Annotated in this window: 48 protein-coding genes and 5 pseudogenes (2 of these 53 running past the window's edge); 33 read left to right on the top strand and 20 right to left on the bottom strand. The window is 71.1% G+C overall.

All coding sequences use genetic code 11. The features are described from left to right. Positions 1-393, top strand: partial view of an ABATE domain-containing protein gene (locus AB0937_RS02570; RefSeq protein ID WP_366709100.1) — the 3' portion only. 201 nt of this gene lie to the left of the window's left edge; the window shows 393 of its 594 coding nt (coding positions 202-594); its start codon lies beyond the left edge, outside the window; its stop codon occupies positions 391-393. 11 nt (positions 394-404) lie between these two features. On the opposite strand, the gene AB0937_RS02565 is transcribed toward AB0937_RS02570, so the two are convergent. After that, the gene (locus tag AB0937_RS02565; RefSeq protein ID WP_366709099.1) at positions 405-713 is read right to left on the bottom strand and encodes a hypothetical protein; all 309 of its coding nucleotides are present in this window, start codon (positions 711-713) and stop codon (positions 405-407) included. 329 nt (positions 714-1,042) lie between these two features. Between AB0937_RS02565 and AB0937_RS02560 the strand changes: the two genes are divergently transcribed. Both AB0937_RS02560 and AB0937_RS02555 read left to right on the top strand, forming a co-directional pair. After that, complete coding sequence (locus tag AB0937_RS02560) at positions 1,043-1,867, top strand: helix-turn-helix transcriptional regulator (protein WP_366709331.1); 825 nt, start codon at positions 1,043-1,045, stop codon at positions 1,865-1,867. Beyond that, positions 1,854-2,054, top strand: a complete 201-nt coding sequence (locus AB0937_RS02555; protein WP_366709098.1) for a DUF397 domain-containing protein — start codon at positions 1,854-1,856, stop codon at positions 2,052-2,054. Before AB0937_RS02560 ends, AB0937_RS02555 begins: the two co-directional genes overlap by 14 nt. On the opposite strand, the gene AB0937_RS02550 is transcribed toward AB0937_RS02555, so the two are convergent. Continuing rightward, a complete protein-coding gene (locus tag AB0937_RS02550) occupies positions 2,051-2,446 on the bottom strand; it encodes a MerR family transcriptional regulator (RefSeq protein WP_366709097.1) in 396 nt (131 codons plus the stop codon). The genes AB0937_RS02555 and AB0937_RS02550 overlap by 4 nt on opposite strands. Before the next feature lie 50 nt (positions 2,447-2,496). On the opposite strand from AB0937_RS02550, the gene AB0937_RS02545 reads away from it, so the two are divergent. Continuing rightward, positions 2,497-3,381 carry an NAD(P)-binding domain-containing protein gene (locus AB0937_RS02545; protein ID WP_366709096.1) on the top strand — a complete coding sequence of 295 codons (885 nt, stop codon included), beginning with the start codon at positions 2,497-2,499 and terminating at the stop codon, positions 3,379-3,381. A 158-nt stretch (positions 3,382-3,539) separates the two neighbouring features. Beyond that, positions 3,540-3,692 (top strand): annotated as a pseudogene (locus AB0937_RS02540) (MFS transporter); the annotation flags it as partial. A gap of 4 nt (positions 3,693-3,696) precedes the next feature. On the opposite strand, the gene AB0937_RS02535 reads toward AB0937_RS02540, so the two are convergent. Next, positions 3,697-4,503, bottom strand: coding sequence for a sugar phosphate isomerase/epimerase family protein (locus AB0937_RS02535; RefSeq protein ID WP_366709095.1), 807 nt, complete (start codon positions 4,501-4,503; stop codon positions 3,697-3,699). A gap of 11 nt (positions 4,504-4,514) precedes the next feature. Then, a complete protein-coding gene (locus AB0937_RS02530) occupies positions 4,515-5,480 on the bottom strand; it encodes a bifunctional helix-turn-helix transcriptional regulator/GNAT family N-acetyltransferase (protein WP_366709094.1) in 966 nt (321 codons plus the stop codon). 247 nt (positions 5,481-5,727) lie between these two features. Between AB0937_RS02530 and AB0937_RS02525 the strand changes: the two genes are divergently transcribed. Further along, positions 5,728-6,300 (top strand): dihydrofolate reductase family protein, encoded by a 573-nt coding sequence (locus AB0937_RS02525; protein WP_366709093.1) that lies wholly within the window; start codon positions 5,728-5,730, stop codon positions 6,298-6,300. 150 nt (positions 6,301-6,450) lie between these two features. On the opposite strand, the gene AB0937_RS02520 is transcribed toward AB0937_RS02525, so the two are convergent. Continuing rightward, entirely contained in the window at positions 6,451-7,500 is a 1,050-nt protein-coding gene (locus AB0937_RS02520; protein ID WP_366709092.1) for a LacI family DNA-binding transcriptional regulator, read from the bottom strand. A gap of 332 nt (positions 7,501-7,832) precedes the next feature. Between AB0937_RS02520 and AB0937_RS02515 the strand changes: the two genes are divergently transcribed. The 7 genes and pseudogenes from AB0937_RS02515 to AB0937_RS02485 all read left to right on the top strand — a co-directional run bounded on the left by AB0937_RS02515 (position 7,833) and on the right by AB0937_RS02485 (position 15,649). Then, positions 7,833-8,984, top strand: coding sequence for a Gfo/Idh/MocA family oxidoreductase (locus tag AB0937_RS02515; protein ID WP_366709091.1), 1,152 nt, complete (start codon positions 7,833-7,835; stop codon positions 8,982-8,984). Then, positions 8,981-10,135 (top strand): dihydrodipicolinate synthase family protein, encoded by a 1,155-nt coding sequence (locus AB0937_RS02510; protein ID WP_366709090.1) that lies wholly within the window; start codon positions 8,981-8,983, stop codon positions 10,133-10,135. The genes AB0937_RS02515 and AB0937_RS02510 overlap by 4 nt, the downstream gene beginning before the upstream one ends. Positions 10,136-10,167: 32 nt before the next feature. Then, positions 10,168-10,965, top strand: coding sequence for a sugar phosphate isomerase/epimerase family protein (locus AB0937_RS02505; protein WP_366709330.1), 798 nt, complete (start codon positions 10,168-10,170; stop codon positions 10,963-10,965). Positions 10,966-11,205: 240 nt separating this feature from the next. Then, a complete protein-coding gene (locus tag AB0937_RS02500) occupies positions 11,206-12,390 on the top strand; it encodes a hypothetical protein (protein WP_366709089.1) in 1,185 nt (394 codons plus the stop codon). Positions 12,391-12,472: 82 nt separating this feature from the next. Continuing rightward, a pseudogene (locus AB0937_RS02495) lies at positions 12,473-12,706 on the top strand (LysR substrate-binding domain-containing protein); the annotation flags it as partial. Between the two features lie 331 nt (positions 12,707-13,037). Continuing rightward, positions 13,038-14,870 carry a glycoside hydrolase family 3 protein gene (locus tag AB0937_RS02490; protein WP_366709088.1) on the top strand — a complete coding sequence of 611 codons (1,833 nt, stop codon included), beginning with the start codon at positions 13,038-13,040 and terminating at the stop codon, positions 14,868-14,870. 113 nt (positions 14,871-14,983) lie between these two features. After that, a complete protein-coding gene (locus tag AB0937_RS02485) occupies positions 14,984-15,649 on the top strand; it encodes a hypothetical protein (protein ID WP_366709087.1) in 666 nt (221 codons plus the stop codon). 23 nt (positions 15,650-15,672) lie between these two features. On the opposite strand, the gene AB0937_RS02480 is transcribed toward AB0937_RS02485, so the two are convergent. From AB0937_RS02480 to AB0937_RS02460, 5 genes are all read right to left on the bottom strand, one after another. Next, the gene (locus tag AB0937_RS02480; protein WP_366709086.1) at positions 15,673-16,218 is read right to left on the bottom strand and encodes a hypothetical protein; all 546 of its coding nucleotides are present in this window, start codon (positions 16,216-16,218) and stop codon (positions 15,673-15,675) included. Positions 16,219-16,316: 98 nt separating this feature from the next. Next, positions 16,317-17,744: a S28 family serine protease gene (locus tag AB0937_RS02475; protein ID WP_366709085.1), complete on the bottom strand. Its 1,428-nt coding sequence runs from the start codon at positions 17,742-17,744 to the stop codon at positions 16,317-16,319. A 118-nt stretch (positions 17,745-17,862) separates the two neighbouring features. Then, positions 17,863-18,252: a hypothetical protein gene (locus tag AB0937_RS02470; RefSeq protein ID WP_366709084.1), complete on the bottom strand. Its 390-nt coding sequence runs from the start codon at positions 18,250-18,252 to the stop codon at positions 17,863-17,865. Positions 18,253-18,360: 108 nt separating this feature from the next. After that, entirely contained in the window at positions 18,361-22,080 is a 3,720-nt protein-coding gene (locus tag AB0937_RS02465) for an ABC transporter ATP-binding protein (protein ID WP_366709083.1), read from the bottom strand. A gap of 253 nt (positions 22,081-22,333) precedes the next feature. Continuing rightward, entirely contained in the window at positions 22,334-23,185 is an 852-nt protein-coding gene (locus AB0937_RS02460) for a serine hydrolase (protein ID WP_366709082.1), read from the bottom strand. Between the two features lie 151 nt (positions 23,186-23,336). Here AB0937_RS02460 and AB0937_RS02455 point away from each other — a divergent pair. The 3 genes and pseudogenes from AB0937_RS02455 to AB0937_RS02445 all read left to right on the top strand — a co-directional run. Next, positions 23,337-23,792: pseudogene (locus tag AB0937_RS02455) on the top strand (glycosyltransferase family 39 protein); the annotation flags it as partial. A gap of 232 nt (positions 23,793-24,024) precedes the next feature. Next, on the top strand, positions 24,025-24,612 hold the full coding sequence (locus tag AB0937_RS02450; RefSeq protein WP_366709081.1) for a hypothetical protein: 588 nt from the start codon (positions 24,025-24,027) through the stop codon (positions 24,610-24,612). 176 nt (positions 24,613-24,788) lie between these two features. After that, positions 24,789-25,391 (top strand): hypothetical protein, encoded by a 603-nt coding sequence (locus AB0937_RS02445; protein ID WP_366709080.1) that lies wholly within the window; start codon positions 24,789-24,791, stop codon positions 25,389-25,391. A gap of 19 nt (positions 25,392-25,410) precedes the next feature. Here the strand turns inward: AB0937_RS02445 and AB0937_RS02440 are convergent, their stop codons facing one another. The 3 genes from AB0937_RS02440 to AB0937_RS02430 all read right to left on the bottom strand — a co-directional run bounded on the left by AB0937_RS02440 (position 25,411) and on the right by AB0937_RS02430 (position 29,597). Next, positions 25,411-27,096, bottom strand: a complete 1,686-nt coding sequence (locus AB0937_RS02440; RefSeq protein WP_366709079.1) for a thiamine pyrophosphate-binding protein — start codon at positions 27,094-27,096, stop codon at positions 25,411-25,413. Then, positions 27,093-28,073 (bottom strand): agmatinase, encoded by a 981-nt coding sequence (speB, locus tag AB0937_RS02435; protein WP_053674033.1) that lies wholly within the window; start codon positions 28,071-28,073, stop codon positions 27,093-27,095. The genes AB0937_RS02440 and speB overlap by 4 nt, the downstream gene beginning before the upstream one ends. 66 nt (positions 28,074-28,139) lie before the next feature. Next, a complete protein-coding gene (locus AB0937_RS02430) occupies positions 28,140-29,597 on the bottom strand; it encodes a sodium:solute symporter (protein WP_366709078.1) in 1,458 nt (485 codons plus the stop codon). A 121-nt stretch (positions 29,598-29,718) separates the two neighbouring features. On the opposite strand from AB0937_RS02430, the gene AB0937_RS02425 reads away from it, so the two are divergent. Continuing rightward, a complete protein-coding gene (locus tag AB0937_RS02425) occupies positions 29,719-31,242 on the top strand; it encodes a helix-turn-helix domain-containing protein (RefSeq protein WP_366709077.1) in 1,524 nt (507 codons plus the stop codon). 150 nt (positions 31,243-31,392) lie between these two features. Next, on the top strand, positions 31,393-32,181 hold the full coding sequence (locus AB0937_RS02420; RefSeq protein ID WP_366709076.1) for a phosphatase: 789 nt from the start codon (positions 31,393-31,395) through the stop codon (positions 32,179-32,181). Positions 32,182-32,554: 373 nt separating this feature from the next. On the opposite strand, the gene AB0937_RS02415 is transcribed toward AB0937_RS02420, so the two are convergent. The 3 genes from AB0937_RS02415 to AB0937_RS02405 all read right to left on the bottom strand — a co-directional run bounded on the left by AB0937_RS02415 (position 32,555) and on the right by AB0937_RS02405 (position 35,378). Continuing rightward, positions 32,555-33,430 carry an acyl-CoA thioesterase II gene (locus tag AB0937_RS02415; protein ID WP_366709075.1) on the bottom strand — a complete coding sequence of 292 codons (876 nt, stop codon included), beginning with the start codon at positions 33,428-33,430 and terminating at the stop codon, positions 32,555-32,557. Positions 33,431-33,465: 35 nt separating this feature from the next. Then, positions 33,466-34,623, bottom strand: a complete 1,158-nt coding sequence (locus AB0937_RS02410; protein ID WP_366709074.1) for an acyl-CoA dehydrogenase family protein — start codon at positions 34,621-34,623, stop codon at positions 33,466-33,468. A gap of 161 nt (positions 34,624-34,784) precedes the next feature. After that, a complete protein-coding gene (locus AB0937_RS02405) occupies positions 34,785-35,378 on the bottom strand; it encodes a TetR/AcrR family transcriptional regulator (RefSeq protein ID WP_366709073.1) in 594 nt (197 codons plus the stop codon). Between the two features lie 87 nt (positions 35,379-35,465). Here AB0937_RS02405 and AB0937_RS02400 point away from each other — a divergent pair, with 87 nt between their 5' ends. From AB0937_RS02400 to AB0937_RS02345, 12 genes are all read left to right on the top strand, one after another. Continuing rightward, entirely contained in the window at positions 35,466-37,082 is a 1,617-nt protein-coding gene (locus AB0937_RS02400; RefSeq protein ID WP_366709072.1) for a carboxyl transferase domain-containing protein, read from the top strand. Positions 37,083-37,096: 14 nt separating this feature from the next. Beyond that, positions 37,097-39,013 carry an acetyl/propionyl/methylcrotonyl-CoA carboxylase subunit alpha gene (locus AB0937_RS02395; protein WP_366709071.1) on the top strand — a complete coding sequence of 639 codons (1,917 nt, stop codon included), beginning with the start codon at positions 37,097-37,099 and terminating at the stop codon, positions 39,011-39,013. Beyond that, positions 39,010-39,960 (top strand): hydroxymethylglutaryl-CoA lyase, encoded by a 951-nt coding sequence (locus tag AB0937_RS02390; RefSeq protein ID WP_366709070.1) that lies wholly within the window; start codon positions 39,010-39,012, stop codon positions 39,958-39,960. Before AB0937_RS02395 ends, AB0937_RS02390 begins: the two co-directional genes overlap by 4 nt. Before the next feature lie 5 nt (positions 39,961-39,965). Continuing rightward, positions 39,966-41,126, top strand: a complete 1,161-nt coding sequence (locus AB0937_RS02385; RefSeq protein WP_366709069.1) for an acyl-CoA dehydrogenase family protein — start codon at positions 39,966-39,968, stop codon at positions 41,124-41,126. A gap of 163 nt (positions 41,127-41,289) precedes the next feature. Further along, on the top strand, positions 41,290-41,877 hold the full coding sequence (locus tag AB0937_RS02380) for an immunity 21 family protein (protein ID WP_366709068.1): 588 nt from the start codon (positions 41,290-41,292) through the stop codon (positions 41,875-41,877). A gap of 171 nt (positions 41,878-42,048) precedes the next feature. Further along, positions 42,049-42,882 (top strand): hypothetical protein, encoded by an 834-nt coding sequence (locus AB0937_RS02375; protein WP_366709067.1) that lies wholly within the window; start codon positions 42,049-42,051, stop codon positions 42,880-42,882. 673 nt (positions 42,883-43,555) lie between these two features. Continuing rightward, positions 43,556-44,599, top strand: coding sequence for an ABC transporter substrate-binding protein (locus tag AB0937_RS02370; RefSeq protein WP_366709066.1), 1,044 nt, complete (start codon positions 43,556-43,558; stop codon positions 44,597-44,599). 145 nt (positions 44,600-44,744) lie between these two features. Beyond that, positions 44,745-45,599, top strand: coding sequence for a siderophore-interacting protein (locus AB0937_RS02365; RefSeq protein ID WP_366709065.1), 855 nt, complete (start codon positions 44,745-44,747; stop codon positions 45,597-45,599). Positions 45,600-45,954: 355 nt separating this feature from the next. After that, positions 45,955-47,397 carry a lysine decarboxylase DesA gene (gene desA, locus AB0937_RS02360; protein WP_366709064.1) on the top strand — a complete coding sequence of 481 codons (1,443 nt, stop codon included), beginning with the start codon at positions 45,955-45,957 and terminating at the stop codon, positions 47,395-47,397. Beyond that, positions 47,381-48,658: a lysine N(6)-hydroxylase/L-ornithine N(5)-oxygenase family protein gene (locus AB0937_RS02355; RefSeq protein ID WP_366709063.1), complete on the top strand. Its 1,278-nt coding sequence runs from the start codon at positions 47,381-47,383 to the stop codon at positions 48,656-48,658. Before desA ends, AB0937_RS02355 begins: the two co-directional genes overlap by 17 nt. Then, positions 48,655-49,206 (top strand): GNAT family N-acetyltransferase, encoded by a 552-nt coding sequence (locus AB0937_RS02350; RefSeq protein ID WP_366709062.1) that lies wholly within the window; start codon positions 48,655-48,657, stop codon positions 49,204-49,206. Before AB0937_RS02355 ends, AB0937_RS02350 begins: the two co-directional genes overlap by 4 nt. Next, positions 49,203-50,972, top strand: coding sequence for an IucA/IucC family siderophore biosynthesis protein (locus AB0937_RS02345; RefSeq protein WP_366709061.1), 1,770 nt, complete (start codon positions 49,203-49,205; stop codon positions 50,970-50,972). Before AB0937_RS02350 ends, AB0937_RS02345 begins: the two co-directional genes overlap by 4 nt. Before the next feature lie 152 nt (positions 50,973-51,124). Here AB0937_RS02345 and AB0937_RS02340 read toward each other — a convergent pair whose 3' ends face one another. Continuing rightward, positions 51,125-52,717: a beta-N-acetylhexosaminidase gene (locus AB0937_RS02340; protein ID WP_366709060.1), complete on the bottom strand. Its 1,593-nt coding sequence runs from the start codon at positions 52,715-52,717 to the stop codon at positions 51,125-51,127. A gap of 94 nt (positions 52,718-52,811) precedes the next feature. Here AB0937_RS02340 and AB0937_RS02335 point away from each other — a divergent pair, with 94 nt between their 5' ends. Continuing rightward, positions 52,812-53,690: a DUF4429 domain-containing protein gene (locus AB0937_RS02335; RefSeq protein WP_366709059.1), complete on the top strand. Its 879-nt coding sequence runs from the start codon at positions 52,812-52,814 to the stop codon at positions 53,688-53,690. A gap of 12 nt (positions 53,691-53,702) precedes the next feature. On the opposite strand, the pseudogene AB0937_RS02330 reads toward AB0937_RS02335, so the two are convergent. After that, positions 53,703-54,309: pseudogene (locus tag AB0937_RS02330) on the bottom strand (hypothetical protein); the annotation flags it as partial. 171 nt (positions 54,310-54,480) lie between these two features. On the opposite strand from AB0937_RS02330, the gene AB0937_RS02325 reads away from it, so the two are divergent. Next, the gene (locus AB0937_RS02325; RefSeq protein ID WP_030838058.1) at positions 54,481-54,738 is read left to right on the top strand and encodes a hypothetical protein; all 258 of its coding nucleotides are present in this window, start codon (positions 54,481-54,483) and stop codon (positions 54,736-54,738) included. A gap of 12 nt (positions 54,739-54,750) precedes the next feature. Continuing rightward, entirely contained in the window at positions 54,751-56,568 is a 1,818-nt protein-coding gene (glmS, locus tag AB0937_RS02320; RefSeq protein ID WP_366709058.1) for a glutamine--fructose-6-phosphate transaminase (isomerizing), read from the top strand. A gap of 211 nt (positions 56,569-56,779) precedes the next feature. On the opposite strand, the pseudogene AB0937_RS02315 reads toward glmS, so the two are convergent. Together AB0937_RS02315 and AB0937_RS02310 are read right to left on the bottom strand one after the other, a co-directional pair. After that, positions 56,780-57,013: pseudogene (locus tag AB0937_RS02315) on the bottom strand (hypothetical protein); the annotation flags it as partial. 124 nt (positions 57,014-57,137) lie between these two features. After that, a protein-coding gene (locus AB0937_RS02310; RefSeq protein WP_010047889.1) for a universal stress protein crosses the window boundary here: on the bottom strand, positions 57,138-57,553 show its 3' portion. It continues 112 nt past the right edge of the window; the window shows 416 of its 528 coding nt (coding positions 113-528); the start codon falls outside the window, past its right edge — the gene reads right to left on this strand; it ends in the stop codon at positions 57,138-57,140.

Raw genomic sequence — 57,553 nt, 5'->3', positions numbered from 1 at the left:
GCGGCCCAACTGCGGTCACTGCGTGAGCAGATCAGGTCCCTGTTCGCCGCCCGTGTCGACGGCGTGCCCGCCCTGCCCGCAGCCGTGAGCGCCGTCAACGACGCGATGACCAGGGTCCCGACGGCACCGCTGCTGCGGTGGGACGACAAGACGGGCCCCTACCGCACCGCCCCCCACCCCACGACCGCGATCGTCGACCTCGCCCTGGCGACCCTCGCCGCCGACGCGGCCGACCTGCTCACCTCACCGGAGGCCGAGCGCCTGACCGCCTGCGGGTCCCCGCCCTGCAATCGCTTCCTGCTCCGCCACGGCCGCCGCCACTGGTGCTCCACCCGCTGCGGCGACCGCGCCCGCGCGGCCCGGGCGTACGCCCGCCGCACCGATGCGCGCTGACTCCGCCTCGGTCATGGCGGAGGCCTGCGGGTGAGCCGTGCCCCTCTGCTCTCCGCGACCCTTTTGACGTCCCGCAGGGACTCGCTGAGCCGCCGGGCCAGGTAGTGCAGTTCCGCGCTGGTCACCCGGGGTTCCGCGAGGAGTTCGGCGGCATGCCCGAGCAGACGGCCCGCCATGTCGATCTGCACGTCCTCGATCGCGTCGGCGAGCCGTGAGACGTAGCCGGTTCCGTCGCCCACGAGGTAGCACGGCCTGCCGTCGATACCGGTCCACGGCAACAGCCGCCCGGACACCGCGTGGTCGCGCGCCCCGCCGGTCATGCGCTCGCCTCCGTCATCAGGTAGGGCCGCACCAGCCGGTTGTCCTCTCCCCGGAGCGGACGCTCGCCGGGGCGACAGCAGGCCGCCTGGCATGTGTACGGGCTCGGGGATGGTGCCGCCGACCGACGTCGCCTCCCCCGGGGAGGGAAGAGGAAGCGGAGGAACGGCTCCAGGAGCCGGGTCATGAGGTCTACCACGTCTGTCTGCCTGCCTTCTCACCTGCGGTGACTGCGTTCTGTGGTGAATCACTCACAGGGTGGGGTCGACGCTCGCTACGCTGCCAGGGGGTGGAGCTTGACATCGCGCTTGTCAAGAAGGGGAGTTGGCTGATGGACGAGCGTCGCATGCTTCGAACGCCGCGTCAGAAGTACGGGGAGGAGATGCGGCTGAGGCGGACCGCCGCTCGCCTCACCCAGGAGGAACTGGGCGAACAGGTGGTGTGCTCGCCCACGCTGATCAGTCATTTCGAGGCGGGCAGACGCCTCCCCAAGCCGGATGACGCGCAGCGGATCGACCGGGCACTGGGGACGGACGGGTTCTTCGCGCGGTGGCTGGAGGACCTGGAGAACAAGTACGACCCCCGTTTCGCTGCCACCGCCGAACTGGAGCAACAGGCAACGCTGATCCAGCAGTTCGCGCTCGCATTGGTCCCCGGCCTGCTTCAGACACCCGACTACGCCCGGGCCGTGTTCGCGGCTTACCGCCCCACCACTACAGACCAGGAACTTGACAGGCAAGTTGTCATTCGAACAGAGCGTGCCCGCATCCTTGACGGGCCGTCGGCTCCGGTCATCTGGACGCTTCTCGACGAGGCCGTGCTGCGACGCGCTGTGGGTGGCTCGCAGGTCATGGCGGAACAACTGCGCAAGATCGCGGACTTGGCCGGGTCGCGACGTATCCGGCTGCACGTCCTTCCGTACCGCGTCGGTGCGCATCCGCTCATGGAGAGCCTGCTCACCCTGATGAGCTTCGAGGATTCCGCCCCGGTGGCATATGTCGACGCGTTCGAGACAGGACGCCTGATGGACGATCCGGCGCTGGTGAGGGCATGCCAGACCGCCTACGCTCTGGCCCTGAGCGACGCGTTGTCGCAGCAGGAGTCACTGGCCCTCGTCAGATCGGCAGCAGAGGATCACGCGCATGATCAGCAGTGAGTACACCGGGTGGTTCAAGTCCAGCTACAGCGGCGGTAGTCAAGCTGAGTGCCTCGAAGTCGCCCCCGGCCACCCCGACGTCCCCGTGCGGGACAGCAAGGCCACGCACGGCCCCGCACTGGTCTTCTCGCGGAGCGGCTGGGCGGCGTTCGTCACCGCCGTCAAGGACGGGCAAATCCGTGGCTAGGCAGGCTGCGTGAGACCCAGGGGCGGATAGCTCTCGCCGCCCGCGCGTTCGGCCGCCTCGATGTAGTCGGCCAGGGCCTCGCGGGACTGGGCGAGTCGTTCCATCTGGTCGTCCAGGCGGCGCAGGCGGGACCGCATGGCGGCCAGGAGTTCGGGGCAGCCGAGCAGTTCCGGGGCCTCCCCGGTCGCACAGGGCAGCAGGTACGCGATGTCCTCCGAGGACAGACCGGCGCCGAGCAGGTGGCGGATCTGCTTCACCCGCAGCAGGGCGCTCTCGTCGTACTCGCGGTAGCCGTTCGCCCCGCGGGCCGGCTCCAGCAGGCCCTGGGACTCGTAGTAGCGCAGCTGATGGGCGTTGACGCCCGTCCGCCGGCTCAGTTCCCCGATCCGCATCGACAACCTCGCTTGACCTTCACACCGGTATCAACGTTGACGATGCTGCCATGGACGAAATCACCCCAACACCCGTGACAGTCATCGGACTCGGCCTGATGGGCCAGGCACTCGCCGGGGCGTTCCTGAAGGCCGGGCACCCCACGACCGTGTGGAACCGTACGCCCGGCAAGGCCGACCGGCTGGTGGCCGAGGGCGCGCGATCAGCGCAGACCGTCGGCGAGGCGGTCGCGGCTGGTTCCCTGACGGTCGTCTGTGTCACCGACTACCGAGCCGTGCGCGAGGCAATCGGCGCGAGCGATGTCGAGCTGGACGGCACGACGCTGATCAACCTGACCTCGGGCGACTCGGGCCAGGCGCGGGAAACCGCCCGGTGGGCGGAAGCGCGAGGTGCCCGCTATCTGGACGGCGCCGTCATGGCCATCCCGTCGACCATCGGTACCTCTGACGCGGTGATCCTGCAGAGCGGGGCGCGCTCGGACTTCGACGCACACGAGTCGGCACTCGGCGCACTCGGCACCGTGACCTACCTCGGTGCGGACCACGGTCTGGCGTCGCTGTACGACGCGGCCGGCCTGGCCATGATGTGGAGCGTGCTGAACGCCTGGCTTCAGGGCACGGCCCTGCTCAGGACGGCGGGGGTCGACGCCGGGACGTATGCGCCGTTCGCGCGGCACATCGCCGCCGGTGTCGCCGAATGGCTACCGGGGTACGCCGAGCAGATCGACAGGGGTTCGTTCCCGGCCGAGGTGTCGGCGCTGGAGACCGACGCGCGGGCGATGGCGCATCTGATCGAGGAGAGCGAGGCGGTGGGGGTCAACGCCGAGCTGCCGAGGCTGATCAAGGCGATGGCCGATCGTGCGATCGCCGCCGGGCACGGCAAGGAGCAGTACCCGGTGCTGATCGAGGAGTTCGGCAAGCCCGGCGCCCGCTGACCGATCCCGGGCGTCGGTTCCTCACCGGCCGGAATGCGACATCACCCTTGACCGGCACGGGTGCCGTCGCAGACCTGCCAGCCGCCCACGGCGACGCCTGCTGGAGTGAGGGGGACGCGCTGTCACCCACAGGACGGATCGCCATGCCGGCACCCACCACCGCCTCTTTCCAGGCGACCATCTCGACCGGCGCACTCCTCGGGGGCGTCGTGCTGGACCGCACCTCGCCGTCCGCGGTCATGCTGCTCTGCGGGTGCACCGCGCTGCTCGTGGTCCTGGCCCTCGGGGCCACCCGCTCCCCAGAGGGCTGACGCCTCACGCCGAGTCGTTCAGCAGCCTGCTCAGGTGCTCGCTCCCCGGCCCCAGCAGGTCGGGCAGCGGCGCCGCGTCCTCGTACCAGCGCTTCTCGTACTCCCAGCACAGCCAGCCGTCCCAGCCGTGGCGGGAGAGGACCTCGACGCACTCGGCCAGGGGCAGCACGCCCGCGCCGAGCGGCAGGGGGGTGGTGTCCTCGGCGGAGGCGATGTCCTTGACCTGGACGTAGCCGAGGTGGGGGGAGAGCGCCGCGTAGGTCTCGGAGGGCTGTTCGCCGCCGAGCCAGGTGTGCATCACGTCCCACAGGGCGCCGACCTGGCGGTGGCCGACGAGGCCGAGGACGCGCATCGCGTCGGCGGCGGTGCGGTGCGAGTCGTGGGTTTCGAGGAGGATGCGCACGCCCAGGTCGCCCGCGTGCTCGGCGGCCGTGCCCAGGCGGCGGGCGGCCGTCGCGTCCGCCTCCTCGGGGCTCTGGACGTCGAGGTCGCCGCCGGGGAAGACCCGGACGTACGGGGCTCCCAGGTCGTGGGCCAGGTCGACGAGGGCGCGGATCTCGGCCAGGACGGGCTCGTCGTCGTCGCCCGGCGCGGCGACCCGTGCGTAGCCCGCCAGGCACAGGAGCTCTACGCCCGCTCCCTTGAACTCGGCCGCGACGTCCGCCCGTTCGGCGGGGCCGAGGCCGGTGTGGACCGGTTCCTCAGGGTGGGTGCGCAGCTCCACGCCGTGATAGCCGTGGGCGGTCGCGAGCCGCAGGACGTCGGGCAGGGGCAGGCCGGGGACACCGAGGGTGGAGAACGCCAGCTTCATGTGGACGGACCCTACCCGGCACCCCCGCCTGCGACTCCCCTCCGTCCCCCTTGTGTTGCGTCAAGATCCAGCCGCCAGTCCTGGCCGGTCAGGTCCTGGCCGAAGGAGTGGTGCGGTTTCTCCGCGACCAGCACGAAACCGTGGCGCCGGTAGATGCGGCGGGCCGCGGCGAGGATGTCGTTGGTCCACAGGACGACCTCGCGGTAGCCGGCCTGGCGCGCGAAATCGACGACCGCCCCCACCAGGCGGTCGCCGATGCCGAGGCCGCGCGCGTCCGGCTCGACGAGCAGGAGCCGCAGCCGGGCGGCGCCGGGCGCGTCGTCCCGTACGCACATCACGCACCCGACCGGCCGGCCGTCCAGCTCGGCGATCCAGGTCCGCTCCCGGCGCGGGTCGTGGTCCTCGCCGTAGTCGGCGACGATCCTCGCGACCAGCGCCTCGTAGTCGGCGTCGAAGCCGTACTCGGCCGCGTACAGCGCGGCGTTGCGCTGCACGATCCAGCCGAGGTCGCCGGGGGCGGGTTCACGCAACACGACGTCCTCGGGGCGCGGGGCCCGGCCGTCGCCCAGGATCGTCCGGACGGTCCCCAGGGCCTGCGCCAGCCGCGGCCGGTCCTCGGCCGGGACGGTGTCCAGCATCGCGCCGACCGACTGCCGCGCCCGCTCGTCGAGCAGCGCGGCGGTTTCTCTGCCGGACTGGGTGAGCGTGATGCGGCGGCGGCGCGGGTCCGTCTCGGACGGTCCGCGCTCGACGAGGCCGTCCTCCTCGAACTTGTTCAGGATGCGGGTCAGGTACCCGGCGTCCAGGTGCAGCTGGGCCCGCAGGTCGGCGGCGTCCGTACGGGGCGCGTGGGCCAGCTCGTAGAGCACGCGGGACTCGGTGAGGGTGTAGGGGGCGTAGAGCCGGCGGCCGTAGTCGAGGGCGCCGATGACGTTGGTGTAGAAGCGGTTGAAGGAGCGGATGTCCTGGACGGTCATGGCGTCGGCCCCCGATGTTTGACTCAGTCAGAGATACCCTGGGTCGAGCTTAGACGTCCGGGCCCCCTGGAGCCAGGCGCGGGACGCACCGGACGGCCGGAGCGGCGGACGGGACGGTGAAGGCCGATGAGTTTTCCCGCGTTCTCCAGTCAGAAGGGGTGTTCGTGCGTCGCGGCAGCGTGTGTTGTGGAAGCGTGCAGCGACGGATTCCGCCGAGAAACCGACGAGAGATACCGAGGAACCTCCCATGCGTACTCTGATCAGCACCGCTTTCATCTCGCTCGACGGCGTCGTGGAGGCCCCGGGCGGTGAGCCCGGTTACCGGAACTCCGGCTGGACCTTCAAGCACACCGAGTTCCTTCCCGAGGCGTTCGAGATCAAGGGGCGGGAGCAGAAGGAGGCCACGGCGATGATGATGGGCCGCACCAGCTATGAGGCGTTCAGTCAGGTGTGGCCGGACATGGAGGATTTCGCCGACTACAAGGTGATGCCGAAGTACGTCGTCTCCACCAGCCTCGCCGAGGAGAACCTGGTGTCGAACTGGGGGGAGACGACGATCCTGCGCTCGCTCGACGAGGTCGCCGCCCTGAAGGAGACCGAGGGCGGCCCGATCATCGTCCACGGCAGCGCGTCCCTCAATCAGGCCCTCTCGGACGCCGGGCTGATCGACCGCTACCACCTGCTCGTCTTTCCGCTCCTGCTCGGGGCGGGCAAGCGGCTGTTCAGCGCCACGGACAAGGACGCCCAGAAGCTGCGGCTCGTCGAGCACGAGGCCTACGCCAACGGGCTCCAGAAGAACGTCTTCGACGTCGTCCGCTGACGAGGGCCGCCCGACGGCGCCGAACCGGATGAGGCCGGAGCCGCCCCCGGGCCGACGCGGGCCCGCCGCGGCAACCTCCCTGAAGCCCCGGCACCAGCACCCCGGCCCCCTTCGGGCGGCAGGGCCGGGGGCCCGCGCGGCCGGCGCGCCTCAAGAGGAGCGCGGCGCCCCCGAAGACCCCCGCACCATCAACTCCCCCCGCACCGAGGCGATCCCCCCGGGCGGTGCCTCCTCACGCCCCATGGCGATCCGCCCGGCGCGGGCCCCGGCCTCCGCCAGCGGCAGCCGTACCGTCGTCAGCGAGGGCACCGCGTCGATGCTGAACGGCAGATCGTCGAAGCCCGCGACCGACACGTCCTCCGGGATCCGCAGGCCCGAGTCCCGCAGCGCGGCACACGCGCCCAGCGCGACGGAGTCGTTCGCCGCGACGACCGCCGTCAGCGACGGGTCGCGCCGCATCAGCTCCAGCGTCGCCTCGTAGCCGGACCGCCGGTCGTAGCGCCCGTGCACCGTCCACCGCGGGTCCTCCTCGATGCCGTGCGCGGCCAGCGCGGCCCGGTGTCCCTCCAGCCGGTGCCGGGTGGTGGTCCGCTCCTCGGGGCCCGCGATGTACCCGAGCCGCCGGTGCCCGAGCCCGATGAGGTGCTCGGTCAGCTCCTGTCCGCCGCCGCGGTTGTCGAAGGTCAGCGCGATCGCCCCGGTGTCCGGCGCCGGCGGGCGTCCGCACAGCACCACCCGGGTCCCGGCCTCCGCCAGCTTCCGCACCTTCGCGTCCATGGCCGCCTGGTGCGCCGCGTCCTCGATCGCCCCGCCGGTCAGCACCACGGCCGCGGCCCGCTGCCGCTGCAGCAGCGTGAGGTACGTCAGCTCCCGCTCCGGCGAGCCCCCCGTGTTGCAGACCACCGCCAGCCGCTCCCCGCCCGCACGGCCGCCGGGTCCGCCGATCTCGGCCTGGATCGCGCTCGCCATGATCCCGAAGAACGGGTCGGCGATGTCGTTCACCAGGATCCCGACCAGGTCGGAGGTGGCGGCGGCCAGGGCGCTCGCGGGCCCGTTGAGCACGTAGTCCAGCTCGTCCACGGCCTTCAGCACCCGCTCCCGGGTGGACGCGGCCACGGGGTAGTTCCCGTTCAGCACGCGCGACACCGTCGCGGGTGAGACCTGGGCGCGGGCCGCCACGTCCGCCAGGGTCACCGTCATCTCGTCGTCCTCCGGTCGAGCATCTCGTCTCCGCCCTCGTACACACCTGGACCACCGGCCTTGGTTCCGGGCGGAACAGCAGGTCGTCCGCCCTTGTACCTCCGAACCCATGGCCGAGGTTCCGAGCAGACCTTAAGCCCCTGACCCCGTGTTGTTCGCCCCCTCGAACAACTCGTCCTGGTCACGGTCTTGTCCGGACCGTGGTTCAGAGGCTAGCTTCTCCATGTATAGAAAGCGCTTGCTGCAACGCTCACCAGTCGATGGTCGTTCACCGGGCCGCCTGTGAAGGGTGGGGCGTACGCGGCGCGACGACCGCGTACGAAGGGAATGACGTGACACGCAAGACGGTGCGTATCGCCATGAACGGCGTGACCGGACGCATGGGCTACCGCCAGCACCTGGTCCGCTCCATCCTCGCCCTCCGCGAGCAGGGCGGCCTCGACCTCGGCGACGGCACCGTGCTGTGGCCCGAGCCGATCCTGGTCGGACGCCGCGAGCACGCCCTGAAGGCGCTGGCCGAGCGGCACAGGCTGGAGCACGTATCGACGGACCTGGACGCGGTCCTCGCCGACGAGTCGGTCGACGTCTACTTCGACGCGCAGGTCACCTCCGCCCGCGAGGAGGCGCTGAAGAAGGCCGTCGCGGCCGGCAAGCACATCTACACCGAGAAGCCGACCGCCACCGGCCTGGACGGCGCCCTGGCGCTCGCCCGGCTGGCCGACGAGGCCGGCATCAAGCACGGCGTCGTCCAGGACAAGCTGTTCCTTCCGGGCCTGCTGAAGCTGAAGCGCCTGATCGACGGCGGCTTCTTCGGCCGGATCCTGTCCGTGCGCGGCGAGTTCGGCTACTGGGTCTTCGAGGGCGACTGGCAGACCGCCCAGCGCCCGTCCTGGAACTACCGCGCCGAGGACGGCGGCGGCATCGTCGTCGACATGTTCCCGCACTGGGAGTACGTGCTGCACGAGCTGTTCGGCCGGGTGAAGTCCGTCCAGGCCATCGCCACCACCCACATCCCGCAGCGCTGGGACGAGAACGACAAGCCCTACGACGCCACGGCCGACGACGCCGCCTACGGCATCTTCGAGCTGGAGGGCGGCGCCATCGCCCAGATCAACTCCTCCTGGGCCGTCCGCGTCAACCGCGACGAGCTGGTGGAGTTCCAGGTGGACGGCACCGAGGGCTCCGCGGTGGCGGGTCTGCGCAACTGCCGTGTCCAGCACCGCAGCGCCACCCCCAAGCCGGTCTGGAACCCGGACATCCCCGCCACGGAGGTCTTCCGCGACCAGTGGCAGGAGGTCCCGGACAACACCGAGTTCGACAACGGCTTCAAGGCCCAGTGGGAGCTGTTCCTCAAGCACGTCTACGCCGACGCCCCCTACCACTGGGACCTGCTGGCCGGTGCGCGTGGTGTGCAGCTCGCCGAGCTGGGCCTGAGGTCCTCGGCCGAGGGCCGCCGCCTCGACGTCCCGGAGATCTCACTGTGACGATCCGACTCCCCGGCCCCGGAGGGGCGCTGCGGGCCTACGAGCCGCGCACCGAGCCGCTCGCCATGACCCCCGGCACGCCCTTCACGTCCCGTACGGTCTTCTCCGCGGCGCACGTCGTGGCCGACCCGTTCGCGGACGTCTCCCCCGACTCGCCCGCCGCCGTCGACTGGGACCTGACCCTCTCCTTCCGCCGCCACCTGTGGTCGCACGGGCTGGGCGTCGCCGAGGCCATGGACACCGCCCAGCGCGGGATGGGCCTGGACTGGGCGGGCGCGGCCGAGCTGATCCGCCGGAGCGCCGCCGAGGCCAAGGCCGTCGGCGGCCTGATCGCCTGCGGTGTCGGCACCGACCAGCTGACCGGCCCGGCGACCCTCGCCGAGGTCCGCGCGGCCTACGAGGAGCAGCTCGCCCTCGTGGAGGAGTCCGGCGCGCAGGCCATCCTGATGGCGTCCCGGGCGCTCGCGGCGGCGGCCTCCGGACCCGAGGACTACCTGGAGGTCTACGGCCACCTGCTGCGCCAGGCCGCCGAGCCGGTGGTCCTGCACTGGCTCGGCCCGATGTTCGACCCGGCCCTGGAGGGCTACTGGGGGTCGGCCGGCCTGGACGCGGCGACGGAGACGTTCCTGGAGGTGATCGCCGCCCACCCGGACAAGGTCGACGGCATCAAGGTCTCCCTGCTGGACGCCCGGCGCGAGATCGACATCCGCCGCCGGCTCCCGAAGGGGGTGCGCTGCTACACCGGCGACGACTTCAACTACCCCGAGCTGATCGCGGGTGACGAGCAGGGCTTCAGCCACGCGCTGCTCGGCGTCTTCGACCCGCTGGGCCCGCTGGCCGCCGAGGCGGTCCGGGTCCTGGACACGGGTGACGTGCAGGGCTTCCGCGCCCTGCTGGACCCCACGGTCGGGCTCTCCCGGCACCTCTTCCAGACCCCGACCCGCTTCTACAAGACGGGTGTGGTCCTCCTGGCCTGGCTCGCGGGCCACCAGCCGCACTTCACGATGGTCGGCGGGCTGCAGTCGGCCCGCTCGCTGCCGCACTTCGCGACGGCGTACGAACTGGCCGACGGGCTGGGGCTGTTCCCCGACCCGAAGCTGGCGGAGGAACGCATGAAGACGCTGCTGAGCGTGTACGGGGTGAACCAGTGAGCGGGACACCGGCGCGCTTGTCCATCAACCAGATGACGGTGAAGCAGCTGTCACTGCCGGAACTGGCCGACGGCTGCGCCCGGTTGGGCATCCGCAACGTGGGGCTCTGGCGCGAGCCGGTGCGCGAGTACGGCCTGGAGGCCACGGCCGAGCTGGTCCGGGACGCGGGGCTGACGGTGACGACGTTGTGCCGGGGCGGCTTCTTCACGGCGATCGACCCGTCGGAGCGGGCCGAGGCCCTGGCCGACAACCGCCGCGCGATCGACGAGGCGGCGACGCTGGGCACGGACACGCTGGTCCTGGTCTCGGGCGGGCTCCCCGCGGGCTCCAAGGACCTGCACGGCGCGCGGGAGCGCATCGCGGACGCCCTGTCGGAACTGGGCCCCTACGCGCGGGAGCACGGCGTCCGCCTGGCCATCGAGCCGCTCCACCCCATGTACGCCTCGGACCGCTGCGTGGTGTCGACCCTGGGCCAGGCCCTGGACCTCGCCGAGCGTTTCCCGGCGGAGCAGGTGGGCGTCACGGTCGACACGTACCACATCTGGTGGGACGACACCGCGCCCGCGCAGATCGCCCGGGCGGGTGCGGGCGGCCGCATCCACACCTTCCAGCTCGCCGACTGGACGACGCCCCTCCCGCAGGGCGTCCTCACGGGCCGCGGCCAGATCGGCGACGGGTCCATCGACATGCGGGAGTGGCAGGGTTACGTGGAGGCGGCCGGTTACACCGGCGCCATCGAGGTGGAGCTGTTCAACGACGTCCTGTGGGCACGGGACGGCCAGGAGGTCCTGGCCGAAACGGCGAAGAGGTTCACCGAACACACCCGCTGAGCCGTCCCGCGCCACGCCCGCCGCCCCGCCCCGCGTGCCCGGGGGCGGGGCGGCGGCATGTCCGGGCCCGCGCCGGGCGTCGCCGAGGGCCGGAGCGGGGTCCCGCACCCGGGGGCCGGGGCGGCCCGAGCCGCTGCCGCTCCGGATGCAGCCGCCACCTGGGCGTGACACGCTTTTCTCAGGGACTCGGCCGGTCGTAGTGCTCTCTCATCCCCTCGCTTCCTGATTCGGAGAGCAGCCATGGCTGATTTTCTCGTCAACACCGTCAAGGCGGGCGACCAGCACCAGCCAGCCGTCGACGCCCTGTTCGGCACCGAGTTCCTGGAGCTGTGGTCGGACGAGAGCGACTTCGTCATCAAGGGCCGGTTCCTGGGGGACGACGGCGACAAGCTCGGGGACGAGTTCGCGGTCAGTACGCAGCCCGCGGACGGGCCCGGGGTGCGGCCGCTGTGGCCGTCCGTGCTGTCCGCCGGGATCAGCGGCCAGTTCGCCGTCTGGCTGGAAACCCCGTTCGCCCCGCCCGGCCCCAGCCCTTCCGTGAAGCTCCAGCGGTTCACCGAGGGCCGGAAGTCCGGTCCGGAGACGCTCGTCACGGCGGACGCGGACCCGAAGGTCCGGCCGTGTCTCGCATTCATGATCGACGGTGGTGTGCTGGTCACCTGGGCGAGCCCGCGGCCCGGCCGGCGTATCCGCGCGCGGCGGTTCCACGCGGACGGCAGCCCGGCGACACCGGAGTTCACGGTCAGCACCACCGAGGGCTTCCACGAGAAGCCCGCCGCCTCGATCCTCACCAACGGCAACGTGGTCGTCGCGTGGTCGACGGACCCCTCCTCGATCGGCGGTGGCCGGCTCACCCTGCGGTTCTTCGACTTCGAGGGCAATCCGCTGGGCGGGGAGATCCAGCCGGACGTCGGCGGCTTCACCGGCGTCAACGCGATCACCCTGCTCGACAGCGGACGTTTCGTCGCCGCGCACATCGTGCACATCCAGCCCAGCGACCTGGGCAAACCGCAGACGACGGTCGCGGCGAGCATCTTCCAGCCGGACGGCACGGAGACCTTCGACATCACGGCCGGCAACCCCAGGGGGTTCACCCGGAGTTCCCCGGCCCTGTCCCGGCTGCCGGGCGGGCGCTTCCTGATGGCGTGGGTCGAGGAGAGCGCGGACACGCACGACACCGTGCCGGCGGTGATGGCCAAGGTCTGCTCGGAGAGCCAGGGTTCACTGGGCGACCCGGTGCGGGTGAGCACGGCCGAACCGGGCAACCGGTCCCACACCTGCACCGCGACGGCCTTCGGCAACGGCCCGGAGAGCGCGCTGATCACCTGGGACGACGACAGTCACCTGGACGGCGACACGGGCTTCGGCGTACGCGCCCGCACGTTCCACATCAGCCCGCCGGGGATGCTGGTCGAGGCGTCCTGACAGCGGCCGGCGGGTCCTGGGACAGTGCGGGTGCGGTGCCGCGCGGGGCCAGGGACGCCAGTCCCACGCCGCCCACCAGCACGAGAATCCCACGCTCGTGGCCCTGGTCGCGGCCGGGCCCGGGGTCGCGCTCATCCCGCGGCTCGGGCGCGGGCCGCTGCCCGCCGGGGTGGTGGAGGTGCCGCTCGATCCGACGCCGGTACGGCGGCTGTACGCACTGTGGCGGACGGGGGCGGCCCGGCGCCCGGCCATCGCGGAATGCGTACGGGTGCTCGGCGAGCAGTGGCCGGACGTGGCGGCCCACCCGCCCCGCTGACCCCCTGGTTCCTCCCGCGTACCGACTTGCGGAAATCCGGGGCGAGTCGGGAACCCGGAGCGGACCGTGCCCGTCCCATCGCAGGCCACCGGAGAGTCACCTCGGTGCGGTGTCGGCCCTCGCCACTGGCTGCGATCGCTGACCACCCTCTCCGCCGCACCGGGGCCGGCGGCACCCACCGCCATCGGCGCGTCCCCCTCCAACCGCGCCGGTGGCGGCCCTTCGCGGTTGCCGCGCGTTCCCTTGACTGGCAGAAACTTCCCGGATATTCGTGACCTCTTGGAAGTTTCCTTCAGTGGATCCGAGCGGATCACCTCCGGAAGGAGCGCACGTGCACGACACCGGCACGGGAAGCACGGGAAACACGGCACAACCGTCCAGACGCACCGTCCTCGCCGCCACGGCCGGCGTCACCGCCGCGCTCGCGGCGGCCGGCCCCGCGCAGGCCGCCGCCCCGGACGACACCCGGCTGCGCGCCCTCATCTCCCGCATGACGCTCGAGGAGAAGGTCGGCCAGCTCTTCGTGATGCGGGTCTACGGCCACTCCGCCACCGCCCCCGACCAGGCCGACATCGACGCCAACCTCAAGGAGATCGGGGTCCGTACGGCCGCCGAGCTGGTGGCGAAGTACCGGGTCGGCGGCATCATCTACTTCGCCTGGGCGCACAACACCCGCGCGCCGCACCAGATCGCCGACCTGTCCAACGGCATCCAGAGGGCCTCCCTGGAACTGCCGCGCGGGCTGCCGGTGCTCATCTCCACCGACCAGGAGCACGGCATCGTCGCCCGGGTGGGCGAACCCGCCACCCTGTTCCCGGGCGCCATGGCCCTCGGCGCGGGCGGGTCGCGGTCCGATGCGCGCACCCTCGGCCGGATCGCGGGCGCGGAGCTGCGGGCGATGGGCATCCGTCAGGACTACTCCCCCGTCGCCGACGTGAACGTCAACCCGGCCAACCCGGTCATCGGCGTACGCTCCTTCGGCGCCGACCCGCGGGCGGTGTCCGCGCTGGTGGCCGCCGAGGTCGCCGGGTACCAGGGGTCCGGGGTCGCCGCGACCGCCAAGCACTTCCCCGGGCACGGGGACACCAACGTGGACAGCCACACCGGCTTCCCCACCATCACGCACAGCCGGGAGCTGTGGGAGAGGCTGGACGCACCGCCGTTCCGGGCGGCCATCGCCGCGGGCATCGACTCGATCATGACCGCGCACCTGATGGTCCCGGCCCTCGACGACTCCGGCGACCCGGCCACGCTCTCCCGCCCGATCCTCACCGGGATCCTGCGCGAGCGCCTCGGCTACGACGGGGTCGTGGTCACCGACTCCCTCGGCATGGAGGGCGTACGGACCAAGTACGGCGACGCCCGGGTGCCGGTGCTGGCGCTGAAGGCGGGCGTGGACCAGTTGCTCAACCCGCCCGACCTCGACCTCGCCTGGAACGCCGTCCTGACGGCGGTGCGCGAGGGCGAGCTCACGGAGGCCCGGCTCGACGCATCGATCCTGCGGGTGCTGCGGCTGAAGTCCAGGCTCGGGCTGTTCCGTTCGCCGTACGTGAGCCACGGCGGGGTGGACCGGACCGTCGGGACCCGGGCGCACCGGGCGGCGGCCGACCGGATCGCCGAGCGCACGACCACGCTGCTCGTCAACGAGGGAGGGCTGCTGCCCCTGTCCCGGCGACGGCACCGCAAGGTGCTGGTGGTCGGCGCCGATCCGGCCTCGCCGTCGGGTACGACGGGCCCGCCCACGGGTGTGCTGGCCGGCGCGTTGACCGAACTGGGCTTCACCGCCACGCCCCTGCCGACCGGCACGGCCCCCTCCGCCGCGACCGTCGCCCGGGCGGTCGCTGCGGCGTGGGAGGCGGACGTGGTGGTGGCCGCCACCTACAACGTCACGGCGAGCAGCAGTCAGCGGACGCTGGTGGAGCAACTCGTGGCGACCGGGCGGCCGGTGGTGGCGGTGGCGATCCGCAATCCGTACGACGTGGCCCAGCTGCCGTCCGCACCGGCCTGTCTGGCCACCTACTCCTGGACCGACGTCGAACTGCGGGCCGCCGCACGGGTGATCGCCGGGCGCGTGAAGCCGCGCGGGGAGCTGCCGGTGGCCGTGCAGCGGGCGGATGATCCGGAGCAGGTGCTGTACCCCATCGGCTACGGGCTGTCGTACTAGCCGTACGCCACGGACCGTGCGCACCACCCCCAACGTGCGCAAACCGCCCCATGTGCCTGGCGTGCGCCCGCTACGGCGGGTCACGCTGGGCGAGCACACTCGGGGGGTCGGCGATGCGTGAGCGAAGTCTTGTGGGGGTGTTCTGCGGGCTCCTTGTCCTGCTCGGCGCACTGCTGACCGGCTGTCAGAGTCCTGCGGGAGGCGTCGTGGAGGACGGCCGGCTGGGCGAGCCGGCGACCGGCAGGACGGGGAGGACCACCACGGTGTCACCGGTGCCGACCCGGCCCGCCGGGTTCGGGGCGGTGTTCCTCGCGGTCGGCGAGTGCTCCTCGTTCGGCACGACGAGCTTCACCGAGGTGCCGTGCGCCGGCGAGCGAGCGGCGGCCCGCGTCGCGGCGCGGCACGACGGCACGGTGCGGGACGGGCCGCGCTGCCCGCCGACCACCGACTTCGTGCTGCACATCAGCGAGCAACGGCCCGCGTCCGACGAGGACGGCGACGGGGTGGTCCCGCAGGGCTACGCCTGCATGCGCAATCTCCAGGCGCCCCACCCCGGCGACCCGGGCGGCGGGGGCGGACCCCGCACGATCGTCGGCGACTGCGTCTACGACTCCGGCGACGGGAAGGTCCGCGAGACGGCCTGCGACGGCACGGGCGAACGACGGCCGCAGTACGAGGTGGTCCGGGCGGTAGCGGAACGGGCCGACTGCCCCGGCTCCACCGCCCTGTACGTCCGCCTGGGCGGGAAGCGGCCCGTGGGGTGCGCCCGGCCGCTGTGAGCCGGCCTCCGCCCTCGCCCGTGTCAACCCGACAGCCCCCTGCGTGCCAGTCGTCGCCGGGCCTCGGCCATCTGGTTGCGGACGTGCTCGGGGGGCAGGTCCGCCGCCAGTCGGGCCAGTTCCTCGAAGGTCGACAGATAGGTTCCCTCGCTGCCCTCGCCCCGCAACACCCTCTCCCGCTCGACGAAGGGCCGCACGGCCTTCCAGACCGAGACGATCCGGGTGCGCAGGACCGTGATCAGCAGGGTCCGGTCGAGCAGCCCGAAGACGGCGAGGTTGGCGAACGACTGGTAGTAGTACACGACGCTGCAGAAGGCCGCCTTGGCCTCGGCGGGTAACCCGCGTACCCCGTTCTCCGGGTCGTGCTCGGCTCCCAGGCGGGTGCACACGTAGTCGTGCTGCTCGTGGAACTCCGCGGACCGGAACTCCCTGAGCAGGTCGACCAGCACCGATATGTGGTTGGCGTGCTTCGCGGTGCGGGTCTGCCGTGCGCTGAACACGATGGAGGTCACCACGGCGACGACGGCGATGGCCGTGGTCACGATGTTGAAGACGACAGAACTGTCCATCCGGTCACCGTACGGAGCATTCACCGCGAGCGCAGGACCACGTGAACCGCCCCCCGGTCCCGGGACCGGGGGGCGGTTCACGCGCGCGCGGCGGGCGGTTACGGACGCAGCGTCATCTCGCGCTGCACGTCCCGCTTGTCGAGCTTGGCGTCGAACTTCGCCAGCGGCTTCGCCGCCTGCGGGTCGGCCTGCACCGCGCCGGGGGCGACGCCCGCCCAGTCGAGGATGCGGGCCGTGGCGAGGGTCCTCTGCTCGGACACCAGGCCCGCGACGTTGGCGCCGTGGTTCATGCCGGGGGCGGTGAAGACGTAGGAGTCCTTCGCGCCCTTGCCGACGCGGAACGGCTCCGCGCCCCACGGGTCGTTCTGGCCGTAGACGAACAGCATGTGGCGGGCGTTGTGCCGGACCCAGGTGTCCACGTCGCGCATCGCGTGCGGCTGGAACTTCATCGGGATGTCACGCGGGACAAAGTTCCGGGGCGGCTGGTAGCCGTAGCGGATGTACTGCTTCTCCACGTGCGGGAAGCGGATGGTCGGCGCGCCGAGCTGGGTGCCGGCCTGGTAGTAGTACGGCGTGTAGGTCGTCAGGCCCTGGTCGGCGTAGGCGGAGAAGCCGGAGATCGTGTCGACGGAGTCCCAGATCGCGTCGTCGGTGGCGTTCTTGGCGTCGGCCGGGATCTTGTCGCAGTCGGACAGCAGGCTGTACTGCCAGAAGCCCCACACGTAGTCCAGGACGGTCGCCTCGTAGGCCTTGTCCAGGCTGCCGATGGTGGTGAAGGTGAGGCCGTTCTCCTCGGCGTAGGCGGCGTACTTCTTCTCCAGCGGCTCGCGGCGCACCAGCGCCTCGCGCTGCACGGCGTTGAGCCGGTCACGGCAGTCCTTGGTGCCGACGCGGGCGAAGAAGCGGTCGTAGGCCGAGTCCTCCTTGTTCACCACGTCGTTGGGGGCGACGTAGGCGACCACGCCGTCCATGTCCCGCGGGTAGAAGCGCTCGTAGTAGGTGGCCGTCATGCCGCCCTTGGAGCCGCCCGTGGAGATCCAGTTCTTGCCGTAGATGCCCTTGAGGGCCTTGAAGACGCGGTGCTGGTCGCTGGCGGCCTGCCAGATGTCCAGCTTGGACCAGTCGGCCGGGGCGGGCCGGGACGGGGTGAAGTAGCGGTACTCCAGGGAGACCTGGTTGCCGTCGATGATCTGCGTGGGCTCGCTGCGGCGGGGCGTCGTCGAGACGTTGTAGCCGCTGGTGAAGAACACCGTCGGGCGCGAGACGTCCTTGTGCAGCACGGTGATGCGCTGCTGGAACGTGCCCTTGGAGGGCTTGTGGTGGTCGACCGGCTGCGTGTAGTTCAGGACGAAGAAGCGGTAGCCGGTGTACGGCTTCTCCTCGACCAGGCTCATGCCCGGTATGGAGAGCAGCCTCTCCTTGATGTCGGTGGTGCCGGCGGCGTCGGCGGCGGTGGCCGCTCCCGCCGTGCCCAGTGTGCCTATGAGCACCGTGAGCGCCAGCAGCCATCTGAGCGCCTTGCGCATGCGCACTCCCCTGTGAGACAGATGTGCGCCGGAAGCTAGCGGACCAACTCACCGGAGCACCAGGGGACATAGGGAAAACCCTGTGCGCGCGGGGGGGCGTGTCACCGGGCGCGGAACCTCAGCAGAGGATCCAGCCGGAGCTGAACTTCCCCCTGCCGACCTGCCCCTTGAGCCAGACGCAGCGGCGCCCGGCGTGCACGGTCACCGGACCCGCGTGATGGGCGTACTTGCCCGCGTCGACGACGGGCCGGTTGCCGCGCGCCTGCACGCTCACCGACATCTTCCGCGGGGCGCCGGGCCTCTTGGGGAGGGTGACGGCGCAGACGTAGCCGCCGCGCTTGTAGACGAGCACGGTCCCGGTGGAGAACGGCAGCGTGCGGACCTTGCGACCGGGGCAGAGCGCGGTGGCGGCCTGTGCGTCACCCGGCGCCGCGACGGCGAGCAGTCCGGACGCGGTCAGCACGGCCAGCCCGAGCGCGAGCCGCCGCCGTATCGCTCCACTGTCCACTGTCGTCCTCCCGTACCGCGTCGTCCGCGACCATCGGCGTACGCCTGTACGGACGCATGACGTATGTCGGACGGTTGCACGAGCGTTATGAAAACGCGCTCACCGCGGTCAGCGGGCCGCGCCGACCGGCTCCTCCGGCTCGGCGGCGCCGATGAACGTCCGCCACAGTTCGGCGTACCGCCCGCCGCGCGCGAGCAGTTCGTCGTGGGTGCCGTCCTCGGCGACCCGGCCGTGGTCCATGACCACGACCCGGTCGGCGCGGGCGGCCGTGGTGAGGCGGTGCGCCACGACGAGGGTGGTGCGGCGGCCGGCGAGACGGTCGGTGGCCTGGTTGACCTGGGCCTCCGTGGCCAGGTCCAGGGCGGCCGTGGCCTCGTCGAGCAGCAGCACGTCCGGGTCGACCAGCTCGGCGCGGGCCAGCGCGATCAGCTGGCGCTGCCCGGCGGACAGGTTGCGCCCGCGCTCGGCGACCTCGTGGAGGTAGCCGCCCTCCAGGGTGGCGATCATGTCGTGCGCGCCGACCGCCCGCGCCGCCGCCTCGACCTCGGCGTCGGTGGCGTCCGGACGGCCGTAGGCGATGGCGTCGCGGACGGTGCCCTGGAAGAGATACGCCTCCTGCGGCACGACCCCCAGACGGTGCCGGTACGCGGTGAGGTCGAGGGCCCGCAGATCGGTGCCGTCGACCGTGACGCGGCCGCCGGTGGGGTCGTAGAAGCGGGCCACCAGCTTGACGAGGGTCGACTTGCCGGCGCCGGTCTCGCCGACGAAGGCGACGGTCTGCCCGGCGGGGATGCGCAGGTCGACCCCGACCAGGGCCTCTTCATCGTCACCGTAGGCGAAGCGCACGTCCTCGAAGGCGATCTCGCCACGCAGTGACCGGACCTCCCTGGGTTCGGCGGCCGACTTCGTCGAGGTCGGCTCCCGGAGCAGCTCCTGGATGCGGCCCAGCGAGACGGTCGCCTGCTGGTAGCCGTCGAAGACCTGGGAGAGCTGCTGCACGGGTGCGAAGAACAGGTCGATGTAGAGCAGGTACGCCACCAGCGAGCCGATGGCGAGGGTCCCGTCGTCGACCCGGGCCCCGCCCACGATCAGCACGGCCGCCGCGGCCACCGACGACAGGAACTGCACGAACGGGAAGTACACCGAGATCAGCCACTGGCCCCGGATGCGGGCCTGCCGGTAGCTGTGGCTGCGCTCGGCGAACCGCCGCCCGCCGTCCCCTTCGCGCCGGAAGGCCTGAACGATCCGCAGCCCGGAGACCGACTCCTGGAGGTCGGCGTTGACGGCCGACACCCGCTCGCGGGCCAGCTCGTACGCCTTCACGCTCGCCCGGCGGAAGAAGAACGTGGCGATGATCAGCGGCGGCAGCGTCGCGAAGACGACCAGCGCCAGCTCCACGTCGATCACCAGCAGGGCCACCATGATCCCGAAGAAGGTGACGACCGAGACGAAGGCCGTGACCAGGCCCGTCTGGAGAAACGTCGACAGCGCGTCGACGTCGGTCGTCATCCGGGTCATGATCCTGCCGGTCAGCTCGCGCTCGTAGTAGTCGAGCCCGAGGCGCTGCAGCTGGGAGAAGATCTTCAGCCGCAGCGAGTACAGGACGCGCTCGCCGGTGCGCCCGGTCATCCGGATCTCGCCGACCTGGGCCGCCCACTGCACCGCGACCGTCAGCAGCCCCAGCACGGCCGCCGCCCACACGGCGCCGAGCGCGGCCTCGGTGACGCCCGAGTCGATGCCGTGCCGGATCAGCACCGGCAGCAGCAGGCCCATGCCCGCGTCGGTGGCGACCAGGGCGAGGCTGACCAGCAGCGGCAGTCCGAAGCCGCGCAGCAGCCGGCGCAGGCCGTAGGAGTCCTCCGGTTGCACGGCCTTCGCCTCGTCGACGTCCGGGACGTCGGTCGCCGGGGGCAGCGCCTCGACCTGGGCGAGCAGCTCGGGGGTGGCGGGGCTCTCCGCGAGGGCGGTGTCCTTGCGCTCGCGGTCACCGGTCCACAGCCGGGGGGTGACCCCGCGCTCGGCGTCGAACTCGGCGTCCAGCTCTTCCCGTACGGACGTGTCCTCCTGCGGGCAGGCGGGCTGGGTGTGCCCCGGGGAGACCGCGCCCAGCTCGTCGGGGTCGGTGAGCAGCCGCCGGTAGAGGGAGGAGCGCTGCTGGAGCTCGTCGTGGGTGCCGATGTCGGCGAGCCGGCCGCCGTCCAGGACGGCGATGCGGTCGGCGAGGTTCAGGGTGGAGCGGCGGTGGGCGATCAGCAGGGTGGTGCGGCCCCGCATGACGCCCTTCAGGGCCTCATGGATCTCGTGTTCGACCCTCGCGTCCACGGCGGAGGTGGCGTCGTCCAGGACCAGCAGGCGCGGGTCGCTGAGGATGGCGCGGGCGAGGGCGACGCGCTGGCGCTGACCGCCGGAGAGGGTGAGGCCGTGCTCGCCGACCGTGGTGTCGTAGCCCTCGGGCAGCTCGGTGATGAAACGGTCCGCCTGGGCGGCGCGGGCGGCCTTCTCGATCTCCTCGAAGGTCGCGTCCGGGCGGCCGTAGGCGATGTTGCTGCGCACTGTGTCGGAGAAGAGGAACGAGTCCTCCGGGACCAGGCCGATGGCCGCCCGCAGGGACTCCAGGGACAGCTCGCGCACGTCGTGGCCGCCGACGAGGACGGCTCCGCGGCTGACGTCGTAGAAGCGCGGCAGCAGCAGGGAGACCGTGGACTTGCCGGAACCGGAGGAACCGACGACGGCGAGGGTCTCGCCCGGGCGGATCTCGAAGCTCAGCCCGTCGAGGACCGGGTGGTCGGCGTCGTAGCCGAAGGAGACGTCGTCGAACTCGACCGTCGCGGGGGCGTCGGAGGGCAGGTCCTTGTTGCCGTCCTCGATCGACGGCTCGGTGTCGATCAGCTCCAGGACGCGCTCGGTGCCGGCGCGCGCCTGCTGGCCGACGGTGAGCACCACCGCGAGCATGCGGACCGGGCCGACCAGCTGGGCGAGGTAGGTGGAGAAGGCGACGAACGTGCCGAGCGTGATGTGGCCGCGCACCGCCAGCCAGCCGCCGAGGGCCAGCATCGCGACCTGGCCGAGCGCCGGGACGGCCTGCAGGGCGGGGGTGTAGACCGAGTTCAGCCGGATGGTGCGCAGCCGCCCCGCGTACAGCCGGCGGCCGACCTCGCGGAGCTTGCCGGTCTCCTGCTCCTCCTGACCGAAGCCCTTCACCACGCGTACGCCGCTGACGGCACCGTCGACCACTCCCGCGACGGCGGCGGCCTGGGCCTGGGCGTACCAGGTGGAGGGGTGCAGCCGGGTGCGGCTGCGCTTGGCGATCCACCACAGGGCGGGCGCGACGGCCAGGGCGACCAGGGTGAGCGGCCAGGACAGCGACGCCATGATCACCAGGGAGATCAGGAACAGCAGGAAGTTCCCGATGGTCATCGGGAGCATGAAGAGCAGGCCCTGGATCAGCTGGAGGTCGCTGGTCGCCCGGCCGATCACCTGGCCGGTGGACAGCTCGTCCTGGCGGCGGCCGTCGAGCCGGGTGATCGTGCCGTACATCTCCGTCCGCAGGTCGTGCTGGACGTCGAGGGCGAGGCGGCCGCCGTAGTAGCGGCGGATGTAGGTGAGGACGTAGACGACCAGGGCGGCGGCGATCAGGAGGCCGGCCCAGGTGGTCATGTCCCTGGTGTGGTCGCTGATGACGTCGTCGATGATCACCTTGGTGATCAGCGGGACGAGGGCCATGACGGCCATGCCGGCCAGTGAGGAGCCGAGGGCGAGCACGACGTCCTTCGGGTGGCGCCACGCATAGGCCCACAGTCGTCGTGCCCATCCCCGTTTCGGTGTCACCCCGGTGCCTTCCCGTCGTCCTGCTCTGCCGGAAGGCACCAACACGCTCGGGGGGCGTTTTCATCCCGCCGTAACATTTTCGTTTCGCGTTCGAGCGCAGGACGGGGTGCGGGGCGAGGGCCGGCCGTCCCGGTGAGCCGGGAGCCCGGGCGGCCGGCCGGTCCTTCTTGTGGCTTTTTGCCCGGGTGTGAACACCACCCTTCCCCCGCCCTCCCGCCTTCTTCGGGAGGTTCCCGGATCCGGGCTGGCCCCGTCAGCTCGCCGCCAGGTCCCTGTGGATGACCTTGGCCACGGCCTGGATGGTGGCGATGCCGTAGTCCATGGTGCTGTTGCCGTGGGTCAGCACGGTCATCACGTAGTCGTGGCCGCCGCCCTTGAACGCGCCGACGCTGTGCACCCGCCACCCGTTGGTGGAGCGCTGCAGCCAGCCGTTCTTGACGGCCACGGTGACGCCCGAGGGCACACCGTACGGAGTGCCCCAGCGCTGGGACGACACGACCTGGCCCATCAGCTTGAGGATGTAGGCCCGGGAGTTGTCGCTCAGGACCGCGTTCTTCGCGGTGAGGAGCTTCAGCAGCTTCTGCTCGTCGGTGACGGTGATCTGGGTCAGGCCCCAGTAGCCGTTCGCCCCGGGCTTGGTCTGCGTCATACCGGCGGCCGCGAGGAAGCCCTTGATCTTCGTCATGCCGAGCTGCCTCCACAGGGTGGAGGTCGCCGCGTTGTCCGACTTGGTGATCATCGCCTTGGCGAGGGTGTTCTCGCGGTCGGTGAGATACCGGTTCGCCTTCTTCGCGTCCCACAGCAGCGTGGCGAGGACGGTGACCTTGACGACGCTGGCCGAGTCGTAGGCGGAGCTCGCGCGCAGGGTGCAGGTGGTGTTGGTGCTGCGGTCGTGGAGGCCGACGGCGACCGTGCCCTTGCGGGTGGCCAGCGCGGCGGTGATGTCCTTCTGCAGCTTGGCGGCGAGCCCGGCTCTGGCCGACGTGCAGGTCACGGCCGGCGGGGCGGCGGAGGCGGGCGTGGCGGCGGCGACGAGCGGCACGAGAACGCCCGTACCCACGGCCGCCGCCAGCACTCTCGCGCGGCGGGATGTCCCAGAAGTCATGCACCCCTTGACTCGCGGACACCGTCGAAAAGTTGCACGGGTTGCGAAGACTTGTGCGAGTCGTTATCGGGAGCTGCCCGGTTTCACCGGCGGCGGCCAGGTTCGGCACAGCGGCCTCCCACCCGGGCTCCCCACCATGCCGGGGTGAGTTCTGCCACCGAAACCCAGCCCCCGCACCACCGAGCCCCCGCCGGTCCCGCCGAAGTCCGCCGCCCCCGTGCCGCGTTGGTCCCTGCCCGCGCTGCTCGCGATCCTCGCCCTGGCCGCGGTGCTCTACTCCTGGAACCTGTCCGGCTCCGGCCTCAACAGCTTCTACAGCGCCGCCGTGCTGAGCGGGACGGAGAGCTGGAAGGCCTGGTTCTTCGGCTCGTTGGACGCCGGGAACTTCCTCACCGCCGACAAGCCGCCGCTCGCGCTGATGGTCATGGGCCTGTCCTGCCGGGTCTTCGGCTACGGCACCCGGCAGATGATGGCGCCGATGATCGTGGCCGCCCTGGCCACCATCTGGATCCTGCACTCCTCGGTGAAGCGGGTGTACGGGCACGCGGCGGCGGCCGTCGCGGCCCTCGTCCTGGCCCTCACCCCGGTCACGGTCGCCATCAACCGGGCACCGGCACCTCGGCGCAGTCGAACCAGTCGGGCCAGTCCAGCCGGTCCGCGATCTACCGCCTCTACCCGTCCGGTGTCGGCTGATCCCCCCACAATCCCGCACATACGAACGGCCTCGCGCTCTCGGCCCGGGGCCGTTCGCGCGTCCCCGATCATGGACACCGGCGTCCGGCGAACGGGTGAAGGGAAACGCAGCGGTGGGCCACTGCCTGGAGATGAGCACCGGCGACATGAGAACGGTGGTACGGCTGCTCACGGCGGTGGAGCGGACCGAGCAGCAGGAGCGCACGCTCGCCCGGGTGCGCACGGAGTGCGAGCGGACCGACGCCCGCTTCCGGGAGCAGGGCATCGACCTCGCCGTCTCCATCAGCCAGGCCCTGGACGAGCTGATCGACGGCACTCCGAGCACCGACCCCTGCCCCGCGTACAGCTACGCCTTCTACCAGGCCGTCGCGGCGCACTTCTCCGACCCCACGGACCTCGGCGCGTGGCGCCGGCCGTCGTGGTTCCGCGCCATGGACGACGAACTGGCCCGGCACGGCGTGCCGTCCGACCTGCTCCCGGGCACCTTCCTGTTCAGCGGCCCGCCGCTGCGGCTGCCCCATCCCGGCGACGCGGTGCCCGCGATCGGCACACTGCCGGCCGGGCGGGCCGCCGCCCTGGCCGACGCCTACGCGCGCGTGCTCGTCCGGCTCGATCCCCAGTTCCGCGGCCCGGCCCGCCGGTTGGCCGACGCCCTGCGTGCCGAGGCCCGGGCGGGAGGGAGCGCGCGGCAGGCCGGGACGAACCCCGACACGGTGCTCTTCTGGTTCCACTGACCCCTGCCGGAACTCTTGACGCCGTCTTCCCCGCCGGGATACTTGCGGTCGGCAGCGCGCCAACTGCCGTGCCCTACAAGGGTTTTGTGTGGTCAGTGGCGTCGCCTATCCGAGATCCCGAACGTCGTACGAGGTTTCGCACGTCGTGACGACCACCCCCACTGGAGGATCCGCACATGAGTCCACGCAAGGCACTGGTGGCCGCCCTCACCGCGGCCCTGCTGACCGCCCCCGGCGTCGCCGCGCAGGCCGCGACCCCGCAGGCCCCGCCCGCCCCCGCCCGGGAACGCGCGGCGGCGGCCATCACCTGGTCCCTCGTCCGCGCGAGCAACCCCACCGCGGACCAGCGCTCGGCCTACGACCTGATCACCAAGGCCATGAACGCGGCGGTGGCCCGCTACAACAACCTCAGCGACCTGGGCAAGACCCTGACCGTGCGCTACGAACCGGGCGTCCCCACCGCCGACGGCAACATCAACGGGACGATCCGCTTCGGCAGCAACCGCAGCTACATGAACGAGCGGACGGCCCTGCACGAGATCGCCCACACCATCGGCGTCGGGACCGGCTCGGGCTGGTCGCGCCTCGGCGGCAGCGGCACCTGGACCGGCGGCCAGGCGACCGCGCTCGTCAAGCAGTACGACGGCTCGGGCGCCAAGATCTCCACCGGCGGCGGCCACTTCTGGCCCTACGGCCTGAACTACGACAGCGAGTGGTCGGGCACGGCGGCCGACCGCCATGTCCACATCGTCGCCGCGATGGTCCGCGACGGCCTGTAGTCCGCCGCCGGGACCGCGCTCAGCCCAGGTGCGTGGGCGCGAACATCCGCAGCACGGCCGGGAGCAGGACCACCGAGGGCCCAGGCGTCCCCAGCGCCTTGGCGAGGTCCTGCTCCAGGTTCTCCGGGGTCGTCCGCACCCCGGGGACGCCGAAGGACTCCGCGAGGGCCACGTAGTCGGGCCGGGTCAGTTCCGTCGCGGTCGCCTCGCCGAACGCGTCGGTCATGTACTCGCGGAGGATGCCGTAGCCGCCGTCGTCGACGATCAGCCACGTGACGTCTAGGTCGTACTGGCGGGCCGTGGCCAGCTCCGCGATGGAGTACAGGGCCCCGCCGTCGCCGGAGACGGCGAGGACCGGGCGGGTCGGGTCGGCCGCCGCCGCGCCGAGTGCCGCCGGGAAGGCGTAGCCGAGGCCGCCCGCGCCCTGCGCGGAGTGCATGTGATTGGGGCCCTGGGCGTCGAAGGCCGACCAGGCCCAGTACGCGAGGATCGTCATGTCCCAGAAGGACGGGGAGCTCGCGGGCAGTGCCCTGCGGACCGACGCCAGGACGTCCTGTTCCAGGGTGAGTTCCTGGGCGGCGATGCGCTCGCCGACCTTGGCGAGCACCTCCCGTACGCGCTCCGGTGCTCCCGGGTCCTGTCGTTCGGACACCGTCTCCAGCAGTGCCTGCAACGCGAGGCGGGCGTCCGCGTGGATGCCGAGCGCCGGGTGGTTGGACTCCAGTTTGCCGAGGTCCGCCTCGATCTGGACGACCCGGCCGCGCGGCTTGAACGTGTGGTAGTTCGAGGAGAGTTCGCCGAGTCCCGAGCCGACCACCAGGAGGACGTCGGCGCCCTCCAGGAAGTCCGTGGTGTGCCGGTCCTCGATCCAGGACTGGAGCGACAGGGGGTGCTTCCAGGGGAAGGCGCCCTTGCCGCCGGGGGTGGTGACGACCGGCGCCTGCAGCCGCTCCGCCAGCTGCTTCAGCTTGCCCGAGGCGTCCGCCCGGACCACTCCCCCGCCCGCGATGATCGCCGGACGGGCGGCCCTCGACAGCAGATCGGCGGCCACGGCGGTCAGTTCGGGGCGCGGCGGCAGCTCCTCGGGGAAGGCATCGCCGCCGGTGACGACCGGGATCGACGTCTGCGCGAGGAGCACGTCCTGCGGGATCTCCACCCACACCGGCCCGTGCGGGGCGGACAGCGCCGACGTCCAGGCCGCCTCGATCGCGGAGGGGATCTGCGACGGGGCGCGGACGGTGTGGACGGACTTCACCACACCCCGGAACGAGGCGGCCTGGTCCGGGAGTTCGTGCAGATAGCCGTGGCGGCCGCCGCCGAGGCCGGCCGTCGGGACCTGGCTGCTGATCGCCAGCACGGGCGCCGAGGCGGCGGCCGCCTCCTGGAGCGCGGCGAGGGACGTCAGCGCGCCCGGCCCGGTCGACAGCAGCAGCGGCGCGGCCTCGCCGGTGATCCGGCCGTAGGCGTCCGCCGCGAACCCGGCGTTGTTCTCCACCCGCAGGCCGATGTACCGCAGGTCCGAGCGGCGCAGCGCGTCGAACATGCCGAGCGCGTGCTGGCCGGGCAGTCCGAAGACGGTGGTGGCGCCGAGCCCGGCCAGCGTCTCCACGACCAGGTCTCCGCCGGTGCGGCCGGGAGGAGGGTTGAGGGCGGCCTCCGTCTGGGCGGGCGTGGGGCGGAGCACCAGGTCGTGGTCGTGGGTCACTTCGCTTCCGAGTCCTTCCGGGCCGCGGCGATCTGGCGCGACATGATCGTGGTCAGTTCGTAGGCGGTGTGGGAGGCCGCCACCGACGTGATCTCCGCGTGGTCGTACGCGGGGGCCACCTCGACGACGTCGGCCGACACCAGGTTGCAGGATGCCAGGCCGCGCAGGATCTCCAGCAGTTCGCGCGAGGTCATGCCGCCGGCCTCGGGGGTGCCGGTGCCGGGGGCGTGGGCCGGGTCCAGGCAGTCGATGTCGATGGAGATGTACAGCGGCCGGTCGCCGATGCGCTGACGCAGCTGGTCGGCGACCTCGTCGGCGCCGCGCCGGTAGACGTCGGCCGAGGTGACGATGCCGAAGCCCATCTTCTCGTCGTCGGTGAGGTCCTGCTTGCCGTAGAGCGGGCCGCGGGTGCCGACGTGGGACAGCGCCTCGGTGTCGAGGATGCCCTCCTCGACCGCGCGGCGGAACGGGGTGCCGTGCGTGTACTCGGCGCCGAAGTAGGTGTCCCAGGTGTCGAGGTGGGCGTCGAAGTGCAGCAGGGCGACCGGGCCGTGCTTCTTCGCGACCGAGCGCAGCAGGGGCAGCGCGATGGTGTGGTCGCCGCCGAGGGTCATCAGGCGGGCGCCCGTGCCGAGCAGGTCGTCCGCGGCGGCCTCGACGGTCTCGACGGCCTCGTTGATGTTGAACGGGTTCACGGCGATGTCGCCGCCGTCCGCGACCTGGGCGAGGGCGAAGGGGGAGGCGTCCTGCGCCGGGTTGTAGGGGCGCAGCAGCCGGGACGCCTCACGGATGGCGTTTCCGCCGAAGCGGGCGCCCGGCCGGTACGAGACGCCCGAGTCGAACGGCACGCCCACGACCGCGACATCGGCCCGGCCGACCTCGTCCAGCCGGGGCAGCCGGGCGAAGGTCGCGGGACCGGCGTACCGCGGGACACGGGAGGAGTCGACGGGCCCGCGCGGAGTCTCGTTGCTGCTCATGGAGAAATGCCTTCTTTCCTACACTTCATCGCGTATGCACTGCTATGCGCTGCTTGTACTACGACTCTACTGGGAAGCCGCGACCGGTTCGGACGCGAGTTCGGGAGACCGCCCGGCGAGGCGCTCGCGCCAGGCGGCGAGGACGGCGGTGTCGGTGGCCGGGGTGACCAGGGAGACGGCCAGGTAGGCGGCGAGGGAGGCGAGCAGGCCGTAGTAGACCGGCTCGTTGGCGAGGATGCCGTACGTCGCCATCAGCACGACGACCGCCAGTCCGCCGGCCACCACGGAGGCGAGAGCCCCGTACACCGTCCCGCGCTTCCACACCAGGCCGCCGAGGATGGGCACCAGCAGCCCGCCGACGAGGAGGTTGTAGGCGACGGTCAGGGCCTCCACGACGTTGTCGATGGCGATGGCCGTGGCGATCACCGCGAGGCCCATGAGCAGGATTAAGGCCCGGTTGCCCTTCACCTCGTCGCGTTCTCCTGCGGGGGAGTTCCCCCGCAGCCGGGACCAGATGTCGTTGTTGGCGACGGTGGCGCAGGCGATCAGCGCTCCGGAGGACGTCGACATCACGGCGGCGAGGGCGGCGGCCAGCACGAGACCGCGTACCCCGACGGGCAGTTCGTCCTTCACGATGGTCGCGAAGGCGTCGTCCGGGCTGCCCAGCTTCGGGTACAGCACCTTGGCCGCCGTGCCGATGACGGCACCCGCGAGGGCGTAGGCGAGGCAGTAGGTGCCTGCGACGGTCCCGCCCCACTTGGCGGTCCGGTCGCTGCGCGCGGTGAAGACGCGCTGCCAGATGTCCTGCCCGATGAGCATGCCGAAGGTGTAGATCAGCACGTAGGTGAAGATCGTCTCGCCGCCGATGCCGAGCGGGTCGAAGTACTCGGTGGGCAGCTGCGCCTTCATCTCGGCGAACCCGCCGGCCTTCACCACGGCGATGGGCAGCAGCAGGAGCAGCACGCCGACGGTCTTCACGACGAACTGCACCATGTCGGTCAGGGTGATCGACCACATGCCGCCGAGGGTGGAGTACGCGACGACGATCGAGCCGCCGAGGACGATCGCGACCGTGCGGGGCATGTCGAACAGGACGTCGAAGATCGTGGCGTAGGCGATGGTCGAGGTCACGGCCAGCATCAGCGTGTACGCCCACATGACGACGCCGGAGATGATCCCGGCACGGCCACCGCCGTACCGCAGGTCGAGCATCTCGGAGACCGTGTAGACCTTCAGCCGGGCGATCCGGGCGGAGAAGAAGACGGACAGGGCGAGCAGTCCGAGGCCGATGGTGAACACCATCCAGGCGCCGGACAGGCCGTACTGGTAGCCCAGTCCGACACCGCCGATGGTGGAGGCGCCGCCGAGGACGATCGCCGCCATGGTGCCGGAGTACAGGGACGGGCCGAGGCGGCGGCCGGCCACGAGGAACTCGCTCTTGGAGCGGGCGCGGCGCATGCCCCACCAGCCCATGGCCAGCATGCCGGCCAGGTACACGACGATGACGATGTAGTCGACGGCCACGGGGCCTCCTTCGATCGGTGTCGCCGGCGGGTGACGAGGACCGACCTTAGGTGGCCGGAAAGCGGCTGCGAAGTGTACGTTTCATCCATTCGAGGCGCCCCGGACGGAGGGAACGCACACCATGCCGGAGCCGGCGGTCCCGCCCACCCCGCCCGTACCGCTGACCGCGCTGCTGGCCCGTGAGGACCTGGCGCTGCGGCAGATCGCGGGGCCGCCCGCCGAGGACGTCGTCATCCACTGGGTGCACACCTCCGAGATGGCGGACCCGTATCCCTATCTCCTGGGCGGGGAACTGCTGCTCTCGGCGGGAGTGCACATCCCGGAGACTGCGGGCCCGGACACCACGCACCCGGCGGGCTCGGGCACCCCGCACACGGGGACTGCGTACTTCGACGGCTACGTCTCCCGGATCGTCGCGGCGGGCGGCGCGGCCCTGGGCTTCGGGGTGGCGCCGGTGCACGACACGGTGCCCGGCGGTCTGGTCGCGGCCTGCGCGGCGCACGGGCTGCCGCTGCTGGAGGTACCGCGCCGGACCACCTTCTCGGGGGTGGCCCGCGCGGTCTGGCAGCTCATGGCCCAGGCCCGCCTCGCCGAACTGCGCCGTGTGACCGAGGCCCAGCAGGGTCTCGCCGCCGCCGCGTCCCGCCCCGACCCGGTCCCGTCGGTGCTCCGGCAGCTGGCGCAGCGGCTGGGCGGGTGGGCGGTGCTGTACGGGCCCGAGGGCGCGGAGATCGCGGGCGCGGGCCGGGAGCCCGGGGACGAGGTGCGTGCGGCGCTGGTGCGGCTGGCGCAGGTGGTACGCCCGGCCGACGGCCCGGGCGAGCGCCCCGCCTCCCCCGCCTCCGCCACCGACTCCGCCGCCGGTGCCCACCTCGCCGCCTACAGCCTGGGCGCCGGACACGGCTTCGTGCTCGGCGCCGCCGCCCCGCAGCGGGCCTCCGGTGATCACACCGTCGCCTCCGTCGCGGCCGTACTGCTGTCGCTGCTCACCGGCGAGCAGCAGAGCGGCACCGGAGCCGCCCGGTCCTCCGCTCTGGTGCGGCTGCTGCTGGGCGCGCCGCCCGAGGAGGTCGCGACGCTGCTCGGCGAGGGACCGTGGACCGTCGTGCACGCCCGGCCGGACGGCGACGGCGCCCCCGACCCCGTCGCGGCCTCCGCGCTGGGCGCCGCGCTCGGGTCCGCCCTGGTCGACCCGGCGGGCGACGTCGTCCGCGTCCTGGTCCCGGCCGGCCGCGCACCGGCCCCGCTGCCCGGCTGGACCCTGGGCGTCAGCGCCGCGGTCGCCCCGCACGACTGGCCCGCCGCCGACACCCAGGCCGCCCGCGCCCTGGCCCGGGCCCGCGCCACCCGCTCCCCGCTGCTGCGGCACAGCGCGCGCCCGGCCCTCTCCGGCCTGGTACCGCCCGGGGAGGCGGAGGCCCACGCCCGCGCCCTCCTCGCGCCCGTCACGGCCCACCCCGCGCTCACCGAGACCCTGCGCACCTGGCTGTCCCTGCACGGCAGCTGGGACCGCACGGCCGTCGCGCTGTCGGTGCACCGCAACACCGTGCGGCAGCGCGTCGCCCGCTGCGCGACCCTGCTGGAGACGGACCTCGACGACCCGGACGTCCGGATGGAACTCTGGTTCGCGCTGCGGCACGTGTGAGCGGCCGGCGTACGTCCGCAAAGGTGCCGCACCTCTGCGCGGGTCCGGCACGCCTGAGTAGGTGAGCGGAGTCCCGCTGAGTACGTGACGCACGTCCCAGCGCTCGATACGCCAGGGACGCCCCCGGTCGGCTGCCTCACAATGGGGGGCATGCCGATATCCGGGACACCCAGCCGCGCCGAACTCGTCGAACACCTCGTCAGGACGCGCATCGCGGGCGACGTCGCCACCCCCCGCGAGAACAACCTCTCCCACTACCGCAAGCTGGCGAACAGCGACCGCCACTACTGGCTCGGGCTGGAACTCGGCGACCGGTGGAACGACGAGCAGGACGTCCTCGCGGTGATGGCGGAGCGGGTCGGTGTGAACGACGACCCCGAGTACCGGTACGGCCAGGACACCATCGACCCGGAGCTGACCGTCGACGGCCTGGAGCGGATGGCCGCGCGGCTGCGCAAGGCCGCGGACGGGCAGCAGCGCGTCCTCTTCGCCACCGGCCACCCCGGCGGCCTCCTCGACGTGCACCGCGCCACCGCGTCCGCGCTGCGTGCCGCCGGCTGCGAGATCGTCGTCATCCCCGACGGGCTGACGACCGAGGAGGGCTACGTCATGCAGTTTGCCGACGTGGCGGTGCTCGAGCACGGCGCGACGCTGTGGCACACCCACTCGGGCGAACCGATGAAGGCGATCCTGAAGGGCCTGGAGCGCGCGGGCCGCCCGCTGCCCGACCTGGTCGTCGCCGACCACGGCTGGGCGGGGTACGCGGGACAGCACGGCGTGGACTCCGTCGGCTACGCCGACTGCAACGACCCGGCCCTCTTCATCGCCGAGGCCGAGGGCACCGTGCAGGTGACGGTCCCCCTCGACGACCACGTGGTCAGCCCTCGCCACTACGACCCGATGACGGCGTACCTGCTGGCGGCGGCCGGGCTGGACTGACCGCCGGGCGGCCCGGCACCCCCGGGCAGGCCCCAGGCGAAGTCCGCGCGGCGGGCCGGCGCCCACCCACTCAACAAGGAGCTATACAGGCGTTCCTGCTCGGTGGTCAGGCCCAGGCCCGCCAGGCTCCGTCCCCACCCCCAGGTCGATACGGGGAACGTGGGCCGGCCGTGACGCATTTCCTGTCAGCGGGGACGCGCAGGGCTCAGCGGGCCCACGGCACGACCCGGCGGGGCACGCGCAGCGACTCAGCGGGCCACGGCACGTCTCAGCGAGGAACACGCACCGAACCAGCGGCCCACGGCACAACCCATGGGCAACGCGCACCGAACCAGCGGAGCCACGGCACCACCCATGGGCAACGCGCACCGCATCAGCGAGGAACGCGCACGACGCCCTCCTGGATGACCGACACGGCGAGCCGGCCGTCCTGGGTGTAGATGCGGGCCTGGCCGAGGCCGCGGCCGCCGGACGCCGAGGGCGACTCCTGGTCGTACAGCAGCCATTCATCGGCCCGGAACGGCCGGTGGAACCACATCGCGTGGTCCAGCGAGGCCCCCACGACGTCCCCGACGGCCCAGCCGCCGCGCCCGTGCGCGAGCAGCACGGAGTCGAGCAGCGTCATGTCGGAGACGTAGGTGGCGAGGACGATGTGCAGCAGGGCGCTGTCGACGGGCCCGTCGAGCTTGCCGTTGGTGCGGAACCACACCTGGGAGTGCGGCTCGCGCGGCTCCCCGTACTGCCCGTAGGGAGGTTCCTCGACGTAGCGCAGGTCGATGGCCTCACGGGCGGCGAGGAAGTGCTCGACGACCCTGGGATCGAGGTGGTCGTAGCCGCGGAACCGGTCCTGCGAGGTGGGCAGGGCCGCCGGGTCCGGGGCGGGCGGCATGGGCGCCTGGTGGTCCATGCCCTCCTCGTGCTCCTGGAAGGACGCGGACAGCGAGAAGATCGGCCGGCCGTGCTGGACCGCGACCACGCGGCGGGTGGTGAAGGAGCGGCCGTCACGGATGCGCTCGACGTCGTAGACGATGGGCGCGCCGGGATCCCCCATGCGCAGGAAGTACGCGTGGAGCGAGTGGGGCGGCCGGTCCGCCGGGACGGTACGCCCGGCGGCGACCAGCGCCTGGGCCGCGACCTGGCCGCCGAAGACCCGGGGGACCACGGCGGACCGGGACTGGCCGCGGAAGATGTTCTCCTCGATCGGCTCCAGATCGAGCAGATCGAGGAGATCCTGGAGTGCCTGGCTCATGAAGTCAGTTGTATAGGCCCGTGGTTGCGGGGACCTTACAGGCCCATGTTCTTGGCGATGATCGACTTCATGATCTCGCTCGTGCCGCCGTAGATGCGGTTGACGCGGTTGTCCGCGTACAGGCGGGCGATGGGGTACTCGTTCATGAAGCCGTAGCCGCCGTGCAACTGGAGGCAGCGGTCGATGACGCGGTGGGCGACCTCGGTGCAGAACAGCTTCGCGGAAGCGGCCTCGGCGGGGGTCAGCTCGCCTGCGTCGAGGGCCTCGGTGGCGCGGTCGGCGACGGCCTCGGCGGCGTCCACCTCGGCCTGGCAGGCGGCCAGCTCGAACTTGGTGTTCTGGAAGGACGCGACCGGCTTGCCGAAGACGGTGCGGTCCTGGACGTACTGCTTGGCGAACCGCACGGCGGCCTTGGCCTGGGCGTAGGCACCGAAGGCGATGCCCCAGCGCTCGGAGGCCAGGTTGTGGCCGAGGTAGTAGAAGCCCTTGTTCTCCTCGCCGAGCAGGTCCTCGACGGGCACCTTGACGTCGACGAACGCCAGCTCGGCGGTGTCGGAGGTCTTCAGGCCGAGCTTGTCGAGCTTGCGGCCGACGGAGTAGCCCTCGGACTTGGTGTCGACGGCGAAGAGGGAGATGCCGTGGCGGCGGTCCTCGGCGGTGGGGGCGGCGGTGCGGGCGCAGACGATCATGCGGTCGGCGTGGACGCCGCCGGTGATGAAGGTCTTGGCGCCGTTGAGGACGTAGTGGGTGCCGTCCTCGCTCAGCTTGGCGGTGGACTTCATGCCCGCGAGGTCGGAACCGGTGCCCGGCTCCGTCATCGCGATGGCCCACATCTCCTCGCCGGAGACGAACTTGGGCAGGAACCGCTTCTTCTGCTCGTCGGTGGCGAGCATCTTGATGTAGGGCAGGGCGAGCAGCACGTGCACGCCGGAGCCGCCGAACGCGACGCCCGCACGAGCGGTCTCCTCGTACAGCACGGCCTCGAACTTGTGGCTGTCCAGACCGGCGCCGCCGAACTCCTCGGGCACGTTGATGCCGAAGATGCCCAGCTCACCGAGCTTGTAGTAGAAGTCGCGGGGCGCCTGGCCCGCCGCGAACCACTCGTCGTACACGGGTACGACCTCGGCCTCGATGAAGGCGCGAAGGGTCTCCCGGAACGCCTCGTGATCCTCGTTGAACACCGTACGGCGCACGCCGCCACCTCCAGGACTCCACATGTCTAAGCGCTTGCTCAGTCAAAGATACCGGCGAGTATCAAGCATCGTCCAGGGTGGGGGCGGGGAGACGCTCGTCACGCCTTGGGGGGAATGGGGTAGAGCCCGGGTGAGGGCGCGAGCCTCGCGGCAACGGCCCCTCAGTCCCCAGCCGCCGCAAACGCCCCCCGGGCCATCCGATGCAGCAACTCCGCCGTAGCCCCCCGCCCCGGCAGCACGCCGCCCCTCCCCAGGTGCGGAGTCGAGTTCAGCAACCCGAACACCGAGTGCACAGCGGACCGAGCGGCCGGCTCCCCCATCCCCGGGTACACCTCCCGCACCACCCCCACCCACAGCTCCACGTACTGCCGCTGAAGCTGCCGCACCATCTTCCGGTCACTGTCCCGGAGGCGATCCAGCTCACGGTCGTGCAGGGTGATCAGAGGCCGATCGTCGAGCGCGAAGTCGATGTGCCCCTCGATCAGCGAGTCGAGCACCAGCTCCGCCCCACCCCCGTCCGCCTCCGCCACCCTCCGCTTCGCCCCCGTCAGCAACTGCCCGCTGATCCCCACCAGCAGCTCCGCGAGCATCGCGTCCTTGCCCGCGAAGTGCCGGTACAGGCCGGGCCCGCTGATCCCGACCGCGGCACCTATCTCGTCGACTCCGACCCCGTGGAAGCCCCGCTCGGCGAACAGCCGCGCGGCCTCCTTGAGGATCTGCTCACGGCGGGTGGGGGCGTCGGTTCTGGTGGCCATGAAAACAATTCTAGACAGGGAGGTTAGCGGTCGTTAACCTGAAGGAAATGCGTTAACGCTCATTAACAAGGTGAGGGGACCCGCAGGATGCACGAGGCACCGGAGCTCACGAGCGCGGCAGACCCCGCGTCGGAGGCCTTTCGGGCCAACGAGGAGGCGCACCACGCCCTCGTCGAGGAGCTGCGCACCAAGCTCGCCACCGCCGCACAGGGCGGCGGCGAGAAGGCCCGCGCGCGCCACACCGCGCGCGGCAAGCTGCTCCCCCGCGACCGCGTCGACACCCTCCTCGACCCGGGCTCGCCGTTCCTGGAGCTGGCCCCGCTCGCGGCCGACGGGATGTACGACGGGCAGGCCCCGGCCGCCGGCGTCATCGCCGGCATCGGCCGGGTCAGCGGCCGCGAGACGGTGGTCATCGCCAACGACGCCACGGTCAAGGGCGGCACCTACTACCCGATGACGGTCAAGAAGCACCTCCGCGCCCAGGAGGTCGCCCTCGACAACCGCCTCCCCTGCGTCTACCTGGTGGACTCCGGCGGAGCCTTCCTCCCCATGCAGGACGAGGTCTTCCCGGACCGGGACCACTTCGGCCGGATCTTCTACAACCAGGCCCGCATGTCCGGCGCCGGCATCCCGCAGATCGCCGCGGTCCTCGGCTCGTGCACGGCCGGCGGGGCGTACGTCCCGGCGATGAGCGACGAGGCGGTGATCGTCCGCAACCAGGGCACGATCTTCCTGGGCGGCCCGCCCCTGGTGAAGGCGGCCACCGGCGAGGTCGTCACGGCGGAGGAGCTCGGCGGCGGCGAGGTCCACTCCCGCGTCTCGGGCGTCACGGACCACCTCGCGGAGAACGACGCGCACGCCCTGCGCATCGTCCGCACCATCGTGTCCACCCTCCCCACCCGCGGACCGCTCCCCTGGAAGGTCACGCAGGCGACGGAACCCAAGGTCGACCCGCACGGCCTCTACGGCGCGGTCCCGGTCGACTCCCGCACCCCGTACGACGTGCGCGAGATCATCGCCCGGGTCGTCGACGGCTCCCGTTTCGCCGAGTTCAAGTCCGAGTTCGGCCAGACCCTGGTCACGGGCTTCGCCCGGATCCACGGCCATCCGGTGGGCATCGTCGCCAACAACGGCATCCTGTTCTCCGAGTCGGCCCAGAAAGGCGCGCACTTCATCGAGCTGTGCGACCAGCGCGGCATCCCCCTGGTCTTCCTGCAGAACATCTCGGGCTTCATGGTCGGCAAGGACTACGAGGCGGGCGGCATCGCCAAGCACGGCGCCAAGATGGTCACGGCGGTGGCCTGCACGCGCGTACCGAAGCTGACGGTCGTGGTCGGCGGCTCGTACGGCGCGGGCAACTACTCCATGTGCGGCAGGGCGTACTCCCCCCGCTTCCTGTGGATGTGGCCGAACGCCAAGATCTCGGTCATGGGCGGCGAGCAGGCCGCCTCGGTCCTCGCGACCGTCAAGCGCGACCAGCTCGAGTCCCGCGGCGAGTCCTGGCCGGCCGAGGACGAGGACGCCTTCAAGGCCCCGATCCGCGCCCAGTACGAGCGCCAGGGCAACGCCTATTACGCGTCGGCCCGCCTCTGGGACGACGGTGTGATCGACCCGCTGGACACCCGTCAGGTGCTGGGCCTGGCCCTGACCGCGTGCGCCAACGCGCCCCTGGGTGACCCCCAGTTCGGCGTCTTCCGGATGTGAGGGGACGGACGACGATGTTCGAGACAGTACTGGTGGCCAACCGCGGCGAGATCGCCGTACGCGTCATCCGGACGCTGCGGTCGATGGGCGTGCGCTCGGTGGCCGTCTTCTCCGACGCGGACGCCGACGCCCGGCACGTACGCGAGGCGGACACGGCGGTCCGGATCGGACCGGCCCCCGCCTCCGAGAGTTACCTGTCGGTGGAGCGCCTGCTGGAGGCCGCGGCCCGTACGGGCGCGCAGGCCGTCCACCCGGGCTACGGCTTCCTCGCGGAGAACGCGGCCTTCGCGCGCGCCTGCGCCGAGGCCGGCCTGGTCTTCATCGGCCCTCCGGCGGACGCCATCGCCCTGATGGGCGACAAGATCCGCGCCAAGGAGACGGTCCAGGAGGCCGGGGTGCCGGTGGTGCCCGGCGGACGCGACCCGGACCTGGAGGAGGCGGCCCGCGCGCTGGGCGCACCCGTGCTGCTCAAACCCAGTGCGGGCGGCGGCGGCAAGGGCATGCGCCTGGTGCGGGACCTCACCCGGCTGGAGGACGAGATCGCGTCGGCCCGCCGCGAGGCCCGCGCCTCGTTCGGTGACGACACGCTCCTGGTGGAGCGCTGGATCGACCGCCCCCGCCACATCGAGATCCAGGTCCTGGCGGACGGCCACGGCAACGTGGTCCACCTGGGCGAGCGCGAGTGCTCCCTGCAGCGCCGCCACCAGAAGATCATCGAGGAGGCGCCGAGCGTGCTCCTCGACGAGGAGACCCGCTCCGCGATGGGTGAGGCGGCGGTCCAGGCGGCCCGCTCCTGCGGCTACCGGGGCGCGGGCACGGTGGAGTTCATCGTCCCCGGCGGCGACCCGTCGTCGTACTACTTCATGGAGATGAACACCCGCCTCCAGGTGGAGCACCCGGTCACGGAGCTGATCACGGGCCTGGACCTGGTCGAGTGGCAGCTGCGGGTCGCCGCGGGCGAGCCCCTCGGCTTCACCCAGCAGGACGTACGGCTGACCGGTCACGCGGTGGAGGCCCGTATCTGCGCCGAGGACCCGGCCCGCGGTTTCCTCCCCTCCGGCGGCACGATCCTGCGGCTGCGCGAGCCCCAGGGCGACGGCGTGCGCACCGACTCCGGCCTCACCGAGGGCACGGAGGTCGGCAGCCTCTACGACCCGATGCTCTCCAAGGTCATCGCCTACGGCCCCGACCGCGCGACCGCCCTGCGCAAACTCCGGGCGGCCCTGGCGGAGACGGTCACGCTCGGCGTGCAGACGAACGCCGGGTTCCTGCGCCGCCTGCTCGCCCACCCGGCGGTGGTCTCCGGTGACATGGACACGGGCCTGGTCGAGCGCGAGGTGGACGACCTGGTCGCCACGGACGTCCCCGAGGAGGTGTACGAGGCGGCCGCTGCCGTACGGCTGGAGGCTCTGAAGCCGGAGCCGGGCGGCTGGACGGACCCCTTCTCGGTCCCGAGCGGCTGGCGTCTGGGCGGCGAGCCGAAGCGGCCGGCCTTCCCCCTGCGGGTGCAGGAACCCCTGGAGTACACCCCGCGCGGCACGGCCACGGTCACCGGCGACCGGGTCACGCTGACCCTGGACGGCGTCCGGCACACCTTCCACCGCGCCGCCGACTGGCTCGGCCGCGACGGCGACGCCTGGCACGTGCGCGACCACGACCCGGTGGCCGCGTCCCTGACGCGCTCGGCGCACGCGGGCGCCGATTCCCTCACCGCGCCCATGCCCGGCACGGTGACGGTGGTGAAGGTCGCCGTCGGCGACGAGGTGAGCGCCGGCCAGAGCCTGCTGGTGGTGGAGGCGATGAAGATGGAGCACGTCATCTCCGCACCGCACGCCGGAAAGGTCACCGAACTGGACGTGGCACCCGGCGCCACGGTCGCCATGGACCAGGTGCTGGCGGTCATCGCATCGCACGAGGAGGCGGCGGAATGACAGTCCCAGGGCTCCCGATGACCGTCCCGAGCAGGGACCTCCCCACCCGCGTCCGCATCCACGAGGTCGGCGCCCGGGACGGCCTGCAGAACGAGAAGGCGACGGTCCCCACGGAGGTCAAGGCGGGTTTCATCCGCCGCCTGGCCGACGCCGGCCTGACGACGATCGAGGCGACGAGCTTCGTCCACCCCAAGTGGGTCCCTCAACTGGCGGACGCGGAGCAGTTGTTCCCTCTCGTCAGCGACCTCCCGGTGGCGCTCCCGGTGCTCGTCCCGAACGAGAGGGGCCTGGACCGCGCCCTGGCGCTGGGCGCCCGCCGGGTGGCCGTCTTCGCGAGCGCCACGGAGTCCTTCGCCAAGGCCAACCTCAACCGCACGGTGGACGAGGCCCTGGCGATGTTCGAGCCGGTGGTGGCCCGCGCCAAGGCCGACGCGGTCCACGTCCGCGGCTACCTCTCCATGTGCTTCGGCGACCCATGGGAGGGCGCGGTCCCGATCCCCCAGGTGGTGCGGGTCTGCCGGGCCCTGCTGGACATGGGCTGCGACGAACTGAGCCTGGGCGACACGATCGGCGTGGCGACGCCGGGCCACGTGGTCGCACTCCTCGCTGCTCTGGACGAAGCGGGCATCCCGCCCGCCGCGCTCGCGGTCCACTTCCACGACACCTACGGCCAGGCCCTCGCCAACACCCTGGCGGCGCTCCAGCAGGGCGTCACGACGATCGACGCCTCCGCGGGCGGCCTGGGCGGCTGCCCGTACGCGAAGTCGGCGACGGGCAACCTCGCCACCGAAGACCTCGTGTGGATGCTGCGGGGCCTCGGCATCGACACCGGTATCGACCTCGGCCGCCTCGTCGCCACGAGCACCTGGATGGCCGCCCACCTGGGCCGACCCAGCCCGTCCCGCACCGTCCGAGCCCTGTCCCACGAGGACACCGAGGAGCACTGATCACCATGGACTACCGTCTCTCCCCCGAGCTGGAGGAACTCCGCCGTACGGTCGAGGAGTTCGCACACGAGGTGGTGGCGCCGAAGATCGGCGACTTCTACGAGCGGCACGAGTTCCCGTACGAGATCGTCCGCGAGATGGGCCGCATGGGACTGTTCGGTCTGCCGTTCCCGGAGGAGTACGGCGGCATGGGCGGCGACTACCTGGCCCTCGGTGTGGCCCTGGAGGAGCTGGCCCGGGTCGACTCCTCGATCGCCATCACGCTGGAGGCCGGTGTCTCGCTGGGCGCGATGCCGATCCACCTCTACGGCACCGAGGCGCAGAAACAGCAATGGCTCCCCCGGCTGTGCTCGGGCGAGATGCTGGGCGCGTTCGGCCTGACGGAGCCGGACGGCGGCAGCGACGCGGGCGCGACCCGCACGACGGCACGCCTGGATGCCTCCACGAACGAGTGGGTCATCAACGGCACGAAGTGCTTCATCACCAACTCGGGCACGGACATCACGGGCCTGGTGACGGTCACGGCGGTCACGGGCCGCAAGCCCGACGGCAAGCCCCACATCTCCTCGATCATCGTCCCGTCCGGCACCCCGGGCTTCACGGTCGCGGCCCCGTACTCCAAGGTCGGCTGGAACGCCTCGGACACCCGCGAGCTGTCCTTCACGGACGTCCGCGTCCCGGCGGAGAACCTCCTGGGCGAGGAGGGCCGCGGCTACGCCCAGTTCCTGCGCATCCTCGACGAGGGCAGGATCGCGATCGCGGCCCTGGCGACGGGTCTGGCACAGGGCTGCGTGGACGAGTCGGTCAAGTACGCCAAGGAACGCCACGCCTTCGGCAAGCCGATCGCCGCGAACCAGGCCATCCAGTTCAAGATCGCGGACATGGAGATGAAGGCCCACACGGCCCGTCTGGCCTGGCGCGACGCGGCGGCCCGCCTGGTCTCCGGGGCCTCCTTCAAGAAGGAAGCGGCCCTGGCGAAACTCCACTCGTCCACGGTCGCGGTCGACAACGCCCGAGAGGCCACCCAGATCCACGGCGGCTACGGCTTCATGAACGAATACCCGGTGGCCCGCATGTGGCGGGACTCCAAGATCCTCGAAATCGGCGAGGGCACGAGCGAGGTCCAGCGGATGCTGATCGCAAGGGAGTTGGGGCTGGTGGGCTGAGCCAGCTTTCGAGACTTGACCAGGGCCGGGTCGCAGGTGCACATCACCGGAATGCAAGGGCATCCCGCACCAAAGCCGGTCCCACAACTACTGGTTGCCGCAGGCGCTGAGCCGTTCCTGCGCCCCCGCGGGCGTTGCCAGTGCGCGAGGGCACACTGACGGCATGAGCGCCTCTCCGTCTGCCGCAGCCGATGCGTCCCCTACCTCCCCTGTCTGGGTGGAGTCGATGGGCGGACCTTTGATTGTCATCCCCGTTTCCGCGCAAGCCGCATGGCGCGGGTGCACGGAGACGGGGGTCATGGCGGGAGACGCCACTGCTCCTGACGACTACGACCGGGCCTGCGCGGTAGACGATCTGGCCGGTGTGATCGCCGTCGGCGAGAGCGGTGCGCAGGCACTGGTGCTGGCGGACGAGCCGGCCACCAGCTGCTACCTGCCCGAACACGGGGCCTTCCTGAGGTGGCTTGCCGCCGATTCCGAGGCCGGGCTGAAGGCCGCAGCCGAGGTTGTCCTGGCAGATCCCGCCACCTCGTGGGAGGAGTGCGGCTCGTGGGTGTCGGACGGCCCAGCCGTGCTCATGGACTCCGCCGAAGCAGGATCCGAGCTGGACACCGAGTATCACGGCGGCGGGATGCCCGCCCAGGCATCGGTCCCGCTGCCCGCCGGCCGCTGGAGGGTCCGAGCCACGCACACCAAGGCGGACGAGGGCAACTGGGTCGGACTGGTCCAGATCCTGCCCACCGCATCTTGAGCGAGCAGTTCTTCGGGGGTGTGCCGACGTCATCGACCACGACCGGAGGCACAGGGCCGCCGTGCACTCCCTGCTGAAGCGTGGCCCCGGCCTCGATGCCGGTGAGCCGAGCCGGCACCGATTCCTGCCGAATGGCCACCCGGCCAAGAGAACAATCGCTACCGTCCTGAAGTGACCAATGACCATGGGGATGCCACGCAGGGAACGCCGCCTGCGCCGCGACGGGTTCGCGACGACGCCGAGTACGAGATGATTGCTGGAGCCGGCGTGGCTGCACTTGCTCTGCCTCTCGGTGACGTGGGGGGAGTCGCCGCTGCGTTCCTCACCCCACCAGTCGCGCGGGCGCTGAAGTTCGCTGACGAGAAGTTCCGCGGGCAGAGCGACAGCAACGTGCAGGCAATGCTGGACGAAGGCGCATCCGCTGCTCACCTGTCCGCGGAGGAGTTCGTCGATGAACTCGCGTCGGAGCCCCGCCGCCTTCTCTGTCTTGTCAGTGCCGTTGAAGGGGCGAAGGCCACGGCGTACGACGACAAGATCCGGCTCCTCGGTCGTGCCCTCGCTGCAGCAGCTCACGAGGAAGAACCAACCAGGATTGACGAAGAACAGCTCTTCATCGAGGCCGTACGGAGACTGGAAGCACCTCACGTACTTCTCCTGAAGACCATTGAGCGCCGCACCGTGGCGCGCCCAGGGGAGCTCGACGGCGCTACCGAGAGGGAGCTGGCAGAGGAGATCGGAGACTACTTCGCCGGCCGTGGCATCCTGCAACCTCTCTTGAGACCCCTGGAGTTCCACGGGCTGGCACGTCTGCACGGCAGCCCCGGCGCCTGGGACGCAAACATCGCGGATGACATCCCCCCGGGCGCAGGCGGGGAGGGAAAGTGGGTGCCCACGCGATTCGGCCGGCATTTCCTCCAGCGACTTGCCGAGGCCGAAAGGACGGAAGCCGGAGAGTCAGATCCAGCGCGTGACGGGACGACATCGGGGTCCAACTGGGACCTCTAGCCATGCGCCCCCAGCCGTGCTCTGACAGCTGCCCTGCAACGGGCTGCCGATGACGTTGCGCTCAAGAACGAAGGCCAGGACCTGACTGCAGGCTGGGTAGGCGATAACGGAAGGCACTGGAGGTAGGCGGCTACTGCGGTGGAGACTCGCTCCCGAAGGTGATCACCTCGGAGCGATGGAGCCCGGCCTTCCCCAACGCTTCCCGGCAGGAAGCGAGCGGGATGTGCCGGCAGGTGGTGGCTCGCATTGGCACTCGTAGATCCTGGTATCCGGTGGACTCGAGCAGCCTGTGATCCATGGCCTCGGGCCGTGGACACTGAGCCTGCCGCCGCTCCCCCAGGGCCTTCGGCCGGCCAAATGGCGCCGCCGTGGGCTGCCTTGGCACGCGAAGCCCGCGCCCGGTCGCGGTGAGGAGTTCGTGCTGCAGGTCGCCCGCACCGCTCTGGTCCGGGCCGTGACCGGCCGTTTCACGTCTTGCGGGACGCGCCGAGCGGAGCAATCTGCCCTCTGGTGATGCGGATCACCGCCCCCCCTCCGCATCCCCACCCCCACCCCCGGGCAACCCCGCCCCCCTGGACAAGATCTCAGGTTAGGCTAACCTAAGGTCGATCTCAGCCACGGGGTTGTCGGCCATGCCCGCAGTGGCTCCGTACGCACGAAAGCAGACCCAGTCATGTCGAACGCCACAACCGCCCGCTTCTCCCGCCGCGGCCTGCTCGCCGCCGGTGGTGCTCTCGGGCTCGGCGCCCTCGTGACCGCGTGTGGCAGTGAGGACTCCAAGGACGGCGGCCCGGACGCGAAGGGTGCCGCCAAGTCCGGCCCCTGGTCCTTCAAGGACGACCGCGGCAAGACCGTGAGCCTGGACCACGTCCCCACGAAGATCGTCGCGTTCACCGGCGTCGCCGCCGCGCTGTACGACTACGGCATCGAGGTCAAGGGCGTCTTCGGCCCGACCAAGACCAAGGACGGCAAGGCCGACGTCCAGGCCGGCGACATGGACGTCAGCAAGCTGACCGTCTTCGGCAACCGGTTCGACCAGTTCAACGTCGAGCAGTACGCGGCCTTCCAGCCCGAGGTGCTCCTCACCACCACCTTCGACGCCGCCGGCAGCCTCTGGTACGTCCCGCTGGCATCCAAGGACAAGATCGCCAAGCTCGCCCCGAGCGTGGCGATCTCGGTCTTCGACCGGCAGATGCCGAAGCCGCTGCAGCGCATGGCCGAGCTCGCCGAGTCGCTCGGCGCCGACCTGAAGGCCGCGAAGGCCGTCGAGGCGAAGAAGCGTTTCGAGGCCGCCTCCGAGCGACTGCGCAAGGCCGCCAAGTCCCGCCCCGAGATCAAGGTGCTGGCCGGCTCCGCCTCGGACGCCATCTTCTACGTCTCGGGCTCCAACTTCTCCATCGACCTGGAGTACTTCAAGGCCCTCGGCGTGAACATCGTCGAGCCCCCGGAGAAGGCCAAGAAGGCCAACGGCGGCTGGTTCGAGAACCTCAGCTGGGAGAACGTCGACAAGTACCCGGCCGACATCATCATGATGGACGACCGCGCCTCGACCATCCAGCCGGCCGACATCACCGAGGCGACCTGGAAGAAGCTCCCCGCGGTCAAGGCCGGCCAGGTCATCTCGCGTTCGCCCGAGCCGATCCTGTCGTACGACAAGTGCACGCCCCTGGTCGAGAACCTCGCCAAGGCGATCGAGAGCGCGAAGAAGGTCTCCTGACGCGCCACCCGTGGGGCACTTGAGGGGGTGTCGTGGGCGTGGGCCGGATGCGGCCGGCCGTGCCCGCGCGGCGGAGCCGCATGTCGACACGGCCCCGCGCCCCCGGGTGCCTCCACTCACCCCTGACGACGAATCAGGAGTCACCATGACCACCGCCGTGGCCGCCCCGTTCCGTTTCTTCTCCCTCCAGGTCCTGCGGACGAGGCGGCTCGGCCCGTCCCTGGTCCGTGTCACCTTCGGCGGGCCCGATCTGCACGCCTTCCACTCCGACGGGCGCGACCAGTCCCTGTCGCTGTTCCTGCCGCACCCCGGGCAGCCCGAGCCGGTCGTCCCGCTCGAGCTCGGGGACGGCTGGTGGCAGGGCTGGCGTGAACTCCCGGACGACGTACGGGCCGTGATGCGCTCCTACACCCTGCGCGGTCTGCGCCGGGACCCCGACGAGATCGACATCGACTTCGCCCTGCACGGCATCGGACCGGACGCCTCCGTCCAGGCCGGTCCGGCCTCCCGCTGGGCCGCCCGGGCCGCCGCCGGTGACCGGGTCCTGCTCCTCGGGCCGGCCATCGCCGACAACCGGGCGATCCGGTTCCGGCCGTCCGAGGACACCGACCTCGTCGTCGTCTGGGGTGACGAGACCGCCGTGCCGGCCGCCTCCGCCATCGTCGAGTCGCTGCCGGCCGGCACCCGCGCCCGGGTCTGGCTGGAGGTCCCGCACGCCGGCGACATCCAGGACCTGGTGACGGAGGCCGACGCCGAGATCACCTGGCTGGTCAAGGAGGAGGGGAGCGCCGAGGGCTCCCCCATGGCCCTCGGCGCCCTCCGCGACGCCCCGCTGCCACCTGCCGAGCGGCCGTACGTCTGGATCGCCGGCGAGTCCGGGTGCGTGAAGGAGCTGCGCCGGCACTTCGTGCGCGAGCTCGGGATCGACCGCCGCAGGGTGACGTTCGTCGGCTACTGGCGGCGCGGCGTGAGCGAGGAGCAACTGCGGGCGGAGGCCTAGGCCCTGTCGTTTGGTTCATCTCGATCGTCGCGGGCCCCGGCACGCGCATCTGCGGCGTCGCCGTCGGCCGCCGATCCTCCGCGTCGACTCCCTCCTCCGCTTTGCGGCCGCACGCGCCATGCCCCGCCCGGGTCGGCTGAGAAGAACCGCACCTCACGGCCGAACTGGTCCAGACGACATGACCTGGCCGCAGCTCGCCGCGGCCCCGCCGGGACTGGAGTGACACGAGTGATCACAGTCACGGTGGAGCCCGCCGACCCCTCGATCAGCTTAGGTTAGGCTTGCCTAAGTTTTGGACGCCGGAGATCCGCCCATCCCGTCCCACACCGGACTGTCCCCACCGGAGGACCCCCACATGCGCTCGCACCTGCTCAACGACACCACCGCGGAGCAGTACCGCCGCTCCGTGACCGACGGAGTCGAGCGGGTGGCCGCCAAACTCGCCGCCACCGACCGGCCGTTCACCGGCATCAGCGTCGACGCCCTCTCTCCCCGCATCGACGAGATCGACCTCGACCGGCCGCTGCACGACACCACCGCGGTGCTCGACGAACTGGAGGACGTCTACCTCCGGGACGCGATCTACTTCCACCACCCCCGCTACCTGGCCCACCTGAACTGCCCGGTCGTCATCCCGGCCGTGCTCGGCGAGGCCGTCCTGTCCGCCGTGAACTCGTCCCTCGACACCTGGGACCAGTCGGCCGGCGGCACCCTCATCGAGCGGAAACTGATCGACTGGACGACCGGCCGCATCGGCCTCGGCCCGGCCGCCGACGGCGTGTTCACCTCCGGCGGCACCCAGTCCAACCTCCAGGCACTGCTGCTCGCCCGCGAGGAGGCGAAGAGCGACTCCCTGGCGAAACTGCGCATCTTCGCCTCCGAGGTCAGCCACTTCAGCGTGAAGAAGTCCGCGAAGCTGCTCGGGCTCGGCCAGGACGCCGTGGTCTCCATACCCGTCGACCACGACAAGCGCATGCAGACCGTCGCCCTCGCCCGGGAGCTGGAGCGCTGCACGAAGGACGGCCTCGTCCCCATGGCCGTCGTCGCCACCGCCGGCACCACCGACTTCGGCTCCATCGACCCGCTGCCCGAGATCGCCGAGCTGTGCGAGCAGTTCGGCACCTGGATGCACGTCGACGCCGCCTACGGCTGTGGCCTGCTGGCCTCCCTGAAGCACCGGGACCGCATCAGCGGCATCGAGCGCGCCGACTCGGTCACCGTCGACTACCACAAGTCCTTCTTCCAGCCGGTGAGTTCCTCGGCCGTACTCGTCCGGGACGCCGCCACGCTGCGCCACGCCACCTACCACGCCGAGTACCTCAACCCGCGGCGCATGGTGGAGGAGCGCATCCCCAACCAGGTCGACAAGTCCCTGCAGACCACCCGCCGTTTCGACGCCCTGAAGCTGTGGATGACCCTGCGGACGATGGGCGCCGACGGCATCGGGCAGCTCTTCGACGAGGTGTGCGACCTGGCCCGGGAGGGCTGGCGGATGATCGGCGCCGACCCGCGCTTCGACGTCGTCGTCGAGCCGAGCCTGTCGACGCTGGTCTTCCGCTACATCCCGGCGGCCGTCACCGACCCCGCCGAGATCGACCGCGCCAACCTCTACGCCCGCAAGGCCCTGTTCGCCTCCGGTGACGCCATCGTCGCGGGCACCAAGGTCGGCAGCCGCCATTACCTGAAGTTCACCCTGCTCAACCCCGAGACGCAGGCGTCCGACATCGCCGCCGTCCTCGATCTGATCGCCGGCCACGCCGAGCAGTACCTGGGAGAGTCCCTTGACCGCGCGTCCTGAAAACCCGACCGGTACCCATGATTTCGTGGGCATCGGGCTCGGCCCCTTCAACCTCGGCCTGGCCTGCCTGACCGAGCCGATCGACGAGCTCGACGGCGTCTTCCTGGAGTCGAAGCCCGACTTCGAGTGGCACGCCGGCATGTTCCTGGACGGTGCCCACCTCCAGACCCCGTTCATGTCGGACCTGGTCACCCTCGCCGACCCGACGTCCCCGTACTCCTTCCTCAACTATCTGAAGGAGAAGGGCCGGCTCTACTCGTTCTACATCCGCGAGAACTTCTACCCGCTGCGCGTCGAGTACGACGACTACTGCCGCTGGGCCGCGAACAAACTGAGCAGCGTCCGCTTCGGCACGACGGTCGCGGAGGTGACGTACGAGGACGAGCTCTACGTCGTGAAGACCACCGCCGGTGACACCTACCGGGCCCGTCACCTGGTCCTCGGCACCGGCACCCCGCCCCACATACCGGAGGCCTGCCGGGATCTGGGCGGCGACTTCCTGCACAACTCCCGCTATCTCAGCCGCAAGGCGGAGCTGCAGAAGAAGGACTCGATCACCCTGGTCGGCTCGGGGCAGTCGGCCGCCGAGATCTACTACGACCTGCTCAGCGAGATCGACGTCCACGGCTACCGGCTGAACTGGGTGACCCGCTCCCCGCGCTTCTTCCCGCTGGAGTACACCAAGCTCACGCTGGAGATGACGTCCCCCGAGTACGTCGACTACTTCCGCGAGCTGCCCGAGGCGACCCGCTACCGCCTCACGGCCGAGCAGAAGGGCCTGTTCAAGGGCATCGACGGCGACCTCGTCAACGAGATCTTCGACCTGCTCTACCAGAAGAACCTCGGCGGCCCGGTCCCCACCCGGCTGCTCACCAACTCCTCGCTGCACAGCGCGCGGTACGAGAACGGCACGTACACTCTGGGCTTCCGCCAGGAGGAGCAGGGCAAGGACTTCGAGCTGGAGTCACAGGGCCTGGTCCTGGCGACCGGCTACAAGTACGCCGAGCCGGAGTTCCTGGCCCCCGTCAAGGACCGCCTGGTCTACGACTCGCGGGGCAACTTCGACGTCGCCCGCAACTACGCGATCGACGTCACCGGCCGGGGCGTCTTCCTGCAGAACGCCGGGGTCCACACGCACAGCATCACCAGCCCCGACCTCGGCATGGGCCCGTACCGGAACGCGTACATCATCCGCGAGCTGCTCGGCAGCGAGTACTACCCGGTGGAGAAGACGATCGCCTTCCAGGAGTTCGCCGTATGAGCACCAGAACCGGCATCGGAACGCTCACCGTCCGCCCCCTCGACCCGCTGAAGGACGCCGAGCTGCTGCACTCCTGGGTCACCCACCCCAAGGCTGCCTACTGGATGATGCAGGACGCGAAACTCCAGGACGTCGAGCGCGAGTACATGCGGATCGCCTCGCACGAGCACCACGACGCCTTCATCGGCCTGCACGAGGGCCGGCCCGCGTTCCTGATGGAGAAGTACGACCCCCGGTACGTGGAGCTGGTCGGGCTGTACGACCCGGAGCCCGGGGACGTCGGCATGCACTTCCTGGTCGCGCCGACCGACCGGCCGATCCACGGCTTCACCCGGGCCGTCATCACCACCGTGATGGACGAGCTGTTCGCCGACCCGCGTACCCGCCGGGTCGTGGTGGAGCCCGACGTCGCCAACAAGGCAGTACACACGCTCAACGAGGCTGTCGGCTTCGTGGCCGAGCGCGAGATCGACAAGCCGGAGAAGCGCGCGCTGCTCAGCTTCTGCACGCGCGCACAGTTCCTGGCCGCCCGAGGAGTAGCCGTATGACCCTGTCCGACGCCGTAGCGCACCTGTCCCCCCACCGCTGGGCGCGGGCCAACCGCCTCCTGATCCGCAAAGCCCTCGCCGAGTTCGCGCACGAGCGGCTGATCACCCCCGAGCAGGACGGTGAGCAGTACGTCGTCCGCAGCGACGACGGCCTGACGAGCTACCGCTTCACCGCCACCCGCCGGGCCCTGGACCACTGGCAGGTCGACGCCGACTCGATCACCCGCCACCAAGACGGCACCGAGGTCCCGCTCGCCGCACTGGACTTCTTCATCGAACTGCAGAAGTCCCTGGGCCTGAGCGACGACATCCTGCCGGTCTACCTGGAGGAGATCTCCTCCACGCTCTCCGGCACCTGCTACAAGCTCACCAAGCCGAAGACCACGGCGGCCGAACTCGCCCGAGGCGACTTCCAGGCCATCGAGTCGGGGATGACCGAGGGCCACCCCTGCTTCGTCGCCAACAACGGCCGGCTCGGCTTCGGCATCCACGAGTACCTGTCCTACGCGCCGGAGACGGCGAGCCCGGTCCGCCTGGTGTGGCTGGCCGCGCACCGGTCGCGCGCCGCGTTCACGGCCGGTGCCGGCATCGAGTACGAGTCGTTCCTGCGCGAGGAACTCGGCGCGGAGACCGTAGAGCGCTTCCACGGCGTCCTGCGCGACCAGGATCTGGACCCCGACGACTACCTGCTGATCCCGGTCCACCCCTGGCAGTGGTGGAACAAGCTCAGCGTCACCTTCGCCGCCGAGGTGGCCCGCCGGCACCTGGTGTGCCTGGGCGAGGGCGACGACGAGTACCTGGCGCAGCAGTCCATCCGGACCTTCTTCAACCGGACCAGCCCCGAGAAGCACTACGTCAAAACGGCGCTGTCGGTCATCAACATGGGCTTCATGCGCGGCCTCTCGGCGGCCTACATGGAGGCCACGCCGGCCATCAACGACTGGCTGGCCCAGCTCATCGAGGGCGACCCGGTGCTCAAGGCCACCGGCCTGTCGATCATCCGGGAGCGGGCGGCGGTCGGCTACCGGCACCTGGAGTACGAGCGGGCCACGGACCGCTACTCGCCGTACCGCAAGATGCTCGCCGCGCTGTGGCGGGAGAGCCCGGTACCGTCGCTGAACGAGGGCGAGTCCCTGGCCACCATGGCGTCCCTGGTGCACGTCGACCACGAGGGCGCGTCCGTCGCGGGCGCACTGATCGAGCAGTCGGGCCTCGCCCCGGCGGAATGGCTGCGCCGCTACCTCCAGGCGTACTTCACGCCCCTCCTGCACAGCTTCTACGCCTACGACCTGGTGTTCATGCCGCACGGCGAGAACGTCATCCTGGTGCTGAAGGACGGGGTCGTGCAGCGCGCGATCTACAAGGACATCGCCGAGGAGATCGCGGTCATGGACCCGGACGCGGTGCTGCCGCCGACGGTCGAGCGGCTCCGCGTGGAGGTCCCGGACGACAAGAAGCTCCTGTCGATCTTCACGGACGTCTTCGACTGCTTCTTCCGCTTCCTCGCGGCGAACCTCGCCTCGGAGGGGATCCTGGGGGAGGACGACTTCTGGCGCACGGTCGCGGAGGTCACCCGCTCCTACCAGGAGTCGATGCCGGAACTCACCGACAAGTTCGAGCAGTACGACATGTTCGCTCCCGAGTTCGCCCTCTCCTGCCTCAACCGTCTCCAGCTTCGCAACAACGAGCAGATGGTCGACCTGGCAGACCCGTCGGGCGCCCTGCAGTTGGTGGGCGACCTGAGGAACCCGATCGCGGAGTTCTGACCGACCCGGATACGGACGGGCACCCCGGAGTACGGTCCTCCGGGGTGCCCGTCATCTCGCATGGGGAGGCGCCCCGTCAGGGGCGCGGTGCTGTAGCGACTCGCGGCTCCGCCGCGCGGGCCCGATCAGCCCCCCACGCACCCGCAGCCGACTCACCGCCCGCCGGCCGCCGGCCACGGCACCTGCGGCGACCGATACCACTCGATCCCCAGCGCATCCCACCGCTCCGCCTGCGCGGCGAGCCGCACCTTGTACCGCTCCCAGTCATGAGAAGCCGCCGAAGACCACCCCGACTCGGCGACACCGGGCAACCGCGGGAACGCCATGAACTCGATGTGCGCGGAGTTCTCGAGCGTCTCCGACCACATCGGCGCCTCAACCCCCTTCACCGCACCGCCCGGCACCCCCGGCAGATACGCCCCCGGATCCCAGTCGTAGGACCGCCGCACCTCGACGTACCCCGCCCAGGACAGCCCCAGCGGCGTCTCCTTCGTGTACTTCATGTCGAGGTACACCCGGTCCGCCGGGGAAAGGATCAGCCCGGTCCCGTTCTGCGCGGCCTTCGCGACCTGCGCCTTCTCCTCCGCGCTGGTGCCGTCCAGCCCCCAGTACTGGGCGAGAGCCCCCTCCGCCGGGGCCGCCCCCGTCAGCTGGTGCCAGCCGACGACCGTCTTGCCGTACTTCGCGACGATCGGCTGCGCCCGGTCCATGAAGGTGACGTAGTCCTCATGGCTGGTGGAGTGCGCCTCGTCACCCCCGATGTGCAGGTACCTGCCCGGGGTGAGCGCGGCGATCTCCCGGATCACGTCGTCCACGAAGTCGTACGTGACCTCCTTGCCGACGCACAGCGAGCTGAAGCCGACCTCGGTGCCGGTGTAGAGCGGGGGCGCGACGCCGTCGCAATTCAGCTCGGCGTACGAAGCCAGCGCCGCGTTGGTGTGGCCGGGCATGTCGATCTCGGGGACGACCTCCAGGTAGCGGAAGGCGGCGTACCGCACGATCTCCTTGTAGTCGGCCTTGGTGTAGAAGCCGCCGGGGCCGCCGCCGACCTCCGTGGAGCCGCCGTAGGTGGCCAGGCGCGGCCAGGAGTCGATCGCGATGCGCCAGCCCTGGTCGTCGCTGAGGTGCAGATGCAGCTTGTTGATCTTGTAGAGGGCGAGCTGGTCGATGTAGCGCTTGACCTGCTCGACGGTGAAGAAGTGGCGGGAGACGTCGAGCATGGCGCCGCGCCAGCCGTAGCGCGGGGTGTCCGTGATCGTGCCGCCGGCGACCAGCCAGGGGCCGGGCTGGACGGAGTCCTTCTCGACGGCCGCGGGCAGGAGCTGACGCAGGGTCTGTACACCGTGGAAGAGCCCTGCGGGCCGAGCGGCGGTCACGGTGACACCGCTCCGGCCGCTGTCGAGCCGGTAGCCCTCGGTCCCGAAGGGGCCCTCGGTGAGGCGCAGCCGGATGCCTCCGGCTCCCCGGGTGGTGACGGGGAGGGGGTAGCCGGTCGAGGGGCGCAGGATCTTCGCGAGGTACTCGCCGACGCCCCTGGCCTCACGGGTCGCGTCGATACGGATGTGGGTGCCGCGGGTGATCCGGTACGGGGATCCGCCCGGGGCGGTGGAGGCCGGCGCGGGGACCACCCGGTCGAGCGGGGTGGGTGCCGCCGGCGGTACGGGGGCGGCCCCGGTCACCGAGGCGGCCATCGCGACCAGCAGCAGGGGACCGAGCAGGCGGAGCGTTCTGCGGTGCTGTCTCACACGGCCATCTCTCACAAGCGTGTCCCTTCACGAGCTGTTGAGCTCCAAGAGGTCTGGACCACCCTCTCGTGAGTCGGGTGGAACAATCCACCCCATGGCGGAAATCATCCAGAAGGACGGCACATGGGCCTTCGACGGGGACGCGTTGCGACTGACTCCCGGGCGGGACAAGAACGTCAGTCTGTTGCGCAGGGAATTGGGTGAACTGGTCGTCCCGTTAGGGGCGTTGGCCGGTATCTCCTTGGAGCAGGGCAAGAAGTCGGGACGGCTCAGGCTGCGGCTGCGCGACGGTGCCGACCCGCTGCTGCACGCCACCGGCGGCCGGCTCACCGAGCCGCACGATCCGTACCAGCTGGTCGTGGAGTCCGACCGGTACGGCGTCGCCGAGTACTTCGTGGACGAGGTGCGCAGCGCCCTTCTCCTCGACCAGGTCCCCGCCGGGCCGGTCGACGCGTACCTGCTGCCGGGCCCCTCCGTCCCCCTGTCGGTCTCCGCCGGGGACGGCACCGCCGGCTTCGACGGCGAGCGCATACGCCTGGAGTGGAACTGGAAGACGGAGGACGCCAAGGCCGCAGCCGGCACCCGCACGCTCGCCCTCACCGACGTCACGGGCGTGGAGTGGCACCCGGCGGCCGGTCTGGAGAACGGCCACCTGCGCTTCACCGTGCGGAACGCGCCCACCAAGGCCCCGCCCAAGTACGACCCCAACGCGGTGGAGCTGTGGGGCTTCAAGAAGGACCCGCTGATGGCGCTGGTCGCGGCGGCGGTCCAGGCCAGGCTCCCGCACCCGGCCCGGGCCGCCGACCCGGAGGACGCGCGACCGGAGCCGCCTTCCGCTTCGGTCCCGTCGCCCGAGGCCGACCACGACGCCCTGCTGCGCCGCCTGCGCGAGCTCGGCGAACTGCACCGCTCGGGGGTGCTGACGGACGAGGAGTTCACCCTGGCCAAGCAGGCGATCCTCAAGCGGATGTAGCGCTCGCTGCTGCTTCGCCCGGCGCGCCACCGTGAAGTGGTCCACCCGGTCACCGCTCTCGGCGATGCCACGCACCGTCAGCGTGGCCAGGTGCCCCTTCGGCGCGGGGTGACGTCCACGCGCAGGAAGGAGTAGTCGAGGCAGCGGACCCGGGACCAGGCGACGGTCTCGTCCTGCTTGCCGCCCCTGACGCTGACGAACGAGGCGACGGAGTCCACGTCGTGTTCGTTGCCCTCGTACGACAGCGGGGCGCTGAACGCGCAGAGACTGCGGCCGGCCGCACCGGCCGTCACGTACACCACACCCTCGGTCTCGGGGCAGGCCGTGCGGAGACGGTCATCTCCGTGCGCGGGTCGGCGCCGTAGGCGAGGTGGCGGCCGAAGGGGGCGGCGAGCGCGCCGTCGACGGCCTCGGCCGCGGGGGCGGTGCGGGCGGTCGGCACCGCGGCCCGGGCGGTGGCACCGGGCACGAACGCGCCACCCGCGACGGCACCGAGCGTGGCGGCACCGCCCCTGATCATCGTGCGCCGGGAGAATCCTGCGCGTAGGCACTCGTGCTGCTCGGCCATGCTCATGCGCTCGGCGAGCCGCTCGGGTACGCCCACACGAGGAGTGTCCATGGCGTCCATAGATCGACGCCTCGGGCAACGGGATGCCGGACGTCCGGTGGACGGGTCACGAACAAGCGCTCATGACCCGTTCAGCCTTCCCCCAAGGGCTCCCCACAGACATCTGCCCGAAATCGGGCAGGAATCTTGCGAAAGCGTCCTCGGTACCTCAGGATCTAGCGAGTGCACGACGAACTCGTTGATCACCTGACGCGGTCCACCGCCCTCGGCCGGGGCGAGGCGCTGCGTGTGATCCAGGACGTGCTCGCCTACTTCGACGAGACGACCGAGGAGTACGTCCGTCGCCGCCACCGCGAGCTCCAGGCCCAGGGCCTGGTCAACGCGGCGATCTTCGAACGGATCGAGGCGGACCTCAAATACCGCGCCGTGGCCCCGCCGGAGCTCTCGCTCCGGCAGCTGCGGCGCATCGTCTACGGCTAGGAATACGTATACATGTGCGGAATCGTCGGTTACATCGGGAAGCGTGACGTCGCGCCCCTGCTCCTGGAGGGCCTGCAGCGCCTGGAGTACCGCGGCTACGACTCCGCGGGCATCGTCGTCACGTCCCCGAAGACGTCCGGCCTGAAGATGGTCAAGGCCAAGGGCCGCGTCCGCGACCTGGAGGCCAAGGTCCCGGCCCGCTTCAAGGGCACCACCGGCATCGCCCACACCCGCTGGGCCACCCACGGCGCCCCGTCCGACGTGAACGCCCACCCGCACCTGGACGCCGAGGGCAAGGTCGCCGTCGTCCACAACGGCATCATCGACAACGCCTCCGACCTGCGCCGCAAGCTGGAGGCGGACGGCGTCGAGTTCCTCTCCGAGACCGACACCGAGGTCCTCGTCCACCTCATCGCCCGCTCGCAGGCGACCAAGCTGGAGGACAAGGTCCGCGAGACCCTCCGGGTCATCGAGGGCACGTACGGCATCGCCGTCATGCACGCCGACTTCCCCGACCGGATCGTCGTCGCCCGCAACGGCTCCCCGGTCGTCCTCGGCATCGGCGAGAAGGAGATGTTCGTCGCCTCGGACATCGCCGCGCTGGTCTCCCACACGCGGCAGATCGTCACCCTCGACGACGGCGAGATGGCCACCCTCAAGGCCGACGACTTCCGCACCTACACCACGGAGGGCACCCGCACCACCGCGGAGCCCACCACCGTGGAGTGGGAGGCCGCCTCCTACGACATGGGCGGCCACGACACGTACATGCACAAGGAGATCCACGAGCAGGCCGACGCCGTGGACCGCGTGCTGCGCGGCCGCATCGACGACCGCTTCTCCACCGTGCACCTGGGCGGCCTGAACCTGGACGCCCGCGAGGCCCGCCGCATCCGCCGCGTGAAGATCCTCGGCTGCGGCACCTCGTACCACGCGGGCATGATCGGCGCCCAGATGATCGAGCAGCTGGCCCGCATCCCCGCCGACGCCGAGCCGGCCTCGGAGTTCCGCTACCGCAACGCGGTCGTCGACCCCGACACCCTCTACGTCGCGGTGTCCCAGTCCGGCGAGACCTACGACGTGCTGGCCGCCGTACAGGAGCTCAAGCGCAAGGGCGCGCGCGTCCTGGGCGTGGTGAACGTCGTCGGCTCGGCGATCGCCCGTGAGGCGGACGGCGGCATCTACGTGCACGCCGGACCCGAGGTCTGCGTCGTCTCCACCAAGTGCTTCACCAACACCACGGTCGCCTTCGCCCTGCTCGCCCTCCACCTGGGGCGCACCCGCGACCTGTCGGTCAGCGACGGCAAGCGGATCATCGAGGGCCTGCGCAAGCTGCCCGCCCAGATCTCCGAGATCCTCCAGCAGGAGGAGGAGGTCAAGAAGCTGGCCCTGCAGTTCGCCGAGGCCCGCTCGATGCTCTTCATCGGCCGTGTCCGGGGCTACCCCGTGGCCCGCGAGGCCTCCCTGAAGCTCAAGGAGATCTCCTACATCCACGCCGAGGCCTACCCCGCCTCGGAGCTCAAGCACGGTCCGCTGGCCCTGATCGAGCCGGCCCTGCCGACGGTGGCGATCGTCCCCGACGACGACCTGCTGGAGAAGAACCGCGCCGCCATGGAGGAGATCAAGGCCCGCAGCGGCAAGATCCTCGCCGTGGCCCACCAGCCCCAGGAGAAGGCCGACGAGACGATCGTCGTCCCCAAGAACGAGGACGAGCTGGACCCGATCCTGATGGGCATCCCGCTCCAGCTCCTGGCGTACCACACGGCGCTGGTGCTCGGCCGCGACATCGACAAGCCGCGCAACCTCGCCAAGTCGGTGACGGTTGAGTAAGTGACCCTCTTTTAGGGGCGCGGGAAACTGGGCGAAAGGCCCCCACGCACCCGCGCATGCCACTCGAGAAAACGGACCCCCACGTGCTGCCACCCGGCACGGGGGGTCCGTCTCATCGCCGGGAAGCCGCCCAACTCCCCAGCCGGCGCGGCCAACCGGTGGCCGTCACACCCCGGTCGGCAGCCCGCCGCGGAAGCCCCTCGGGCCGGTGCGTCAACGACAGGGCCACCGGGGCGAACACCAGCGGGAACAGCCCGGCCCCGTTGAGCCCCGCGACGAACAGAGCGATTCCGCCCACGTACTGGGCGATTGACACGGCGTCAGCGGACGACGAGCCGTCGATCAGAGCCGTGTGCCCCAGCCCCAAGGCCAACACGGTGCTTCCCAGGGCGAGTCGACCTGCCACGGTCGTGATTCCGCTTCCCGCGGAGACGTCTTTGTCCACGGCGGGCTCCCTTCGCGCATGTGCAGTTGTGCGATGTTCCGTATATGCCCTTCACAAGGGCACAAACACCTCTGCGGGTGAGTGGATCTGCGCGACGCACAAGGGAGTTGCTGCTGCGAGAAGGTCAGGGGATGACGATGACGGGCCGCTGCGCCCGCTTGGCGAGCCGCCCCGCGACCGAGCCGAAGATACGCCCGACGATGCCGTGGGTGGAGCCGACGACGATCGCGTCGGCCTCGTACTCGCGGCCGACCTCTTCGAGTTCGTGGCAGATGTCACCACCGCGCTCGACCAGGATCCAGGGCACCTCGGCGAGATAGTCCGCACAGGCCAGCTCCAGACCGAGCACCTCGGTGCGGTGGTCCGGCACGTCCACGAACACCGGCGGCTCACAGCCGGCCCACACCGTGGTCGGCAGCCGGTTGGCGACGTGGACGATGATCAGGCCCGATCCGGAACGATGGGCCATCCCGATCGCGTAGGCCAGGGCGCGCTCACTGGACGTGGAGCCGTCGAAGCCGACGACGACCCCGTGCTTGA

Source organism: Streptomyces sp. NPDC047880 (assembly GCF_040706515.1).
Taxonomy (GTDB): Bacteria; Actinomycetota; Actinomycetes; order Streptomycetales; family Streptomycetaceae; genus Streptomyces.
Note: the sequence above shows the minus strand (reverse complement) of the source record. Positions and strands in the feature narration are given on the sequence as shown.

Coding starts and splice junctions, on each gene's coding strand:
- AB0937_RS02565 (WP_366709099.1), bottom strand. CDS start 713: ATGACCGGCGGGGCGCGCGACCACGCGGTGTCCGGGCGGCTGTTGCCG.
- AB0937_RS02560 (WP_366709331.1), top strand. CDS start 1,043: ATGGACGAGCGTCGCATGCTTCGAACGCCGCGTCAGAAGTACGGGGAG.
- AB0937_RS02555 (WP_366709098.1), top strand. CDS start 1,854: ATGATCAGCAGTGAGTACACCGGGTGGTTCAAGTCCAGCTACAGCGGC.
- AB0937_RS02550 (WP_366709097.1), bottom strand. CDS start 2,446: ATGCGGATCGGGGAACTGAGCCGGCGGACGGGCGTCAACGCCCATCAG.
- AB0937_RS02545 (WP_366709096.1), top strand. CDS start 2,497: ATGGACGAAATCACCCCAACACCCGTGACAGTCATCGGACTCGGCCTG.
- AB0937_RS02535 (WP_366709095.1), bottom strand. CDS start 4,503: ATGAAGCTGGCGTTCTCCACCCTCGGTGTCCCCGGCCTGCCCCTGCCC.
- AB0937_RS02530 (WP_366709094.1), bottom strand. CDS start 5,480: ATGACCGTCCAGGACATCCGCTCCTTCAACCGCTTCTACACCAACGTC.
- AB0937_RS02525 (WP_366709093.1), top strand. CDS start 5,728: ATGCGTACTCTGATCAGCACCGCTTTCATCTCGCTCGACGGCGTCGTG.
- AB0937_RS02520 (WP_366709092.1), bottom strand. CDS start 7,500: ATGACGGTGACCCTGGCGGACGTGGCGGCCCGCGCCCAGGTCTCACCC.
- AB0937_RS02505 (WP_366709330.1), top strand. CDS start 10,168: ATGACGGTGAAGCAGCTGTCACTGCCGGAACTGGCCGACGGCTGCGCC.
- AB0937_RS02500 (WP_366709089.1), top strand. CDS start 11,206: ATGGCTGATTTTCTCGTCAACACCGTCAAGGCGGGCGACCAGCACCAG.
- AB0937_RS02485 (WP_366709087.1), top strand. CDS start 14,984: ATGCGTGAGCGAAGTCTTGTGGGGGTGTTCTGCGGGCTCCTTGTCCTG.
- AB0937_RS02480 (WP_366709086.1), bottom strand. CDS start 16,218: ATGGACAGTTCTGTCGTCTTCAACATCGTGACCACGGCCATCGCCGTC.
- AB0937_RS02475 (WP_366709085.1), bottom strand. CDS start 17,744: ATGCGCAAGGCGCTCAGATGGCTGCTGGCGCTCACGGTGCTCATAGGC.
- AB0937_RS02460 (WP_366709082.1), bottom strand. CDS start 23,185: ATGACTTCTGGGACATCCCGCCGCGCGAGAGTGCTGGCGGCGGCCGTG.
- AB0937_RS02450 (WP_366709081.1), top strand. CDS start 24,025: ATGAGAACGGTGGTACGGCTGCTCACGGCGGTGGAGCGGACCGAGCAG.
- AB0937_RS02445 (WP_366709080.1), top strand. CDS start 24,789: ATGAGTCCACGCAAGGCACTGGTGGCCGCCCTCACCGCGGCCCTGCTG.
- speB (WP_053674033.1), bottom strand. CDS start 28,073: ATGAGCAGCAACGAGACTCCGCGCGGGCCCGTCGACTCCTCCCGTGTC.
- AB0937_RS02425 (WP_366709077.1), top strand. CDS start 29,719: ATGCCGGAGCCGGCGGTCCCGCCCACCCCGCCCGTACCGCTGACCGCG.
- AB0937_RS02420 (WP_366709076.1), top strand. CDS start 31,393: ATGCCGATATCCGGGACACCCAGCCGCGCCGAACTCGTCGAACACCTC.
- AB0937_RS02415 (WP_366709075.1), bottom strand. CDS start 33,430: ATGAGCCAGGCACTCCAGGATCTCCTCGATCTGCTCGATCTGGAGCCG.
- AB0937_RS02405 (WP_366709073.1), bottom strand. CDS start 35,378: ATGGCCACCAGAACCGACGCCCCCACCCGCCGTGAGCAGATCCTCAAG.
- AB0937_RS02400 (WP_366709072.1), top strand. CDS start 35,466: ATGCACGAGGCACCGGAGCTCACGAGCGCGGCAGACCCCGCGTCGGAG.
- AB0937_RS02395 (WP_366709071.1), top strand. CDS start 37,097: ATGTTCGAGACAGTACTGGTGGCCAACCGCGGCGAGATCGCCGTACGC.
- AB0937_RS02390 (WP_366709070.1), top strand. CDS start 39,010: ATGACAGTCCCAGGGCTCCCGATGACCGTCCCGAGCAGGGACCTCCCC.
- AB0937_RS02385 (WP_366709069.1), top strand. CDS start 39,966: ATGGACTACCGTCTCTCCCCCGAGCTGGAGGAACTCCGCCGTACGGTC.
- AB0937_RS02380 (WP_366709068.1), top strand. CDS start 41,290: ATGAGCGCCTCTCCGTCTGCCGCAGCCGATGCGTCCCCTACCTCCCCT.
- AB0937_RS02370 (WP_366709066.1), top strand. CDS start 43,556: ATGTCGAACGCCACAACCGCCCGCTTCTCCCGCCGCGGCCTGCTCGCC.
- AB0937_RS02365 (WP_366709065.1), top strand. CDS start 44,745: ATGACCACCGCCGTGGCCGCCCCGTTCCGTTTCTTCTCCCTCCAGGTC.
- desA (WP_366709064.1), top strand. CDS start 45,955: ATGCGCTCGCACCTGCTCAACGACACCACCGCGGAGCAGTACCGCCGC.
- AB0937_RS02350 (WP_366709062.1), top strand. CDS start 48,655: ATGAGCACCAGAACCGGCATCGGAACGCTCACCGTCCGCCCCCTCGAC.
- AB0937_RS02345 (WP_366709061.1), top strand. CDS start 49,203: ATGACCCTGTCCGACGCCGTAGCGCACCTGTCCCCCCACCGCTGGGCG.
- AB0937_RS02335 (WP_366709059.1), top strand. CDS start 52,812: ATGGCGGAAATCATCCAGAAGGACGGCACATGGGCCTTCGACGGGGAC.
- glmS (WP_366709058.1), top strand. CDS start 54,751: ATGTGCGGAATCGTCGGTTACATCGGGAAGCGTGACGTCGCGCCCCTG.